Consider the following 57,671-nt stretch of genomic DNA (forward strand, 5'->3'; position numbering starts at 1 on the left):
CTACGCCGACCGCGGCCTGCGGCTGATCCTGGTCAAAAAGTCCCAGATCCTGCTGCTGCCGCAGGTCTTTTCCCAGCTGGCCCAGAACCCGATGAAGTTCATCATCTTCCTCGACGATCTGTCCTTCTCGGACATCGACGACAGCTTCTCCGCGCTCAAGTCGATCATTGAGGGCGGCGAGCAGGTGGCGCTTTCCAACGCGGTGATCTACGCCACCACCAACCGCCGCCACCTGGTGCGCGAGACCTTCTCCTCCCGGCTGGGGGACGAGGTCCATCTCTCGGACAGCCTGGACGAGGCGGTCTCCCTGTCCGACCGCTTCGCGATCACCCTGACCTATCTCAAGCTGGACCGGGCGGAATACATCGCGATGGTCTGCGAGATGCTCGCCCGCGCGGGGATCGCCGACAGCGACGAGCTGCGCGCCCAGGCGCTGGCCTACTCGGTGCGCAAGGGCGGCTACTCGCCGCGGGTGGCGCACCAGTTCGTCGCCCAGAAGCTGCGCGAGCTCTAAACAGATTTGACTGACATCCCGGAAAGGACGTGCCCGTTTGAAAGGACTGAAAATTTGCACCCTGGCGCTCACGCTGGCAACGCTGCTGTGCTCCTGCGCGCTGGTGGACTGGATCGACGGCTTCATGGAGCGCTTTCAAAAGGACGAGAAGCCCGCCGTCTCCTCGAGCGAGCCCGAGCCGGTGGACCCCAACTGGCCGGTGGAGATGGGGGACGTGACCATCGAAAAAAAGCCCAAACGGGTGGTTTCCCTGAACCCCTCGATCACCGAACTGGTCTTCGACATGGAGCTGGACTCCGCCTTAAAGGGCGTGGACGACTACTGCGCCTACCCGGAGCAGGCAAAGGAGCTGCCCCGCTGCGGCACCGAGGCCATGCCCGAGGTGGAAACCATTGCGGACGAGGACGCGCAGCTGGTGCTGGTCTTAAACGAGCTGCCGGCGGCGCAATACGAGGCGTTGCTGCAGGCGGACGCCGAGGTGATCGTGCTCGAAAAGCCGCAGGAGATTGACAAGCTGCCAGAGTATTACGAGCAGCTCGCGACCATCTTCCTGGGCAAGGAGGACGGGCCAAAGCGGGCGAAGGAATTTGCCGAGCCGCTGCTGGCGGCCTACGATGAGATCACAGAGGCGGTGCGGGAAGCGGACGCGCCCCGGCCGCTGGGGTGCTTCATGGCGCTGCTGCCGCTGACCATGGCGACGGGGGACAGCCTGCAAGGGCAGCTGCTGGAAGCATGCGGGATCGAGAATGCGGCGGCAGAGAACAGCGACTGGCAATACCCGGAGGACCAGCTCCTGGCGTTCAACCCGGAGGTGCTGGTGTTCGACACCCGCACGGCGACGCTGGACGAGGTAAAGAATCATTATAATTATAAGACCACGCCCTGCGTGGTAAACGAGAGGCTGTTGGCGGTAGACGGTTCCGCAATTGAAAACGGAGGCAAGCGGTTGTTTGAGACGGTGCTGGAGATGGCACGGTTTGCCAACGCAAAACTCGATCTGCCCGAGCGGCAGCGGGGCGCTGCGGCCGATTCGCGAAAGGACTAGTATGCAGGGCGGCCATGCTCAGCCCGCGTTCTAAATGTGAGCAAAGAGAAGAACAAATAAAAACGCGGTGGATTGCTCCACCGCGTTTTTCGTATTATTAAAAAATGGATTCCAAGGGGGCGACGCCTTCTTGGCGAGGAGTTTGAGGGCGAGGAGCCCTCATAAAGACGTAAAAGGCGCGGGGGCGGCGAGCCGCCGCTCCCGATTCGCGAAAGAGCCAGCGTGCAAGGCGCCCGCATCCTGAATAGGGGGATTCTCAAGGGTTCTCGACCCTTGAGCAGGGTGTGGGGCAGCGCCCCACGGTCTTTAGCGCCAGCGAAGCGCAGGGAGGGGAGGCAAACCTTCCAGTGGAAGGTTTGACGGGGAACCCCCAAGAGGGGGTGCCCCACTATAGACTATATATGGTCCACATAGTTTCTTTTAATAATTATAATTAAGGACAAGGATATTCTCTAAAGAGCAATTAAAATTCTTCTATAGATGTAACCTTTCAATTTTTCATATGTTACCCTAATTTTGACAGTATTTTAGTTGACAGAGGTATTGCAATGGATATTGCCAAGCGTTTAAGACAACTTCGAGGAGAAAAAGGACTTTCAATCAACGGGCTCGCTTTAAGGGCGGGCCTTTCTCAAAGTTTTGTCCGGGACATCGAGCTTGGCAAAAAGAAACCGGGAGTCGAAAGTCTCCAGTTTTTGTGTGAGGCGCTTGGTATTTCACTCAGAGATTTCTTCAACGAAGAAGCTGAACCAGATCCAATCAGTCACAAGCTCAAGCAACAAATTTTTCGGTTGAGCCCTGAACAACAGGAGAAACTGTTAGAGTTTCTTAGTGAGATAAAGTAGGTGAATATGTTGTCCTCCTCCCCCCTCGCCTCCTACTACTGGGCGTTCCGAAAATTTTTGGAGAGCTCCGGCTGTGACCCCGAGGAATCACTGCTGCGCATAATCGCTTATTTTCTCGTTCTCATTTTTATTGGCCTTCTTTTCTCTATCTCTAAAAAATATCTTTCCATCCTCGTCCCAGAAGAAGATGACCTCTATGCGGTATATGAGCTGATTATATTTTTGCTCGCATTGACCCTGATGCTTCTGGCCTTCGGCCTGTTTTCAAAGGCCGGACCGGCTCCCGCGAAAAAAACAGTAAAAATTCGGGAGCCGGTACCGTATTCCTCTATACAGGAAGTCAGCGCGCCGGGAAATGGACTTTTAGGGGCACCCCCTCTTGGGGGTTCCCCGTCCGAGCTTTCACTGGAAGCTCGGCCTCCCCTCCCCGCGCTTAGAAGTCTTACAGGACGCGGGCTGAGCGTTACCGCACGCACGCTGGTTCTTTCGCGAATCGGGCGCGGCGGCTCGCCGCCCCCGCGCCTTTTACGTCTTTATGAGGGCTCCTCGCCCTCAAACTCCCCGCCCAAGGGTCGCGGACCCTTGGGAATCCCTTGGCTTTTCACATAACATGAAGAGGCCCCGGACCAATCGGTCCGGGGCCTCTTTCCCAATGGGGAATTAGTCTTTGTTGTAGAGCTTGGACAGTCTGACCAGGTGCTCGTATTTGTCCGCCGCAACCTTGGTCGCCTTCTCGAACAGCTCCTCGGCACGCTCCGGGAAGGAACGGGTCAGCGAGCTGTAACGTACCTCGCTCTCGATGAACTCCTTGTAGTCCGCCTTCGGCTCCTTGGAATCCAGCATGAACGGGTTCTCGCCCGCCTCAGCCTTGCGCGGATCGAAGCGGAAGGTGTGCCAGTAACCGGACTCCACCGCACGCTTCATCTCCATCTCGGACTGGGTCATGCCGCCCTTGATGCCGTGGTTGATACACGGAGCGTAGGCAATGACGATCGACGGGCCGTGGTAGCTCTCCGCCTCGACCATCGCCTTGATGCACTGGTTGTAGTCCGCGCCCATCGAAACCTGGGCCACATAGACGTAACCATAGCTCATCGCAATCGCCGCCAGGTCCTTGTTCTTGACCTCCTTGCCGGCTGCCGCAAACTGCGCGACCGCGCCGACCGGGGTGGCCTTGGAGGACTGCCCGCCAGTGTTGGAGTAAACCTCGGTGTCGAAGACCAGGATGTTCACGTCCTCGCCGGAAGCAATGACGTGGTCCAGACCGCCGAAGCCGATATCGTACGCCCAGCCGTCGCCGCCGAAGACCCAGACGGACTTCTTGCTCAGGTACTCCTTGTACTTCACAATCTCCTTGGCAAGGTTCGACTTGCTCTTCTGGAGCAGCTCCACCAGCTTGGCGGTGGCAACCTTGTTCTTGGAGCCGTCCTCAACGGTGGAGAGGTACTCCTCGCAGGCGGTTTTCAGCGCCGCGTCCTTGGTCTCCTTGGTAAGCTCGCAGACCTTGGCGATCAGGCTCTTGCGCACGGTGGCCTGCGCCAGGTACATGCCGTAGCCGTACTCGGCGTTGTCCTCGAACAGGGAGTTCGCCCAGGCCGGGCCGTGGCCGTCCTTGTTGACGGTGTAGGGGGTGGAGGGAGCCGAGCCGCCCCAGATGGAGGAACAGCCGGTCGCGTTGGCGATATACATCCGGTCGCCGAACAGCTGGGTGACCAGCTTGGCGTACGGAGTCTCGCCGCAGCCCGCGCAGGCGCCGGAGAATTCAAGCAGGGGCTGCTTGAACTGGCTGCCCTTGACGGTGGTCTCCTTGAACTTCTCGAGCACCTCGGGTTTCGGGTCGAGGCTCTGGCCGTAGGCGGAAACCTCCTGCTCGTGAAGCTGGGTGTCGAGCTTCTCCATGACCAGGGCCTTGTTGCCCTTCTTGCCCGGGCAGACCGTGGCGCAGACGCCGCAGCCGGTGCAGTCCAGGACCGAAACGGTCATCGCGAAGTTGTAGCCGGGCATGCCGGTCATCGGCAGGCTCTTGGTGCCCTTCGGGGCCTTCTTGAGCTCTTCGTCGCTCAGCACGGCCGGACGGATGACCGCGTGCGGGCAGACGTAGGAGCAGAAGTTACACTGGATACAATTCTCGGGCTGCCAGCAGGGAACGTCCACCGCAATGCCGCGCTTCTCGTAAGCCGCGCTGCCCTGCGGGAAGGTGCCGTCGGCAACATCCTTGAAGGTGGAAACCGGCAGCTCGTTGCCGTGCTGGGCGGTCGCCGGGTAGAGCACGTCGTTGACAAAGTCCACCAGGTCCTTGCGATCGCCCGTGGCGACATGCACCTTGGCGTCGTCCTTGGCGTCCTTCCAGGAAGCCGGGACCTTGACCTCTTTGTACTCCTTCGCGCCGGCCTCGATGGCGGCGTGGTTCATCGCAACGACCTTCTCGCCCTTGCGCCCGTAGGTCGCGGTGGCGGCGTCCTTCATATATTTGATCGCGTCGTCGGCCGGGATGATGTTGGCCAGCGAGAAGAACGCGGACTGCAGCACGGTGTTGATCCGGCCGCCCAGGCCGATCTTGCGGCCGATGTCGATGCCGTCGATGATGTAGAACTTGATGTCGTTGTCGGCGATGAATTTCTTCATCTTGCCGGGCAGATGCTTGTCAAGCTCCTTCTCATCCCACGGGCAGTTGAGCAGGAAGGTGCCGCCCTTCTTGAGGTCCTGAACCATGTCGTACTTGTCGACATAGGCCGGGTTGTGGCAGGCGACGAAGTCGGCCTTGTTGATCAGGTAGGTGGACTTGATCGGGTTGTGGCCGAAGCGCAGGTGGGAAACGGTCAGGCCGCCCGACTTCTTGGAGTCGTAGTCGAAATAGGCCTGCACGTACATGTCGGTGTGGTCGCCGATGATCTTGATCGAGTTCTTGTTCGCGCCCACGGTGCCGTCCGAGCCGAGGCCCCAGAACTTACACGCGGTGGTGCCCTCGCGCTGGGTGTCCGGCGCGTTCGGGTCGCGCATGAGCGAGAGGTTGGTCACATCGTCGTTGATCGAGACGGTGAAGCGCGGCTTCTCGTTGTTCTTGGCGTTGTTGTACACCGCGAAGATGTCCGCCGGGGTGGTGTCCTTCGAGCCCAGGCCGTAGCGCCCGGAGAAGGTCTTGACGCCCGCGAACCTGGAGTTCTGCAGCGCAAGGATCACGTCGAGGTAGAGCGGCTCGCCCAGGGAGCCGGGCTCCTTGGTGCGGTCGAGCACGGTGATGGTCTCCACCGTCTCGGGGATGGCGCGCAGCAGGTGCTCTTTGGAGAACGGGCGGTACAGGCGGACCTTGACCAGTCCCACCTTGTCGCCGTGGCCGTTCATGAAGTCGATGGTCTCCTCGATGGTGTCGCAGACCGAACCCATGGCAATGATCACATGCTTGGCATCGGGAGCGCCGTAGTAGTTGAAGAGGCTGTAGTTGGTGCCGATCTTCTCGTTGACCTTGCCCATGTAATCCTCAACGATCGCCGGGAGGGCGTCGTAGTAGGGGTTACAGGCTTCTCTGGCCTGGAAGAAGATGTCCGGGTTCTGGGCGGTGCCGCGCAGGACCGGGCGCTCGGGGTTTAAGGAGCGGTGACGGAAGGCATCGACCGCATCCCAGTCGAGCATGTCGGCGAGATCCTTGTCGTCCCAGACCTCGATCTTCTGCAGCTCGTGGGAGGTGCGGAAGCCGTCGAAGAAGTGCAGGAAGGGGACGCGGCCCTTGATCGCGGCCAGGTGCGCCACGGCGCCCAGGTCCATGACCTCCTGCGGGTTGCCGGAGGCCAGCATGGCGAAACCGGTCTGGCGGCAGGCGTACACGTCGGAATGGTCGCCGTAGATGTTCAGCGCATGGGTGGCAACGCAGCGCGCGGAGACGTCGATCACCGCGGGAAGCAGCTCACCGGCCATCTTGTACATATTCGGGATCATGAGCAGCAGGCCCTGGGAAGCGGTGAAGGTGGTGGTCAGCGCGCCGCCCTGCAGGGAGCCGTGCACCGTACCGGCGGCGCCCGCCTCGGACTGCATCTCGATGACGTTGACCTCCTGGCCAAACAGGTTCTTACGGCCGCCGGCCGCCCATTTGTCGGTCACCTCGGCCATAACTGAGGACGGAGTGATCGGGTAGATCGCAGCAACATCGGTAAACGCATAGGATACATGCGCCGCGGCGTTGTTGCCGTCCATGGTTTTCATCTTTCTTGCCATGTTTTTTTATTTCCTCCCTTTGGATTTTTTTGCCATTTTCCTGTCAGATAAACTCTGATTATCCATCTGAGATTTTATCACGTTTACCACCTTCTGTAAAGGGTGCGAATCCCGTTTTTTACCGGGTATGACAAGATTTTATCATTTTTTCGGCAATCTTTTGGGAAACACCCAAAGGGTGCCCGCAACCGGGGAGGAATAGTCAGCTTTTCCCCCAACAATTCGTTTTTTTCGCGCCGCGCCTTGGGGAGCAAAAATCCCCCTTGTTATGCGCGGCCGGCTTGACAGTCCTTTCCAGATGGCCTAGAATCAAAATCAGGTTGGAATTTTGAAAGGAAGATGACGATGAAACGACGGCTGCAAGCATTTTTGCTTATCTGCCTCCTGCTTGTCTTTGCCCTCCCCGCCGGGGCGGCGCAGGTCGCGGCAAGCGGCAATCTATCCTTGAGCATAACCGAGGACCAGATGGCCTTCGGGCTGGACCACTGGCTGGGGCGCGGCGACTTTTTCGGGGACCTGCTCAGAGAGAGCACCCCCAACGTGCGCACCAAGCTGGAAAGCAGGGCGCTCCCCGCTAAGGCAAAGCGCCTGGAGATCAGCGCCGACTACTGCGGCGTGCTGGTCGAGCCCTCCTCCACCGGCAAGCTGGAGCTGCTCCTCGCCGGGGTGAAGGAGGCCGACCGGGACAAGTTTTCCGTCAGCCTGAGCACCGGGGCCGACGGGGTGCTCCGGCTCACGGCCAAGGGGGACGAGTCGCTGCACTTCATCAGCATGAAGGAGGGGGGCCTGGTCAACACGGTGGTGCTGCAATTCCCCGCCGCCCGGCTGGCAGAGCTCAAGCTGAGCGCCGGGTACGGCATGGTGCGCTCCTTCGACCTCGCCGAAGAAACCACCGGGAAGACCGGCAGCGGCACCCTGGAAATCCGGGATGAGACGGTGCGTGGGAACTGCACCATGGAGAGCGAGAGCGGGGATGTGAAGGTGAGCGGCAGCGCCGCCGTCAGCGGAAAAATCCGCCTGACCACCGAAAACGGGGACGCGCAGGTCAAAGGCGGCGCGGTGGGCGGGCCGGTCGAGCTGCGCTCCAGCAACGGAGACTCCCTGCTCTTCGCCGACTCGGTGGGGCAGGCGGCGCTCAGCACCGCCAACGGCGACGCCCTTCTTGAAACCGGTGCCATGCAGGGGGACGTCACCCTCACCAGCGGCAACGGGGACGTGGCCGTGCGCTTTCGGAAGGCGCCGCAAAACCTGGGGCTGACGCTCAAAGCCGGGAACGGCGACCGTATCCTGCCCTCCGGCTGGAAGAACGGCTACTCCCGCGGCAGCGGGAGCCCCTCTCTCACCCTGGAATCGGGCAACGGGGACATCCTGGTCCGGATCGGCCAGGGCAAATAAAACCGGGAAGGATATCATTTTATGAAAACCATTCTTTTTGTTCTCTTGGACCAATGGGCGGACTGGGAAGCCGCCTATCTTTCCTCCGCGCTGCGCATGCTGGGGCAGGGCCGCTATGCGGTTAAGACGGTCTCGCTGACCCGCGATCCGGTCGAGTCGATCGGCGGCTTCCGGGTGTTTCCTGATTACGATATCCATTCCCTCCCGGCGGATTACGAGGCTTTGATCCTGGTCGGGGGCCTGTCCTGGCGGCAGGAAGCCGCCCGGCAGGTCGGGCCGCTGGTGGAGCGCTGCCTCAGTGAGCGCAGACTCCTGGGCGGCATCTGCGACGCCTCGGGCTTCCTGGGTACGCTGGGCATTTTGAACGACGTTTGCCACACGAGCAACGAGCTTTGCGACCTCGAGGCCTGGGCGGGGGACGCCTACACCAACCGGGAAAACTATGTCATGGAGCCGGCCGTGCGCGGACGAAACGTCATCACGGCCAACGGGACGGCCTCTCTGGAGTTCGCCCGCGAGGTCCTGCTGGCGCTGGAGGCAGCGCCCCGGGAGAAGATTCTGGAGTGGTACGAATTCCACAAGCGCGGCGTCTATGAGGTCCCGATCCCCAAGATGTGAACAAACGGCAAAGCGCCCGCCGGTTCCCCGGCGGGCGCTTTTTTATTCGAGCGGCAGCACACTTTTATAGAGCGCCGCGTGCCGCGGGGGAATCCGCCGGTCCAGATGATAGCAGCCGAACACCCAGAGCCTAAAGCGGCAGGTGTCCGAGACCTCCTGCAGGAAGACATGCAGCAGGTTCTGCCGGTCGGTCTCCATGTCGATGAAGCCGCGCATCCGGCTCGCGCAGTCGTGGGTGACAATGAAGTCCACCTCGTTTTGGCAGCGCGCGAGGCTTTGCCTGGCATGGGCGAGCTCCCGCTCATCCGGCAGCTCGCTTTCCCACCAGGAGACGCCGGGGATGCGCATGTCCACGTCCGGGCTCTCCCCGCCGCCGAAGGTGAACACCCGCTTGCCCTCGATGGTGTACACCTCGCCCCGCGGCAGGTAGTAGAGCCGGCCGCTGATGCTCTTCGCCTTCCCGCCGCAAAAATCGACCTGCGGATACTGCGCGAGCAGCTCGAGGTTGTCATGGGTCCCCTCGACAAAGCAGATGTTATACCGCTTTCGCCCGAGCCGGCGCAGGATGCGCTGCTCGCGCTTCGAGCCGTCCCACACAAAGCCGAAGTCCCCGCAGACGAAGAGGGTGTCCCCCTTGCGCAGCCGCCGCAGCTCCCTGCTTTTGAACCGCCCGAGATCGCCGTGCAGGTCCCCGGTCGCGTAAAGCATGGCGTTTTCCTCCTTCTCGCGCTAGCGCACCGCCTGGCGGATGGCCCCGTCCAGATCGTCGATCAGGTCCTGCGGCTCCTCGAGCCCCACCGAGAGGCGGACCGTCTGGGCCGAAATCCCGGCAGCCTTCAGCTGTTCGTCGCTCAGCTGCGAGTGGGTGGTGGTGGCCGGATGGATCACCAGCGAGCGGGCGTCCCCGACGTTGGCCACATGCATCCAAAGCTTCAGGCTGTCGATGAAGCGCATACCGCTGTCCCGCTCGCCCGACAGGCCGAAGGTGAAGACGCCGCCCGCCCCCTTGGGCAGCAGCTCCTGCTGCAACGCGTGATACTTATCCCCCTCGAGCGAGGGGTAATTGACGAAGGGCACCTTGGGATGGCCCTGCAAAAATTTTGCGACGGCCAGCGCGTTGTCGCAATGGCGGCGCATGCGCAGGGAGAGCGTCTCGATCCCCTGCAAAATCAGGAAAGCGTTGAACGGGCTTAAGCACGCGCCCACATCCCGCAAAACCAGCGCGCGCAGACGGGAGATGAAGGCGCCCTCGCCGCAGTCCTTGCCGAAGACTACCCCGTGGTAGCTCGGGTCGGGCTGGTTATAGAGCGGGTAGCGCTCGTTGCCGTAAAAACGGAACTTCCCGCTGTCCACCACCACCCCGGCCATCGAGGTGCCGTGCCCGCCCAAAAACTTGGTGGCCGAGTGGATCACCAGGTCCGCCCCAAGGTCGATGGGCCGCTGCAGGTAGGGGGTGGTGAAGGTCGAATCCACCGCCAGGACGACGCCGTGCTTATGGGCGATGGCGGCGATCTTCGGGATGTCGGCCACGTTGCAGTTGGGGTTGCCCACCCCCTCGACGAAGAGCAGGCGGGTGCGCTCATTGATGGCCGCCTCCCAGGCGCCGAGGTCGTCCGGGTCGACGAAGGTGACCTTGATCCCCAGGCGGCGCAGGGTGGTGTCCAGCATATTGATCGCCCCGCCGTAGATGCAGATCGAGGAGACGATCTCGTCCCCCTCTTCGGCGAGGTTTAAGATGGTCTGGAAGATGGCGGCATGCCCCGAGGAGACCGCCAGGGCTCCGATCCCGCCGTCCAGGTCGGCCACCCGCCGCTCGAGCAGGTCGACGGTGGGGTTGCCGAGCCGGGAATAGATGTTCCCCGCCTCCTTGAGCTCGAAGAGGGCCTTCGCGTGCTGCGAATCGTTGAAGGTATAGGCGGTGGTCTGGTAGATGGGGGCCGCCGCCGAGTGGGTGTCGGTATCGGGGGCCTGCCCCGCGTGGATCATCCGGGTGTCAAACCCCCAGTTTTCCTGCGCCATGCTTGATTTCCTCCCTTATCATTCGGTCTTGATGGGTGAATAAACTGTAAAATTTTGCGCCGTATGCACCAAAAAACGCCCCCGGCACTGTACAAAAATCAAATTTCGACTATAATAATTAGTATCTGGTGCAAAGTTCTGCCCGGCCGTCGGCGCATATACCCGGCCGCGGCGGCCATCCTAATTTTTTGCGGCTCCCGGCGGCTAAGGCCGCGGGAGCGGGGAACGTTATTACTATACTCAGCTTTTCAAAAAAGTTTTTTGAAAAGCTGAGCCCCGCCCAAGGCGGGGATTCCGCTCGTAAACTCGCTCAAATGTGGTAGGGAACCACTGGTTCCAAAGGGAATCAAAGATTCCCTATACACAAAACGCCCCCCTCCTCCCTACAGCCCGGGGCTATCGTTCTTTACAGGAAGCCTTATTACTATACTATAACATCCACAGGAGTTTGTCCATATGCGTAAACTTGCTTTTTCCCTCTGTCTTCTCCTCTCTTTGAGCCTGTGCCTGTCCTCGCTCGCCTCGGCGGCCTACATGCCGGACGAGAACAAGGACTTCAAAACCAATTCGCAGGCGGTGTACCTCTACAACACCGATACCGGCACGGTGATCTACCAAAAAAACGAGCAGATGAAGCTGCAGCCCGCCTCCACCGCCAAGATCATGACCGCGGTGCTGGCGCTGGAGAACACGGACGATCTGGACGAGGAATTCACCTACCCGTCCTACATCTTCAATATGCTCGAGCCGGGGGTCTCCCAGGCCGATGTGCGGGTGGGAGAGACCATGACCATGCGCAAGGCGCTCTATGCGCTGATGCTCCAGTCCGACTGCTTCTCGGCCCTGGCCATCGCCGACCGGATCGGGGACGGGGACATCGACGCCTTCATCCAGATGATGAACGACAAGGCCAAGGAGCTCGGGGCGGTCAACACCAATTTCGCCAACCCCCACGGGCTGTATGACGAGAACAACTACACCACCGCCTACGACCTGTTTTTGATCACCAAGTACGCCGTCGACGTGGACGGGTTCATGGAGATTGCCTCCACCCCGGTCAAGGACATCGGTCCGACCAACATCCATTCGGAAGGGTACAACATGATCACCACCATCCTGCCGATGATCAAAAGCAGCGAGTACTACTACGAGCCCATCCGCGGGATCAAGACCGGTACGCTGGACGAGGTGGGGCGCAACTATGTGTCGATGGCCTCCAAAAATGGCTACACCTACATTCTGGTGCTGCTGGGCGCGCCGATCTACGACAGCTCCTCCACCGGCGAGGACGGCAGCCCGGTGCCGCTCGCGCAGAACACCGTCTTCCAGGATGCGATCAATATCTACGAATGGGCCTTCAACGGCTTCGAGAGCAAGATGCTCCTCGAAAAGGGCAAGAGCGCGGGCGAAGTCAAGGTGCGCCTGTCCAAGGACGCCGACCACGTCGCCCTGCTCGCCTCGGAGGACTTTTCGGCCCTGGTTCCCAGCGAGTACGCCTCGGGCGTGGTGCTCCAGCCCCACATCCCCGAAACGGTGGACGCGCCGGTCAAGCGGGGAGACAAGATCGGCACGGTGGACATCGTGCTGGCCACCGAGGTGCTCGGCACGGTGGACCTGCTGGCCGAGGCGGACATCTCGCGCAGCCAGACGCTCTATATCCTCGACTACATCAAAGGACTCTTCAAATCCTTCTGGGTCAAGTTCGCGGTGATCCTGGTGATCCTCATCATCGCGCTTTATATCACGCTCATGGTACTGCGCAACCGCTACCGCAAGCGGTACCGCCGGGCGCACCGGCACCGCGGCTAATGGTTGCCGGGAAAAACATCTGGGGTGCTTAACATCCGCTATTAGCGGAAAATGAGGGGGAGCAAACATCATGTATATCCTGTCAGTTTGTCTGCTGGCGCTGAGCCTGCTGCTTTCCATCGCGGTGCTGGTCTTCCGCATCCGTGGCCTGATCCGCCAGGACGAAACGCTGCTGTCGGTCCTTGTGATTGTGCTCACCGTGATCTATTACATCGCGGTGGCCTTCCAGATCCTCAACACCTGGTGGGTGATGGGTGAAAACCTGCTGGCGAGCCCCGAGCTGATGGGCCGCTGGCAGAACGTCGTCGTCTACCTGCTGGCCTTCGTCGCCTATGCGGTGCTGCTGGTGCTGGCGCTCCTGCCCTCGTCCGGGGGCGGCCAGAAGAGCGAGAGCGTCGAGGCGGTGCTGCTCGGGCTCGACGGGGTGCTGCTCGACGACGAGCGCGCCATCCGCGAAGCGGCCATCATGGCGCTGCGCCTGCACGGGATCGAGGCGACGCCCGCGGATTTCGGCGACTTCGTCGGGATGGGCGAGGACCGGCTGATCGGCGGGGTGGCCGAAAAGTACGGCAAGCCTTACAGCGTGGACATGAAGCGGATGGCCTATGAGTTCTACGACCGCGACTGCCGCAAGTACATCACGGTGTACGACGGGGTGGTGGACATGATCTATAAGCTCAATGAGCGCGGCTACCGCCTGGCGGTCTGCTCGGACGGGGATGGGCGCAAGGTGTCGATCGACCTGGAGTGCATGGGGATCGACCGCGAGGTCTTCGACGCCGTAATCAGCGGCAACGACATCGTCAACAAGAAGCCGCATCCGGAAATCTACATCACCGCCGCGCGCAAGGTGGGCGCGGCGATCGGCAAGTGCGTGGTGGTCGAGAACACCGTGGCCGGCGTGCAGGCCGGGCGGGCCGCCGGGGCGATCGTGGTCGGCGTGACCACCGCCTTCAGCGCGGACCAGCTGATCAGCGCCGGGGCGGATTATATCATGACCAACACGGTCGAGCTGCCCGAGGTGGTCTCCAAAATCCGCTGACGCCCTTCGTGTGAATTCGCCAAATAAAGAGATGCTTGCGGGCAGCAGACCGGATCTGCTGCCCGCAAACTTATGAAAGGCGGGGGACGGCCGGGGCAATTTTTGTAGAATCCACCGAAATTTTATTTTTCCGGAAGGGATTGCGCCAAAAAAGAAGTATTACTAGTTACAATCTATTATTTTACAGAAAAAGGGGGAGTGAACATGACCATCCGGGAAAAGAGCGAGCGCGAGGAGCGCGAACGCCTGAGCCCTTACGCCAAGTGCTGTCTGGACAGTGCGGGCCGCCAGCGACCCGAGGAGCCCTGCCCCATGCGCACCGACTTCCAGCGGGACCGGGACCGGATTTTGCACTGCAAGTCCTTCCGGCGCCTCATGCACAAAACCCAGGTGTTCCTCTCCCCCGAGGGAGACCACTACCGCACCCGGCTGACCCACACGCTCGAGGTTTCCCAGATTGCGCGCACCATCGCGCGCAGCCTGCGCCTCAACGAGGACCTGACCGAGGCGATGGCCCTCGGGCACGACCTGGGGCACACCCCCTTCGGGCACGCCGGGGAGTACGCGCTGCGCGAGGTCTGCGAGCACGGCTTCGTCCACGCGCAGCAGAGCGTGCGGGTGCTCGAGCGCCTGGAAAACGACGGGCGCGGCCTCAACCTCTGCGCCGAGGTGCTCGACGGGGTGCGCTGCCACTCCTCCGGGCAGCGCGCGCAGACTTTGGAGGGACGGGTGGTGCGCTACGCAGACAAGATCGCCTATATGAACCACGACATCGACGACGCCATCCGCGCCGGGGTGCTGGGGATCAGCGACATCCCCTGGGATTTGCAGTACATATTGGGGCGCACCAAGTCGCAGCGGATCACCGCCATGGTCGTCTCGCTGGTGGAGAATTCCTCGGACGACATCCGCATGAGCGAGGATATCCAGGGTGCCTTCGACAAGCTGCACAAGTTCATGTTCGAGGCGGTCTACACCAATCCTGCCGCCAAGGGCGAGGAGGGCAAGGCCAAGGAGGTCGTCAAATCCCTCTTTTCCTATTTCGTCGCCCATCCGGACAAGCTGCCCGGCGAGTACCACGGCATTTTGGAAGAGGAGGGCGCGCATCGCGCGGCGAGCGACTACATCTCCGGCATGAGCGACCGCTATGCGGTGAGCACCTTCCAAAGCCTCTTCATCCCCAAGTCCTGGAGCCTCTAGCGGCAGGCTGTCGCTCCCGATTCGCGGTGGCAGGCTGCCACCCCCGATACGCGAAAAGACTTTTGCGGTCTCGGCCATGCTCAGCCCGCGGCGGCAGGCTGTCGCTCCCGATACGCGAAAGAGCTAGTTTGTAAAGCGGCAGTGCTCAGCCCGCGTCCTGAATTGCGGGATTCCCAAGGGGCTAAGGCTCCTTGGGCGGGGCGTGGGGCAGCGCCCCACGGTCTTTAGCGCCAGCGAAGCGCGGGGAGGGTGAATCGAGCCTCCAGTGGAGGCTCGAGGGGGAACCACCAAGAGGGGGTTCCCCAAAAGCCCGAGCGTAAAGCTCCCCCTGTCGAAACGGCGCTGCGAAGCCGGAGCGTACAGCGTGAAAAAACGCATAAAATCCGAGAATCCCGCGAAGGCGGGCACCGAAAAAAATTTTGATGTCTAAAGCCGCCAAAAGCAGCTATACTAATTTTAGAAGGACCCGAAAATCGGGCGCAAAGGAAGGAGGAATGCCGGTTTGATCCCGGAGTCGTTTATACAGGAACTCAAGTTTTACAGCGACATCGAACAGATCGTCTCCTCCTATGTCCATCTGAGCAAGCGGGGCAAAATCTCGGTCGGGCTCTGCCCGTTCCACAACGAGAAAACCCCTTCCTTCACCGTCTACCCCGACACCCAGTCCTTCTACTGCTTCGGCTGCGGGGCGGGCGGGGATGTGGTCAGCTTTATCCGGCGGATCGAAAACCTCGAATACGTCGAGGCGATCCGGCTGCTCGCGCAGCGCGCGGGGCTGCAGATGCCCGACGACACGCAGAACGACGAGGCCGCCCGGCTCAAAATGCGCATTCTCGAGCTCAACCGCCAGGCCGCGCGCTTCTTCCATCACAACCTGACCACCCCGGCGGGCGCCACGGGACTGCGCTACTTCCGGGAGCGGGGCCTTTCCGACGACACCATCAAGCGCTTCGGGCTCGGCTACTCCCTTGAAGGCTGGAGCTCGCTGTGCGACCACCTCAAGGGCCAGGGCTTTACCGAGCGCGAGCTGCTCGAGGCGCGGGTCGCCGCGCAGGGGAAGAGCGGCAAGGGCTGCTACGACCTCTTCCGTGGGCGGGCGATGTTCCCCATCATCGACCTGCGGGGGAACGTGATCGGCTTCGGCGGCCGGGTGATCGGCGAGGGCGGGCCCAAATACCTCAACTCCCCCGACACCCCGGTCTTTAAGAAAAGCCGCAACCTCTTCGCCTTAAACCGGGCAAAGTCTTCCAAACTTGATGGGCTGGTCCTCGCCGAAGGGTATATGGACGTGATCGCCCTGCACCAGGCGGGGTTCGACAACGCGGTGGCCACCCTGGGCACGTCGCTCACGGCTGAGCAGACCCAGCTGATAGCCAAATACTGCAACGAAGTCACCATCGCCTACGACTCGGACGGCGCCGGGCAGAACGCCACCCGCCGCGCGATCAACCTCTTTGCCGACGTGGGGGTGAAAATCCGGGTGCTCAAGATGGAGGGCGCCAAGGACCCGGACGAATACATCAAAAAGTTCGGCGCTACCCGCTTCAAGCTGCTGCTGGAAAATTGCAACAACGCCATTGAATTCGAGATCTCCAAGCTGCGCGCCAAGTACGACGTGGAGACCGCGGACGGGAAGGTCAACTTCCTAAACGAATTCTCCAAGCTGATGGCGGGGATCCGCAACCCGGTGGAGCGGGACGTCTACGTCAAGAAGGTCAGCGGCGAGCTCGCCGTCTCTCCCGAGGCGGTGCTCCAGCTCATCGGCACCAACGTCAAGCGCAAGGTGGGCAGCGAACGCAAGAAACAGCAGCGGGACCTTAAAATGTACGTCGGCGCGGGGGCGATGGGCAAGAGCAACCCGCAGCGCGAGCGCAACCTGCGCTACGCCCTGGCCGAGGAGCGCCTGATCGCGCTGCTGCTCAAAAACCCCGACTACTACGAATACATAGCCGCCAAAATCAGTCCCGGGGATTTTGTGACCGACTATAACCGGGAAATCTTTGAAAAAATCAGCGAGCGGCTGCAACAGAACCAGTCCATCGAGATGATCTCGCTCTCCTCGGTGCTCGACATCGAGGACATGGCCTTCGTCTCCGGGCTGTTCGCATCCCAGGTCAGTGAAAAACATCCCTTAAGTGAAGCGGATGATTATATAAAGACGATCCTGCAAAAGAAGAATGAGAAATCCAGCAGTGAGGTCGCGGCGATGGATGAGCGGGAGCTCGGGGAGTACCTGCGCACCATCGCGGCGAGAAAGAAATAGGGGGAAATGAATTTGGCAGACAAGAAACAGGTTATCAAGGAACTGATCGACAAGGGCAAGGAGAAGGGCCGGGTCACCACCAAGGAGCTCAACGACGTGCTCGAGGAGCTCGACTTCGACGTCGAGCAGGTAGATAAGCTCTACGACACCCTGGAGAGCTACCATATCGACATCGTGGAGGACATGGCCTCCCCGCTCGAGGAGGACTTCAAGGCCCCGATGGCCACCAACGAGGATTTGGAAAGCTCCCTGTCGGCTGAGGGGATCAATATCGACGACCCGGTCAAGGTCTATCTCAAGGAGATCGGCCGGGTGCCGCTGCTCACCCCGGAGGAGGAAATCGACCTGGCCACCCGCATGGCGGCGGGCGACCCCTATGCGCGCAAGCGCCTGAGCGAAGCCAACCTGCGCTTGGTGGTGAGCATTGCCAAGCGGTATGTCGGGCGGGGCATGCAGTTTTTGGACCTGATCCAGGAGGGGAACCTCGGGCTGATCAAGGCGGTGGAGAAGTTCGACCACACCAAGGGGTTCAAGTTCTCGACCTACGCAACCTGGTGGATCCGCCAAGCGATCACCAGGGCCATCGCCGACCAGGCGCGCACCATCCGCATCCCGGTGCACATGGTCGAGACGATTAACAAGGTCAAGAAGGTATCCAGCCAGCTGCTGCACAAAAACGGGCACGACCCGAGCGCCGAGGAAATCAGCGAGGTGCTGGAGATGCCGGTGGAAAAGGTGCGCGAGATCATGCGTGTCGCGCAGGAGCCGGTCTCGCTGGAAACCCCCATCGGCGAGGAGGAGGACAGCCATCTCGGGGACTTCATCCCGGATGACGACGCCCCCGCCCCCTCGGACGCGGCCAGCCACATCCTTCTCAAGGAGCAGCTTTCCGACGTGCTCTCCACCCTGACCCCGCGCGAGGAGAAGGTTTTGCGCCTGCGCTTCGGGCTGGAGGACGGGCGTAGCCGCACTCTGGAAGAAGTTGGAAAGGAGTTCGACGTCACCCGCGAACGAATCCGCCAGATCGAGGCCAAGGCGCTGCGCAAGCTGCGTCACCCGTCCCGCAGCAAGAAGCTCAAGGATTATCTCGATTAGTTGACAAAATTAGTATATTATTCTATAATAGATCTCATCGAAGCCCACGGAGGTCTATTATGCACATCACGCTGGAAGCGGATTACGCCATACGCATTGTATATTGCCTATCCCACGCCGGGAAGCGCACCGACGCGAAGTCGATTTCGGAGCAGACGGGGGTAACCCTGCGGTTTGCGCTGAAGATTCTGCGCAAGCTGGTGGCGGCGGGGATTGTGAAGTCCTATAAGGGCACGCAGGGCGGATATGAGATTGCAAAGGACCCGTCCGAGATCACGCTGCGGGCGGTGATCGAGACGGTAGAAGGGCCCTACACGCTTTCGCGCTGCGTGTCGCCGGATTTTGTCTGCTCGCATCCGGGCGAGGGGCCCTGCCGGTTCAATGCGGCGTTTGCGGAAATATCGAAGATGGTCAACGAGAAGCTGGAGACGGTGACCTTTGAGCAGCAGGCTGCTGCACCCGATTCGCGAAAGGACTAGTGTGCAGGGCGGCAGTGCTCAGCCCGCGCTGTAAATATGAGCGCGGCGAAGAACGGATAAAAAACGCGGTGGAATAATCCACCGCGTTTTTCTGTTGCGTAAAGAAGTGGGATTCCAAAGGGTTAAAGACCCTTTGGCGGGGAGTTTGAGGGCGAGGAGCCCTCATAAAGACATAAAAGGCGCGGGGGCGGCGAGCCGCCGCTCCCGATTCGCGAAAGAACCAGCGTGTGTGCGGTAACGCTCAGCCCGCGTCCTGTAAGACTTCTAAGCGCGGGGAGGGGAGGCCGAGCTTCCAGTGGCCATGTCCCAAGCAGAGCTTGGGACAGTGGGGAACCCCCAAGAGGGGGTGCCCCTTTTTCTGTAGCCGGGAACCGCTTGCACTCCGGCCGCTCATTCCATGACCTCCACCAACTGCATTAAAACCTCCTTCTGTTGGGGCGTTAGGGTAGACCACTTTTCAAAAAGCCGAAGCTCCTCGTCCGAAAGTCCATAGGCCTCTTTGCCATCGGACATAAACTCCACCATAGTGATTCCCAGGCCCTCGCAAAGTTTTTCCAGCGTGGGCATGGTCGGCAGATTGTTTTTCCGAAACAATGAATTCAGCGTACTGTTAGAAACTCCGGATAGCTGGGACAACTTATATTCTGACATCCCACGCTGATCCATTAATTCTCTCAATCGCTCCAAGACATCCATTTTGTTACCCCACCGTTTGTTAAGTTTTGTCTGGGGAACCCCCTCTTGGGGGTTCCCCGTCAAACCTTCCACTGGAAGGTTTGACTCCCCTCCCCGCGTCTTTTCGTCTTTTTGAGGGCTCCTCGCCCTCAATCTCCCAGCCAAGGGGGCGTCGCCCCCTTGGAACCCTGCATTGCAAGCAACTCCCCTAACCTAACCAGTATAAATAACTCAAAAGAAAAATATACCAACAATTGATCGTATCTCAAAAAATTTAGTCTGTTCATTTCCCCCACAATGTGCTATAATGACAAAAATGCAAATTTTCCGCCTTTAAAAGTGTGCCCTGTGAGGTCATAAGGCAAAGCCGGTTCCGGCGTTTTTTGCGTGCGTTACCGTGCCCGCGTCCTCACTTTGGACAGCGGGCTTTTTTGCGGCAAAACAAGAGAGAGAGGGAAGTCAAATTGAGAGAAGTCAAATTTAACAGCAAAAACCTTCTGCTGGGCGTGCAGCACCTGTTCGCCATGTTCGGTGCAACCGTCCTCGTTCCGGCCATCACCGGCCTCAATCCCGCCGTCGCCTTGATTACCGCCGGTATCGGCACCATCATCTTCCACCTGTGCACCAAGGGTCAGGTGCCCGTCTTCGTCGGCTCCTCCTTCGCCTTCATCGCCGGCGTCCAGATCGTTATGCAGGGCGATCCCGCCCGTATCCCCATCGTGCAGGGCGGCATTATCTGCGCCGGGCTCGTCTATGTCGTCCTCTCCATCCTGGTCAGGCTCCTCGGGCCCGACCGGATTTTAAAGCTCTTTCCGCCGGTCGTCACCGGGCCGGTCATCGTCGTCATCGGCCTTACCCTCGCCCCGAACGCCCTGGGCAACGCCTCGCAGAACTGGATCGTCGCCATCATCACCCTGGCCACCGTCATCGTGGTGAGCATCTTCGCCAAGGGCTACTTCAAGCTCGTCCCCATCCTGCTCGGAATCGTCGTGGGCTACGCCGCCGCGATCGGCTATGACCTGATCGCGCACCCGGAAGTGGCCCTCGTCTCCTTCTCCCCCATCCTGGAGGCCGACCTGATCAGCCCGTTCTGGAAGATCGGCGAGTTCTTCACCCTGCCAAAGTTTGACCTCTCCGCCATCCTCACCCTCGCCCCCATCGCGCTGGTCACCTTCATGGAGCATGTCGGCGACATCACCACCAACGGCGCGGTGGTCGGCAAAAACTTCCTCAAGGACCCGGGGCTCCACCGCACCGTGCTCGGCGACGGCCTGGCGACCATCGCCGCCGGACTGCTCGGGGGCCCGGCCAACACCACCTATGGCGAGAATACCGGCGTGCTCGCGGTCACCAAGGTCTATAACCCCTTCGTGCTGGAGCTGGCGGCGGGATTCGCCATTCTGCTCGGACTGTTCGGCAAGTTCGGCGCCACGCTGCAGACCATTCCGGTGCCGGTGATGGGCGGCGTGTCCATCCTCCTGTTCGGTATGATCGCCTCGATCGGCATCCGTACCTTGGCCGAATCCAATCTCGATTTCAGCCACTCGCGCAACCTGATCATTGTGGCGCTGATCCTGGTCGTCGGGCTCGGCCTCTCCGCCGGAGTTTCGATCGGCGGCTTCCAGATTTCCGGCCTCTTCCTGGCGGTCGTGCTCGGCGCCGTCGCCAACCAGCTCTTCCCGGCCGAGGTATAAGCAAAACATACAACGGGTATTTTCCGCCCCGGCGGGAAATACCCGTTTCTTATCTTGACATTTCTCTGCCATGGTACTATGTTAAAACCATCCGATCGAAAGAAGGGGTCCCCGTGTCAAAAACAGAGCTAAAAGACGAGGTGTCCGCCCTGGCCCAAAGCCTTGGGGCCAACCTCTGCGGGGTGGCCGACCTGGGCGCGCGAAAAGACTTCATCGCCGAAACCTACGGCGAAAAGTGGGCGGCGTATCCCCGGGCCGTGTCGCTGGCGGTGTTCTTCCCCCGCGAGGTGGTGCTCGAGCAGCTTGACGGCCCGACGCGCAGCTACAGCTATTTCTATGCGGCGATCAACCGGCAGCTGGATACCATCGGGCTGGCGGTGTCCAACCTGCTGCAAACAAAGGGCTGCCGGGCCTATCCGGTGCCGACCTCGGACTACCGGCTGGCCGGGGAGGCGAAGGGGCTGCACGAGCGCCTAGCCGCCGGGGAAAGCCCCGAACCCTTTCACACCGAGCGCGTCGGGATGTTCAGCCACCGGCTGGCCGCCGTCTTGGCGGGGCTGGGATGGGTGGGCAAGAACTGCTCGCTGATCACTCCGCAGGCGGGGCCGCGGCTGCGCCTGACCACCGTGCTCACCGACGCGCCCCTCCCGCCCGGGAAGCCCATTGAAAACCGCTGCGGCAGCTGTACCCGCTGCCGGGATATCTGCCCGCCCCGGGCGCTCAAGGGCGTGGCCTTCCGGGAGGAGGACCCGGTGGACGTGCGGCTGGACCGGGAGAGGTGCAACGCCTATCTCGACCGTGTGGCTTCGGTTTTCGGGCGGCACACCTGCGCGCGGTGCCTCGCCGTCTGCCCCTGGGGAAGAAAATAGCCGGCCACGGGTTTCACTGGGAATGAAAATGTGTTAAAATGATCTTTATCGAATCTTATCCCAAACGACGGGAGGAACCATTATGTCCTTAGAATTCCCTGAGCAATACATTCCGCGCCTGGACGTGCTGGAGACCGAGATCGCCATCAAGCTCGCCAAGGACACCTTCGAGCGGGAGCTCGCGCGCGAGCTCGGGCTCATGCGGGTTTCGGCCCCGCTCTTCGTGCGGCCCGAGACCGGGCTCAACGACGACCTCAACGGGGTCGAACGCCCGGTGCAGTTCGACGTGCTGGACATCCATTCGGACGTGCAGATCGTGCATTCCCTGGCCAAGTGGAAGCGCCTGGCTCTAAAGCGCTACGGCTTCAAGCCCGGGACCGGGCTGTACACCGACATGAACGCGATCCGGCGGGACGAGGAGCTGGACAACATCCACTCGGTCTACGTCGACCAGTGGGACTGGGAGAAGGTCATCACCGCCGCCGACCGCACCCTTGCCACCCTCTATTCGGCGGCAAAATCGGTCATGATCGCGCTGCGCACCACCGAGCGGCTGCTCGTCTCCCGCTTTTCACCCCTGACCCCCTTCCTGCCCGAGGAGATCACCTTCCTCACCTCGCAGGAACTTGAGGACCGCTATCCCGCCCTCACGCCGAAGGAGCGGGAGGACGCCGCCGCCAAGGAGTTCGGCGCGGTGTTCATCTCCCAGATCGGCGGGCCGCTGCGCTCCGGGCTTGCGCACGACGGGCGAGCGCCCGACTACGACGACTGGCTTCTAAACGGCGACATCCTGGTGTGGTATCCCCTGCTCGGGCACGCCCTCGAGCTCTCCTCGATGGGGATCCGGGTGGACGCCGCGGCGCTGAGCCGGCAGCTGACCGCCGCCGGGTGCGACGAGCGGCGCAGCCTGCCCTTCCACCGCATGCTGCTGCAGGACAGGCTGCCGCTGACCATGGGCGGCGGGATCGGCCAGTCGCGCATCTGTATGCTGCTGCTGTACAAGGCACACATCGGCGAGGTGCAGGCCTCGGTCTGGCCGGACGGGATGATCGAGGCGTGCGAGGCGAGAGGGATTCATCTGCTGTAAGAAACGACTCACAACTGGAAAGGGGAGCCCCGATTGGAGAGTAAAAAGATTTTCGGACGCAGGGTTTTCAGCGACAAGGTACAGCGCCAGCGGCTGCCGGCGGACATCTACGAAAGCCTCAAAAAGACCCGCCAGCAGGGGCTGGAGCTCGACCCCCATGTGGCCAAGGAGGTCGCCCGGGCCATGATGGAATGGGCGATCGAGCAGGGCGCCACCCACTATACCCACTGGTTCCAGCCGATGACCGGGATCACTGCGGGCAAGCAGGACGCCTTCCTCTCGCCGAGCGGGGACATGGAGGTCATCGAGGAGTTTTCAGCCACCGCGCTGATCAAGGGCGAGCCGGACGCCTCCTCCTTCCCCTCGGGCGGGCTGCGCGCCACCTTCGAGGCGCGGGGCTACACCACCTGGGACCCGACCTCGCCCGCCTTCGTCAAGGACGGGACGCTCTATATCCCGACCGCCTTCTGCTCCTATACCGGCGAGGCGCTGGATCAAAAGACCCCCCTGCTGCGCTCGATGGAGGCGCTCTCCGCCACCGCCCTGCGCACCCTGCGCCTGCTGGGAAACACGACCTCAAACGCGGTTATCCCCACCGTCGGGTGCGAGCAGGAATACTTCCTCATCGACCGCGAGAAGTATGAGCGCCGCCTCGACTTAAAGCTCTGCGGGCGCACCCTGCTGGGGGCCAGGGCCCCCAAGGGCCAGGAGCTCGACGACCACTACTGCGGGCGGATCCGCCTGCGGGTGGCGGCCTTCATGCGGGAGCTGGACCGGGAGCTGTGGAGCTACGGGATCGTGAGCAAGACCCGCCACAACGAGGCCGCGCCCGCCCAGCACGAGTTCGCCTGCGTCTACGACACGGCGAACATCACCTGTGACCACAACCAGCTGGCGATGGAGCTGACGCGCATCGTCGCCAAGAAGCACGGCCTCGCCTGCCTGCTGCATGAAAAGCCCTTCGCCGGGGTCAACGGCTCGGGAAAGCACGACAACTATTCCCTCTCGACCGACGACGGCAGGAACCTCCTTTCGCCGGGGAAGGACCCGCAGCACAACCTGACCTTCCTGCTGTTTCTGGCCGCCTTCATCCGGGCGGTGGATAAATACGCCGACCTGCTGCGCCTGTCGGCCGCCTGCGCGGGGAACGACCACCGCCTGGGCGCCTGCGAGGCGCCGCCGGCCATCATCTCGATGTTTTTAGGCTCGGCGCTGACCGAGATATTGGAGAACATCGCCGCCGAAACGGCCGGCAACGGCTACCGCCTCGGCTCGATGAGCACCGGGGTCTCGGCGCTGCCCACCTTTGAAAAAGATGACAGCGACCGCAACCGCACCTCCCCCTTCGCCTTCACCGGCAACAAGTTCGAGTTCCGGATGGTCGGCTCCTCCCAGTCGATCGCCATGGCCAACACGGTGCTCAACACCATCCTGGCCGATTCGCTCCACTGCTTCAACACCCGGCTGTCGATGGCCGACGACGTCGAGCTGGAAATCGCCGCCATCGTGCGGGACACCATGCACGACCACGGGCGGATCATCTTTAACGGCAACAACTACTCCCCCGAGTGGATCGTCGAGGCCGAGCGGCGGGGACTGGAAAACATGAGCAGCTCGCAGGCCGCCTTCCCCGCCTTCACCCGCAAAAAGAACGTGGAGCTGTTCGAGCGCTTCCACGTCTTCTGCGAGGCCGAGTGCCGCGCGCGGCAGGAGATCATGTTGGAAAATTACAACAAGGTCCTCTCGATCGAGGCGGCCACCATGATCACCATGGTCTCCCGCCAGCTCTATCCCGCCGCCGTGCGGTACGTGGGCGCGGTCGCCTCGGCCTATCGGAGCGTCCAGGAGGCGGGGGTTCCCCTGCCCAGCGCCAGGGCCCACCTGGAGGACGCCGCGGGGGAAGCCGACCAGATCGCCGCCGCGCTTCATGCGGTGGAGGAGCGCTACCGGAAGCTCTCCTCCATCGGCGACCCGATGGAGGAGGGAGCCTTCATCCGCCAAGAGCTGATCCCGGCGATGGAGGAGCTGCGCCGCCACTGCGACCGGTTCGAATCCATCTCGGACAAGGAGTCCTATCCCATCCCCGACTACATCGACCTGATCCACAGGGTCTGATCCGAAATATCGCCTGCGGGCCGCCGGTTTTACCGGCGGCCCGCAGCTTTTCTATTTGCATTCTAATGTCGTATTCTCCGTCATTTAAAAAGGACAAGTCGCATATACATGGAACAAATCCATCAAAAAGGAGCGAGAGAGTATGGGACATGAAGCAATCGGGTCCATCATCAACAGCCTTCCGATCGGGACGATGGTCGCAGCGCCTGTCCTTGCCGCCGTTGAAGCGCAAAAGAGCATCTCCAAGGGCCTGGCCGAATACGTCAACGAGGTCGGCCTGGATTCCAACGGCAATGTGCGGATGGTCACCTTCCAGTATAAAGAGCAGGTCAAGGACAACCAGGGGCAGGTCAGCGATGCGGACCGTTACATCCAGGCGCCCTTCCTCGCCTTGACCGGGCTGCCCAACTTCGCCATGGAGGAGGTCAACGTCAGCTTCGATCTCGAGGTGAACACCGCCGAGGCCGAGAAGAGCGAAACCACGGCCGGCTCGAGCTCCGACGGTAAGATCGGCTTCTTCTTCGGCCCCAAGGTGAACTTCAGCGCCAGCGTCAGCCACAAGTCGGAGCAGACCCGCACCACCGACACCCGCGCGAAATACTCCTTCAATGTCTGCGCCCGCAGGCAGGGCCCGCCCGAATCCTTTATGCGCCTGATCGACGCGGTCACCGCCACGGTCGCCAACCCCAGCCAGACCAAGCCCGCCCTCTCCGACAACCTGCTCCAGGATCCGTCCTCAGGCGGCGGTGGCGGCGGCCAGAGCTGATCGCCGACCGGGCAGAACAAGATGATCAAACCGGCATACAGGAAAGGAACGTGCAGACAAGATGTTTGAAAAATGGAAAAAATCGCCCCTCAAAGGGAAGGGCGGGACGCTCGAAACCACCCTGGCGGACATTGTGAGGGGGATCCAGTACTGCGTCAACTCGGCCTCCGAGATCGTGGACCGGCAATACGTCGCCCAGCTGGACCAGTATTTCGAGAATGGGAGGCCGCTGGTCTATCCGGTGGAGCTCCCCGACGGCTCCAGGATGGAACTTCCGCTCTTCACGCTGATGAACCACTCCGCCCTGGCGCTGGACAAAATGAAGGTTTCCATGACGGTGGGGGTCGACGAGGTGAACACCAAATCCACAGACGTTCCGATCGCGAACAACGAAAATTTCAAGCTGGAGCGCGCCTCCTTCCAGGTGCGCATGGGCGCGCCCGCAAAGAAGAACGGCGGACAGGGGGTGCGCCTGGAAATGACCTTCAAGGCGGGAGAGCAGCCCGAGGCGGTGGCGCGCCTGGCCGAGCAGCTCTGCAACGGGATCAAGCTGTATGCGGGCCCGCCCGAATCCGCCGAATAAATACTCCTGAAAGGGGGAAGCGGGATGCCCCGGCCACTGTTCGTTACCCAACCCAACGGCCGCGACGCCGGACCGCCTGCACGGCGGGCCCGCGAGCGGGCCAATCCCGGAATCAGCATCTGCTGCTACGCCTACGCCACCTTTAACGCGCTCCACCGGTTGGTGCCTCCCCCGGTGGGTTTTGCCGCCGCCTTTCCGAATACCGCCGCGATCGACGCCTTCATCAGGCAGAACTTTTGCGCCGGGCGCAACGCCCGCATGGGCGGCAACATGGCGACCGTGTTGAACGCGCTCCAGGCGCAGGGCATCGGCGCAGGGCTGCAGCTCGCCTCCTGGCAAAGCACCCTCAGCGCCCAGCAGGTCTTTAACCGGCGCGCCCGCGCAATGGTGTTCGGGGTTTCCTTCGGCGCCGACCGCCACTGGATCTTCCTGGACAATGCCTGGCAGATCGGCGCCGCGCCAAACCAGCAGGTCCTGATCCATGCAATCGACCAGCAGAACACCGGGCGGGACTACACCCTGCTGCTCGATCCCGGCACCAACGTCATCGGGCAGACCTTCGACACCTGCGAGGCGGTGACGGGGACGCCGATGTCCCCGGCCAACTACGCCGCCCTCAGGGCGGGGCCGGCCCTCACGCCGCGCAATTATGTCATCAATCGTGTCGACACCCTGCATTAGACAAAATAAACCCCCGGCGCCCCAAAGCGCCGGGGGTTCTTTTATCCGTTATTCCTCTTCCTCGTCGTCCGGCTGGGGCTCCTGCGCCTCACCGGGCTCCTCGGGTTCCCCGGCCGCGCCCGCCTCGTCCGGGTCGACCGACTCCATCTCGGCGGCATAGTAGTCCACGTCGTTGGGCTCCTCCGCCATCAGGTCGTCTTCAAAATCATCAAAATCGTCGCACAGGACGCATTTCTTCTTGCCAAAATAAGCCAGGAACGCAACGACCGCGCCGACGGCAGCGACCAGCAGCGCCAGGATCGAAATAAACGTGCTCTTTTTCATGGGTCCATACACCTCCACATCGTTACAGGCCGCGCGGACAGAAGGCCCGCGCACACACCAGTAGCTTTTCCATATTCCTCATTATAATACGATCCCCGGGAAATTACAACCGGATAACTTGTAAATATTTCATATGCAGTCTATGAATAAAGCATGTTGCCCCGCCGCGCCCGGAAAGTGCCGCATAAAAGCGGGTATCCTAATAGACAAAGCGTAAAAAGCTCTTTTAATCTTATCCAAAACATGGTATGATTCTATATTATGGCGGTCCGCGCGCCAAGGGGCGGACCGAAAACGAATGAAGGCTGCTAAAAGGGGCAAGCGAAGATGAAACAGGAAAAATCATGCGGCGCCATCGTGTACCGCAACTTGCAGGGCGCTACCCAGCTCCTGCTGATAAAGCACCGCTTCTCCGGGCACTGGTCCTTCCCGAAGGGCCACGTCGAGCCGGGGGAGCACGAAAACGAGACCGCCCTGCGGGAGGTCAAGGAAGAGACCGGGCTGGACATCCAGCTGGTGGATGGATTTCGGGAGAGCGTGGAGTACTGCCCCTCGCCCGACGTAAAAAAGCAGGTGGTCTATTTTCTCGCCACCCAGTGCGGCGGAACCCTGCAGCGGCAGGAGAGCGAGGTCAGCGAGGTGTGCTGGCTGGACCTCGAGCGCGCGCAGCGGGAGGTCACCTTCAACAACGACAAGATGCTCATCCGCAAGGTGAGCTCCTTTTTGGGCAAAGCCCAGAATAAAAGAGGGTAAGGAAACGACATGAAGGACAAGGCGCAGCGGCGCAAGAGCATTATGGCCCTTTCGCCGCGGGTCATCATATTCAGCTTTTCGGGGATCATCCTCGCGGGCACCCTGCTGCTCATCCTGCCCTTTTCCAGCAGGACCGGAGCCTATACCCCCTTTTGGGATGCCCTCTTCACCGCCACCAGCGCCACCTGTGTGACCGGGCTGGTGGTCTACGACACCTATCAATATTTTTCCCCCATCGGGCAGGGGATCATCCTCTGCCTGATCCAGATCGGGGGGCTCGGGCTGCTGACCTTCACCACCTTTTTCAACATCCTGGTGGGCAAGAAGCTGGGGCTGCGCGGCATGCAGGTGGCGAGCGACGCCATCAACGCCGACACCTTCGAGGGGCTGCAAAAGCTCATCCAGACGGTGGTCGCCGTCGCGCTGATCGTCGAGGCGATCGGCGCGCTGATGCTCTGTGCCACCTTTATCCCGCGCTATGGGCGGGAGGGGGTCTGGATCTCGGTCTTCCTCGCGGTCTCGGCCTTCTGCAACGCCGGGTTCGACATCCTGGGGCGGGAGGGGACCTTCGCTTCGCTTAGCCACTACAACGGCAACTTCACCGTGATGTTCACCATCATGGCGCTGATCATAATCGGAGGCCTCGGCTTCGTGGTCTGGCGCGACCTGCTGGAGTACCGGCGCACCCGGCATCTCAAGCTGCACACCAAGGTGGTGCTCGGCATGACCGCCGGGCTGATCATTGCCGGCTTTTTCCTCTTCCTGCTTTTGGAGTGGAACAACCCGCGCACGCTGGGGGACATGGAGTTCGGCAACCGGCTCTCGGCCGCCCTCTTCCAGTCGGTCACCACTCGTACGGCGGGCTTCAACTCGATCGACATTGCGGGGATGGAGGACATCACCAAGCTGGGCGCCTGCCTTTTGATGTTTATCGGCGCGGCGCCGGGCTCGACGGCGGGCGGCATCAAGGTGACCACCCTGGCGGTGATCATCATGACGGTGATCGCGGTCATCCGGGACAAGGACGACCCGATGGTCCTGCACCGCCGGGTATCCAAAACGGTGGTCTTCAAGGCGATCGCCGTGATGGCGCTGAGCTTTATGGCGGTGGTGGTCGCCTTCGCGGTCATCCTCTTCACTTCCCACCTGCGCGGCACCGGGGTGAGCAGTATAGACGCGCTCTTCGAGTCGGTGTCGGCCTTCGCCACGGTGGGGCTTTCGGCCGGGGTGACGGGGATCGCGAGCATCCCCTCCAAGATCGCCCTGAGCCTCACGATGTTCATCGGCCGGGTGGGGCCTGTCACCTTTGTGCTGTCCCTTGCCCTGCGCCCGAGCAAGAACCGCAAGGAAGTCATCCCCGAGGGGAAAATATATCTTTAAAGCAGGACCTCCCGTGTTTGGGGAGGCGCGGAAAGGACGTTTCATATGAAGCTGGGAGTAGTCGGGCTGCCGAACGTCGGCAAGTCCACCTTATTTAACGCCATCACCAACGCCGGCGCGGGGAGCGCCAATTACCCGTTCTGCACCATCGAGCCGAACGTCGGGATGGTCAGCGTGCCGGACAAGCGGCTGGATAAGCTCGCCGAGATGTACGAGCCGGAAAAATTTACCCCCGCGACCATCGAGCTGGTGGACATCGCGGGACTGGTCAAGGGCGCCTCGAAGGGCGAGGGCCTGGGCAACAAGTTTTTATCGAACATCCGCGAGGTGGACGCGATCATCCATGTGGTGCGCTGCTTCGAGGATGGCGAGATCGTGCATGTGGACGGCTCGATCGGCCCGAAGCGGGACATCGAGACGATCAACCTCGAGCTGATTTTCTCGGACATCGACATCCTCGAACGGCGGATCGACAGGAGCGCCAAGGCCGCCAAGGGGGACAAGAAATTCCTGCAGGAGGTCGAGCTGCTGGGAAGGCTCAAAACCTTCCTCGAGGAGGGCAACAGCGCGCGGGGCTTCGTCTGCGAGAGCGACGAGGAGCGCGCGATCCTCTCAGGCCTCCCGCTGCTTTCGGCAAAGCCGGTGATCTACGCGGCCAACCTCAGCGAACAGGATTTTGGCGGCGGGCTCGACGGGAATCCCTTTTATCAGGAGGTCTGTGCGCTCGCGCAGGACGAGGGCGCCCAGGTCATGCCGATCTGCGCCAAGCTCGAGGAGGAGCTGGTGGACATGTCGCCCGAGGACAAGATGCTCTTTTTGCAGGAGCTCGGGCTCCAGGAGTCGAGCCTGGACCGGCTGATCCGGGCCAGCTACAGCCTGCTCGGACTGATCTCCTACCTCACCGCGGGCAAGCCGGAGGTGCGCGCCTGGACCATCAAGAAGGGCACCAAGGCGCCCCAGGCGGCGGGGAAGATCCATTCCGACTTTGAAAAGGGCTTTATCCGCGCCGAGGTGATCTCCTTCGACGATCTGATGGCCTGCGGCACCATGGCCGCCGCCAAGGAGAAGGGGCTGCTTCGCCTGGAGGGCAAGGACTACGTCATGCAGGACGGGGACATCGTGCTCTTCCGCTTCAACGTGTAATCATAAGCGGAGCGCGCGAATATACATAGGTGGGACTAAGGCGCAATCGGAAAGGAGCTTTTTTATGGCATTTCAGGCGATTTCTCCCAAGGAGATCGGGGAGAACCTCATCCATCTGCTGGACGACCGTTGGGCGCTGCTCACCGCAGGGGACCGGCAGGAGTATAACACCATGACGGTCAGCTGGGGCGGCGCGGGCGAGCTGTGGAACCGCGAGGTCTGCTTCGTCTTTGTGCGCCCGAAGCGGTACACCTATCAGTTCATTGAGAAATACGACGGCTTTTCACTCGCTTTCTTTCCCGAGAGTGAGCACAGCCACCTGGCGCTGTGCGGCTCCAAGTCGGGGCGGGAGATTGATAAGGCCGCGCAGTGCGGCTTCACGCTCGCCCACGAGGGCGATGTGCCCTATTTCGAGCAGGCCGAGCTGGTAATCGTCTGCAAAAAGATCTACAAGCAGGACATCGACCCCAAGTGCTTCCTCGATCCCACCATCGAGAAGAACTATAACGGCGACTACCACCGGATGTACGTCGGACAGATCGAGAAGGTCTTAAAGAAGTAAAAAATCGCAAAGCGTAAGCGAAGCAATAAAAAGTTTGCGGGCAGCAGATTCCATCTGCTGCCCGCAAGCTGTCTTGATCCGTATGCCTTTTATTTGGCGATCAGGCCGGCCAGCGCCTTGGCCGCGAAGCCGAGGTGCCGGGGCGCGGCCTCGGTGAAGAGTCTGAGCGCCTCGGCATAGGAAAGCTCGCCGGGCTGGGCGGTATACGCGCCGCGCGCGACCTCGCCGACGGCGACGGGGGCGCTGGCATAGCCGCCGACCGCAAGGTGGGAGGCGACGGCCCGCCCGCCGGCCGCCACCTGCCCCACCGCCAGGCCACCCATGGCAAGAAGCCCGACGGCGCAGCCCCCGAGGGCGACCGCCCCAACGGCGAGCCCACCCAGTGCCAAGCCCCCGAGCGCGAGGCCGCCGAAGGCAAGCAACCCCAGCGCGCAGCCGCCAATGCTGATTATTCCGATACCGAGCCCCCCGAGGGCAATCCCCCCGCAGGCGACGTTGCCGATCGCCACGATCCCCTTGGCGACATGCAGCCCGCGCCCGAGGTTGATGTGCACCAACGGCAACCCGAAGAGGCGGCGCCGGCTCTTATATTCGTACCGGCCACATCCATATCCCAAGCAGGCGGACGGCGGGCTCTGCGCCGCACTCCCCTGCTCCATGCAGGATGATGGTTCCCGCCCGGCCAGCTCGTCGAGGGTGACGCCGTAGAGGGAAGCCAGCGCGGCGAGCTTGTCGAGCTCGGGGCGCGAGCGGTCCGCCTCCCACTTCGATACCGCCTGGCGGGAGACCCCGATCCGTTCGGCCACCTGCTCCTGCGAGAGGCCCTGCGCCCGGCGCAGCCGGGATAGCGTATTCCCAAGTTCCATGTTGATGACCATTCCTTTCCCGGGGCCTGTCCCCTTTGTTTCAGAGAGTCCTGCTGTGTCCTTTTAAAGATACTAAATTTTTCTCCCGAACGCCACCAACCGCCGCAAACAATTTGTCAACCGCCGGTTGCATATCCCCTGTAAATACTTTTGGCAGCAGCCTATGGACGGTTTTTCGCCGGCGGTGTAAAATGGCGTGGGGGTGGTCGCGTGTATCTTGACAACCAAATTGGGACGTATGTGTTTCTCGCCCTCTGCGCGCTGAGCGCAATCGGGATTTGCGTGGCGGTCTACCGGTACTTCTGGGGAAAGACCGTCTTCTGCCGCGCCACCCTGGTCGACAAGTACGAAGCCCACTATCAATCGGTGGGCAGCACGGGAGGACATATGGGCGCACAGTATGTGCTCGTCTTCGATCTCGAGGGTAAAATCAAAAAATTTACGGTCAGCGTCTGGCTCTACGATTCGGTACAGAAGGGGGAGACCTGCCGGATCACCTGCCGGAACGGACGGCTGATCAGCATAGACTGAGCGGGGCGGCGTTTACCGAATAAACGAAAAGCGTTAAAAGAATTTTCACCACTGGCTGACAATTTAAGGTATAATATCATTATACCATGCCTGTACGGCCTAATGGGCCATTCACGCAGGCGGCCATTCAGATTTGTGCAACGACAACGACCGAGCGGCATCCCCTCCCGCGAAACGGCAGGCGGGAACGGGGTTTCATGTAAAAAGTAAAGGAGTGTAGAGGAATATGTCAATGGGTAAGATTCTGGTCGCGGACGACGACAGCAACATCGCGGAGCTGCTTCGCCTCTATCTGGAAAAGGAAGGGTACACCGTGGCCATCGCCAGCGACGGCGAGCGGGCGCTGGAAAAGTTTTCGGAGGAGAACCCGGACATCGTCCTGCTGGACATCATGATGCCCAAGCTCGACGGCTGGCAGGTCTGCCGGGAAATCCGCAAAAAGAGCAACTGCCCGATCATCATGATCACCGCCAAGGGCGAGACCTTCGACAAGGTGCTCGGCCTCGAGCTCGGGGCGGACGACTACGTGGTCAAGCCCTTTGACGCCAAGGAGATCGTGGCGCGGATCAAGGCGGTCATGCGCCGCACCGGCAAGAGCACCGACGCGCCGGACGTCAAGGAGGTCTCCTACGACAAGCTGGTGGTCAACATGACCAAATACGAGCTCAAGGTGGACGGCAAGGTGGTCGATACCCCGCCCAAGGAGCTCGAGCTGCTCTACCACCTGGCGAGCAACCCCAACCGGGTCTATACCCGCGACCAGCTGCTCGACGAGGTGTGGGGGTTTGAATACTACGGCGACTCCCGCACGGTGGACGTGCACGTCAAGCGCCTGCGTGAAAAGCTCGAGGGGGTCTCGGACCAGTGGGCGCTCAAGACGGTGTGGGGCGTCGGCTACAAGTTTGAAGTAAAGGAATAACCATGCAAAAAAGCCTGTTCACAAAATATTTCGCGGTCTGCGCCACCATCATCCTGCTGGTGTCGGCCGCCTTCGGGCTGGTTCTGATGGTGCTGACGGCGCAGTACTTTAAGCAGGATAAAATGGACCTGCTGGAGAACAACGCCCGGCACGCCGCGGCCCTGGCTTTGGTGGACTACCAGTCGCACAACTTCGAGGGGATCGACAAATCGACGGTGACCGACTACTTCTCCCTGCTTTCCAAGTCGATCAATTCGGAAATCTTCCTCGTCGACATGAGCGGCAAGACCCTGCTTTGCACCCACCGTTCGCCCTGCAACCACACCGCCTACCTGGTGCCGGAAAGCATCGTCGACACGGCGGCGGGCGGCACCTATGAGGAGCTGGGAAAGCTCGGCGGGATCTATACCGAAAACTATTATACCGTCGGCGTGCCGATGACCTCGGGCGACAAGGTGTATGGGATCGTCTTTGCCTCCACCCCGGCGACCGCCTTCAGTGCGCTGCTGGCCCAGACCTTCCGCATGTTCATCCTCAGCGCCGTCGTCGTCATGCTGATCACCTCGGTCATCATCTACTTTGTCACCAAGCGCCTGGTGCGTCCGCTGCGCGAGATGCTCGACGCCACCCAGAGCTTTGCCAAGGGCGACTTCTCGGTGCGCGTGCCGGTCGAGCGGTACGACGAGATCGGCAAGCTGGCGATGGCCTTCAACAACATGGCCACCAACCTCGCCTCCCAGGAGACCATGCGCCGCTCCTTTGTGGCCAACGTCTCGCATGAGCTCAAAACACCGATGACCACCATCGCCGGCTTCATCGACGGCATACTCGACGGGACCATCCCGCCCGAGAAGCGGGACAAATACCTCGGGATCGTCTCGCAGGAGGTCAAGCGCCTCTCGCGGCTGGTGCGCTCGATGCTGGGCATCGCGCGGATCGAGGCGGGCGAGATGAAGCTGGTGCGCACCGACTTTGACATCAATGACATCGTCTGCCAGACGGTTTTCACCTTTGAGCAGCAGATCGAGCAAAAGCGCCTCGAGGTGCGCGGGCTGGACGCGGGCAAGTTCATGGTCAACGCCGACGTGGACCTGGTCCACCAGGTGGTCTATAACCTGGTGGAGAACGCGGTCAAGTTCGCCGACGAGGGCGGCTACATCGAGGCCAACTACACGCAGGAGGACGGCCGGGTCTTCGTCGGGATCCGCAATTCGGGCGAAGGACTCTCCAAGGAGGAGATGCCCAAGGTGTTCGACCGCTTCTACAAGACCGACCGCTCCCGCAGCCTGGATAAAAACGGCGTCGGGCTGGGGCTGCACATCGTGCGCTCCATCATAAATCTGCACGGCGGAGAGATAATAGTAAAAAGCGTGCAGGGCGAATTCTGCGAATTCCGCTTCTCCCTGCCCGCGGCGCAGAAAAGCACGCAGAGCCTGTTCCGCAAGATCGAGAAGAACAAGCCGCCTCTCAAGGATTGATACCGGAAATCCTATCACTTGGCAATACCACAATCTAAGCGGTAAGCTGGAGGGAAAGACATGAACGACTATAACAACCAAAACACAGGCAACGGGGAGGGGAACAATCCCTACCGCCCCAACTGGCAGACGCCCAACTCTCCCCCGAACAACGACTACAAGGCCGGTTACTACCCGCCGCAGGGGCCCGGCTCCTATCAGGGGGGCGGCAACCACTACGGAAATGACTACCAGAGCAGTCCCCCCAAGGAGCCGCAGGAGCCCTATAAATACGACTTCAGCGACTACGACAGCCAGGATAAGAGCCCGGACAAGAAACCCAAGCGCCCGGGCAAGCGCGGGCTGGCGGTCTTCTTCTCGATCGTCGGGGTGGTGGTCGCCGTTTCGCTGGTGGTCTTCGCCGGATACGGCGTCTATGCCATGATGGGCGGCGAGGTCGGGATCATCGGCGGGGAGGACGTCAGCTCCTCCTCGGCGGCCGAGCCCAAGAATCCAAACGCGCCCCAGCTGAGCATCGCCTCCTCGCCGGAGCTGGGCGGCGAGAGCGCCCTGGACGGGGGCCTCACCAACGAGGCGATCGCCGCGTCGGTCTCCCCCTCGGTGGTGCGCATCACCAACTGGCAGAGCCAGCTCGGCGTGGTTGGCGAAGGATCGGGGATCGTTATGGATAAGGACGGCTACATTGTGACCAACGCCCACGTGGTCGAGGACTACACCGGGCTGCAGGTCACCCTGCCCAACGACGAATCCTACAATGCGGTGGCCATCGGCACCGACACCGCGACCGACCTCGCGGTGATCAAGATCGAGGCCGATCCCATGCCCGAGCTGACCGTGGCCGAGTTCGGCGACAGCGACAAGCTGGCGGTGGGCGAGCGGGTGATCGCCATCGGCAACGCGGGCGGCTCCGAGTTTTCCGGCTCGGTCACCAGCGGGATCGTCTCGGCGCTCAACCGCCAGATCGACACCAGTACCACCCGCCTGCGGGTCATCCAGACCGACGCGGCCATCAACCCCGGCAACTCGGGCGGGGCGCTGGTCAACAAGTATGGCCAGGTGGTCGGGATCAACTCCGCCAAGTTCATCAAGGAGGGGTATGAGGGCCTGGGCTTCGCCATCCCGATCAATTCGGCCAAGCCGATCGTGGACGATCTGCTCAAGAATGGCCGGGTCACCGGCCGGCCCCGCCTGGGGATCAAGGGCGGGGACATCACCAGCGTGATCGCCCAGTTCATGGGGCTGCCGGGGAACATCACCGGCGTGCAGGTGGTCTCGGTCGACACGGCCTGCGACATCGCCAAGCAGGGCGTGGTGCCCGGCGATGTGCTGATCAGCATGGCCGGCGAGCCGATCGAGTCGATGAACGACCTGAAGAACCGGCTGTTTGAATACAAGCCCGGCGACAAGGTGGAGTTCGAGGTCTACCGCCCGGCCACCTCCCGCGGAGGCAAGGGCAAGACCTTCACCATCACCGTGACCCTCGACGAGGACACCGGGGAGGAAAGCTTCGGCGAGGAGAGCTCCTCCAGCCAGAGCGATCCGCAGTACGGCTACGGCGACTACGGCGGGTACGGCGGCTATGGCGACGATTATCCCTACCCCTTCCCGTTTTATTGATGATTCTTTGGAAGGCCGGTGGCCTCCCTGAAAAGGGCCCGCCCCGCGCAAGCTGTCGGCATTGCGCGGGGCGGGCCCTTTTAAAAAGAGAGGAATCTTTTAAAGTTTAAGTGTTGGCAGATGCTTCATTATCCGATGAGCCGCGGCTTGGAGGCCAGCTTGGGGACGCCCACCCGGAAGGTGTCGCCCTCCTCGTCGGTCTCGTTTTCGTCCAGGACGGCCTGGTTGGCCTCCAGCCTGGCCTGGGCGGAGAGGTACATGGTGGTGTCGGTGGCGTCCCAGCCATAGGCGTTCATCACCAGCCGCTGCAGCTCCTCATAGCCGCGCTGGATGGCCACGTCGCAGGTCCGGCCGTTGGTGTTCACGAACCAGAAATCCTTTGTCTCGGTGACGGGCCAGTTGAGCGTGAAGCCCTTGATGAGACGCACCCTAACGATAATCTTGGCAGGGATTTCGATTCCGGTCTCGCAGACCTCGCCGTCCCCCATGGTGGCGTGGACGTCGCCCATGGCCAGCAGGGCGCCGGGCACCTGCACGGGGAAGTAGACCGTCGCCCCGGCGCGGATGAGGCGGCTGTCCATATTGCCGCCGCCGGGGAAGGAGTAACCGGAGGGGACCGGCTCGCCGGCCGGCGCGGTGCCAATGACGCCGATCATGGGATCGACGGGCCACTTCACATCGTTGAAATGGGCGTAGCCGTCCTTGATGTCGATCATCTTGGTGCGCAGCTCGCAGGTGGACCAGAGGGCGCCGAAGCCCTCGATGGTCAGGATCACGCCCTGGTCGGCAATGTCGACGTCCAGCACGTCGACCGCCAGCACGTCGCCCGGCTCGGCCCCTTCGATAAACAGGGGCCCGGTTGCGGGGTTGGTGTGGGTGAAGTCGATGTTCTCCTCATGGTCCGCCTCACTTTTGATCTGCCCCTCGAAGCAGTCGTGGGAGATGAACTGGACCACGTCCCCGCTGCAGGCATGGGCCTCGGGGGGATTGTCCTTGGAAAAGCTGTAAACGAACTTTTTGAGTGTCAGCATGGTATTGCCTCCGTTAAAAGTTATTTAGAAAATGAATCCGCAGACCAGGTACAACACCGCCGAGATTCCCGCGAAGATCAGGGAATAGGGCAGGCAATTTTTCGCGTGATAGGCGGATGGGAGCCCTGTGGAGCTGGCGGTCAGGGAGGTGAAGTCGCACACGTAGCAGAAGTTGTTGCCGAAGGCGCCGGCAGAGATCATCGCCGCCGCGCACATATAGGGGTTGGCCCCGATCTGAACGGCCAGGGGCAGGATGACCGGGAAGGCGATGAGCAGCAGGTTCCAGTTGAGGCTCATGGCCGCCTCGCTGCAGCAGAAGATGACAAACAGCAGGAACGGCAGCAGATGGGGATTCGCGAACTGGCCGGCGATGCTCACCAGGTATTCCGTATAACCGATCTCCTCCAGCACGCCGCCCAGGATGTAGCTGAAAAGGATCAGGATGTCCAGATAGACGAACTCCTGCGTCCCTTCCACGATGCAGTTCTCAATATCCTGGGTGCGGATGATCCCCCGCAGCATATAGTACGCACAGAGGACCGGGAGGATGATCAGCATGGCGGGGACCAGGTCCCAGTCATAGAGGTAGGAGATGATGATCAGCGCCACGATGGGGGCGAAGAAGTCGAACAGGTTGCCCTTGCGCTTCTTCGGAGAGGTCTCCTCCTCTTCCTCGTCCTCGATGGCGTCGACCTCGCCATAGACGCTAGGATCCGGATGCTTCATCCCGCCGATGCGCGGCAGGATCCCCAAAGCAAACAGCAGCGAGCCGATGATGGCAACCCAGCAGTAAAAGCTGAAGGGCACCGTCTTGATGAAGGACATCAGCCCCTCGCCGTAGGAGCTCGCAAATCCGTCCACCACGAAGATTCCCGCCATGAAGGCCGTCCAGCCCGTGAAGGGGAACAGGGCGCGGATGGGCTCGCCCGTGGTCTGGATGATGAAAGCGCCCTCCTCGCGGGGCACCTTCTCCCGGTCGTAGATGGGGGTCATGACGCCGCCCAGCACCGTGATGTGCATGTAATCGTCGAAGAACATCGGGAACTGCATGAGCCAGGTCCAGAGGTTCAGGTGCTTGGCACCCTTGGCCTTCCTGCGGATGATGTCGCCGAAGGCCCGGGTGGCGCCGGTCGCGCTCAGGAGCTTTACCATGATGTTGAGCAGCGCACAGTTTAAAATGAGCCAGACGAAGTCGTCGTTCTCCATAAAGGCATAGATCATTTCCTGGGTGCCGTCCACGAGGTTGCTGTTGGCGTAGAGCAGCACAATTCCCATGAGGGCGCCGAAGATCAGCGTCTCCAGGATGCGCCTGGATAAGAATGCATAATAGAGTAAAAACAAAAGCAGCACTGTACCCATGGCAGCGCTGATTTCCTGCGAGGTCCTGGCAATGACGAAGCATACGATCAGCATGACGACCGCCACGCCATAGGTCATGACCTTGTGCAGCAGCGAGTTCTGATCGTTTAAAACCGACAAGAACCCTTCCTTCCCTTTTTCACCGCTCATAAAAAACGACCTTTCTTTTCCTCTCTTTTTGTCGCTTATCCCGCCTCGCGCAGAGCGAGACAAACACACCGATACAACTATATTCCTTTTGTCATAACAAGTCAAGTTTTGGAAGCGCGGGTCTCATGATAAGACATTTTGCGCCGCCCCTCCCCTGTAGCCTTTTCCCAGCTTTCCCTTGCAGGAAACGGGCGGATGTATTATGATAGAACTATCCTCTTTGGAAAGGATGCATTTTCGTGAAGAGAGTATTTTCCTTGTTGCTGACGGCGGCATTGATCGGGTCGCTCGCCTTCGCGGCGGGCTGCGCGGCCAGGATCGAGCCGGTCTCCAGCCGCACGGTTGAGGACGACCTCGCCGGCGAGCCCGACGATTCCGGCAACGAGAGGCCCGCAGGGCCCGAGGCGCCGCAGGAGGCGGGCGAGACCTTCGGCGCGCCGCCGAGCAAGACCCACGACGGGGAGGGGGACGCCTCCGGCCCAAATGCGCCCTCTGTTGACGAGGCCCCCTCCGAGCCGGAGCAACCGTCCGGACCGTCACAGGCGGACGAAGAGGCTTCCCAGCCGCAGGACGGGGTAACGGCCGAAATGTACACCGAACAGGGACAGTACCCGCTCGGCACCGAGTCGGTTCGGGTCTTCATCCTCAACAAGGGCAGCGCCGAGCTTGGCTACGACGCTTACTACTCGCTCGAGCAGCAGCAGGGCGAAAGCTGGCAGGAGGTCCCGGCCGAGCTGTCCTTCGAGGATTGGGCGGGGATTCTGCCGGCGGGCAAGGAGACCAGCCTAGTGACCGACCTGTCCCTCTTTGCCGGGCAGCTGCAGGCCGGGCGCTACCGGATTGTCAAAAAGCTCGACGGGCAGGTGTTCTACGCCCCCTTCGAGCTGGTATAGTACGATCATATGAATGGAGGTTTTACAATATGGATCAGGAACTGATGGAACGGATCGACACATTTTTGGAGGCCAACCGCGGCGCGCTGGTGGAGGACCTCTTCGCGCTGGCGCGCATCCCGAGCGTGCGCGCCGGGGCGCTGGACGGCAAGCCCTTCGGCGAGGAGTGCGCGAGGGTGCTCGACTGCGCCATCGCCATGTGCGAGCGGGAGGGGCTCAAGACCAAGAACGACCAGTACTACTGCGGCAGCGCCAAGTACGGCGAGAGCGAGCATGAGATCGGCTTCGTGGCCCATCTGGACATCGTGCCCGCCGGGGACCGCGACGGCTGGGACACCGAGCCGTTCGAGCCGGTGCTCAAAAACGGCACCGCCTATGGCCGGGGCGTGCGGGACAACAAGAGCGGCATGGTGAGCGGCCTGTACGCCATCAAATGCATCAAAGACCTGGGGATTCCCTTAAAGCATTCCCTGCGCCTGATCATGGGCTGCGCCGAGGAGACCAGCATGGAGGACATCCCCTACTTCCTCACCCACAACAAGGCGCCCGACTTCTGCCTGGTCCCGGACACCCTCTTCCCGGTCTGCCACGGGGAGAAGGGCATCTACGGCGGCGACTTTTTGATGGACGCCGGGGAGGATTTCATCGAATTCAAAGGCGGATTTGCCACCAACGTGGTGCCGGACAAGGCGCACGCCATCGTCAAGGGGTCCTTCGACCTCGCCGCCCTGCAGGCGAAGGCGCCGAAAAACATCCAACTCAGCGCGCACCAGGACGGGCTGCTGGTGAAAGCCTCGGGCACCACCGCGCACGCGGCTCTGCCCGAGCAGTCGGTCAACGCCATCCGGGTGCTGGCGGACTATATCGCCACAAACCGGCTTGTCTCGGGCAAGAGCCTCGAAGCCGTGCGCTTTATCAGCGAGATGCTCTCGGACAACTACGGCGAGCACTTCGGGGTCGCCTTCGAGGACGAACCCTCGGGCAAGCTGACCTGTATCGGCGGCATGGCGGACCTCGAAGGCGGGAAGATCAAGCTCAACATCAACATCCGCTACAGCGTCACCCACCGCGGCGAGCTGATCACCGAAGGGCTGCAGCGCTGTGCGAAGGAGCATGGGGTGGAGTACGTTTTCGACTCCGACTCCAAGCCCAACTACATCCCCAAGGATCATCCGGCGGTGGTGCAGCTGACCAAGGTCTACGCCGAGGTCACCGGCACCGAGCTGCCCCCCTATGTGATGGGCGGCGGAACCTATGCCCGCCACCTGCCCAACGCGGTCGCCTTCGGGCCGGACGATCCCGAGGAGAAGCTGCCGCTCGGGCAGGGCAACTGCCACGAGCCCAACGAGTGCCAGTCGATCGACGGGCTCTTAAAGGCGGTAAAAATCTACATCTGTGCGCTGCTCGAGCTGGATAAGACCCTCTGAGCATATCGGCCGAAAGGACCGGGGAAGCCCCCGGTCCTTTTTTGATCCCGGCTCCGCCGCGTTTTTCCATTGAATTCAGCCGGGGCAGACGGTATAATGAAGGTATTCGTATGTAGTGCTACCGCCGCGGAGGGACCCATGAAGATCAAGCGCCTGATTCTGCTCCTGCTGCTCCTGTTTATCATCCTGCCCGCCGTATTGATCTGCGCCGTGGGTACGGTACGCTTTTGCCGCACCGCCGACGCCCTCACCGGGAACAATGTGCGCGCCGTAACCTCCCTTCAGGCCCAGAGCCTGGAGGACTTTTTCGCACAGCGCGCGGCGGACCTGCGGATCTTCTCCAAATTGCCGGACACCCTCGACCTGCTCGGGCAGCATGCAAAGGGGGAGCGCCGGGAGAATTACCCGGACCTGCTGCGGGAGAGCAATATCATCCTCACCACCCGGGTAAGGGACCAGAGCTTCGCGCTGCGCATGTCCCTGCTCGACAGCGAGGGGGTCGCCCTCGCCTCGAGCGACGAGGGCTTCATCGGCGAGCGCACCCTCCTGTCCCAGGAGGACTGGGTGCGCCTGAGCCAGGACCAGGTGGTGATTTCCGATCTGCGCACCACCCCGCGCTTTCAGGACGGCCTGCCCCATTTTTTCATCGCCTATCCCATCCTGGTCGACGGCTCGTTTGAGGGGGCGGCCATCACGGTGATGGACTGCAGCTATTTCAGCCGGATGATCGGGCAGGATTTCTCCTTTGAGACCGGCACGCTGACGGTGCTGGATCCCTCGGGGCAGGTGGCCGCCAGCGGCAACAGCCAGCTCAAGGGCTCGGTCTTCGAGCTCGGGGTGGAAAACGACCTCGGAATCCAGTGGCAGGCGATCGACCCCGCCGCCGCGCCGTCGGGGAGCCTTCGCTTTTCCATCGGCGGGGTAAAGAAGCTGGGGTATTACTCGACCGTCGCCGCCCCGGGGTGGACGGTGCTCGGCGCGGTGGACCTGTGGGAGCTTGAGGCGCCCGTCCGCCAGGCCCTGATCTCCACCGGCTGGGCGGTGGGCGCGCTGGCGCTCGCCTTCCTGGTGATGTACCTGGTGCTCAGCCGGCAGTTTTCCTACCCGCTCGTCCGGCTCAGCGAGTCGATCCGCCGCATGCGCCAGGGGGATTACTCCGACCGCTACGTCTACAACAAGCCCAACGAATTCGGGGAGATTTCCACGGCCCTGGGCGAGCTGATGGATGCGGTGCAGACCAAGCAGGCGCAGCTGACCGAGAGCAACCGCGATCTTGAGGCGCTCACCGCCAACATCCCGGGCGGGGTGCACCGCTGCCTTGCGGACGAATACGGCACCTTCGACTATGTCAGCGAGGGCTATCTCAAGCTGATCGGTTACACCCAAAGCCAGCTGGAACGGGTCTTTCACAACCAGTTTTACTATACCATCTATGAAAAGGACCGCGAGCAGACCATGCGGCGGCTGCGCGAGCAGCTCGAGGCCGGGGACGAGGCCGAGCTGGAATACCGGCTGGTGCGCCCGGACGGGGCTGTCATCTGGGTCTATGACAAGGGGCGCCGGGTGCGCGGCTCAAAGGGGGAGGACCTCATCTACTGCGTGCTGCTGGACGTGACCGGGTCCAAGAAGGCGCAGGAGGAGCTGCGCGCCAACGAGGAGAGGCTGCGGATCATCCTGGACCAGACCGAGGATATCATCTTTGAGTGGCACCTGCTGGAGGACTGCGTCACCTATTCGGCCAACTGGGAGCGCAAATTCGGCCGCCCGCCGGTCTATCACAATTTCGTGGAGGAAGCGCTCGCCCAAAAGGATGTGCATCCGGACGACGTGCCGGCCTTCGTCGAGCTGATGGGAGCCATACAGGAAGGGCGCCTCCCCTACGGCCAGGCCGAGCTGCGCCTGCGCCGGGGCGAAGGCGCGTCCGGACAGTACATCTGGTGCCGGCTGCGGGTCACCGCCCAGGCCGACCGGAGCGGCCAAGTCTACAAGGCAGTGGGGGTGATCGTCGACATCGACAGTGAGAAGCGCGCGGCGCTCAAGCTGCTCCAGAAGTCGCAGCGCGACCCGCTGACCAAGCTCTATAACCGCAGCACCGCCTATAAGCTGATCAGCGGCATTTTGGAACGCGAGCGCGGCCCCCACGCGCTGATGATCCTGGACATCGACGACTTCAAGTCGGTCAACGATTCTCTGGGCCACCTCTTCGGCGACGCGGTGCTCACCGACATCGCCGCGCGGCTGACCAAGCTGAGCCGGCCGGGCGAGATCGCCAGCCGGATCGGCGGGGACGAGTTCCTGCTCTTCCTGCCGGGGGCCGGCGGAGAGGAGGCGCAGGCGCAGGCCAAAGAGATCGAAGCGGCGCTGCGCCACACCTTCAAAACATCGTTCCAGGAGTACCGGCTCACGGCGAGCCTGGGGCTGGCCCTCGCGCCGGAGCACGGCAGCAGCTACACCGCGCTGTTCCAAAACGCCGACACCGCCCTCTACGCCGCCAAAAAACGGGGCAAGGGCTGCTGCTGCCTCTACAGCGAAGGGGTGCGCGCCGAGGCGCTGCACGGTGGACAGGGCGAAACCATCGGCCATGTGCAGACCGTGATGGAAACCCGGGGCGGCTGGAACGAGCGCCTCTCCGACCAGATTTTTAAAATCCTCTATGATTCCAAGGACACCGCCACCGCGGTCCGGCTGATCCTGGAGATCGTCGGGCGGTATTACGGCGTCTCCCGCGCCTATATCTTTGAAAACTCGCCCGACGACAGCGCCTGCTCGAACACCTATGAATGGTGCGCCGAGGGGGTCAGCCCCGCAAAGGATTCCCTGCAGGACATCCCCTATTCCACCGTGGGGGACTATCCCGCCAACTTCAACGAGGAGGGGGTCTTCTACTGCGGGGACATCCACGCCCTGCCTCCCGGACTCTATGAGCTGCTCGCGCCGCAGGGGATCAGCTCGATGCTCCAGTGCGCCATCCTGGACGACGGACGCTTCAAGGGGTACGTGGGCTTCGACGAGTGTGCCGCCGCGCGGCTCTGGACCAAGGAGGAGATCGACACGCTGACCCTGGTCGCGCAGATCGTGGGGATCTTCCTGCTCAAGCAGAGGGCCCAGGATAAGCTGGCCGCCGCCTACGAGCGGCAGCGCTCGGTGATGGACAGCATGGACAACTGGACCTACGTCATCAACCAGGAGACCTACGAGCTGCTCTACCTCAACCACAAGACTCAGCTCATCGCACCGAACGCCAAGGTCGGCGAGCGCTGCTACGAAGCCTTTTTCGGCGGGCGCAGCACCCCCTGCCGCCAGTGCCCCATGCGCGCGCTGCGCGAGGAGGCAAGCAACTGCACCATGGAAATCCACAACAAGGTGCTCGGCGTTTGGAGCGCGGCCACCGCCTCGCGGCTGGACTGGGAGGAAGGGGTGAAGGCGGTGCTGCTCTGCTGCAACGACATCACCAAATACAAGGAGCCAAAAGGGCCGGTATCCCGTGGAACAACGCCGGAGGCCGGCTGACCGGAGCATCGCTGCGAACAGCTTAAAAGGGGGTATCGGCCGGAAGACCGATATCCCCTTTTGTGTTCCTTTTCCCGCGCCTGTCATTGCGGGAGCGCAGAGGCCCCCTCGCCCTTTCGCAGGGCCTTGCTTTGCCGCAACAATAAGAAGGCTATCACGCACCAATAGCCAACAAGGGCGGGCAGGGAGGCCTCTATTCCGAAGGCGCCGCCCGTGAGCAGCCGTGAATCGGTGGCGATGGTATAGTTTAAGATCGACGTCCCGCTGTGGCTCGTGCCAATGTCCACAATGCCGCCGAGCATAACCAGGTTCCAAATGCCATGCACGACGATGCCCGGACAGACAGAACCGCTTTGATAGCAGATGAGGGAAAACATAATCCCCACGCTGGTCCCCGCGACCATCAATTGGACAAAGCCTGAAAAACCGGGGCTTATCCCGATCAAATGGAAGGCGGCAAACGCGACGGAAGGAATTAAAATTGCACAAACCCTGCCGCCCCTGGCTTCAATGATCCTCATGACAAAACCCCGGAAGACCATTTCTTCCGTTATGCTGGCGGTTATGCAGGTCGCGAGCACAGCAGTAACAACCCGCTGTAAAAGCTGAGCAGAATTCAACCTGTTAAAGGAGAACTCGCCGGGTACAAATACCACAAACCAAAGGCTTACCAAAACCGGAAGCAAAATGGCGCAGGCCCACCAGGCCGGGCTCGCTAAACTTAGCTTAATGCGGCAATCCGCCATACTTATATGAAGGATCTTTTTACAGTATAAAAACAGAAACCAATAAGTAAATACAATCTGGATGCCCGACGAGACAACGATCGAAACAACCGGCTGGGAAAATAAAGACGAAACCCCGGACAGCAGCTGGCAGCCGAGCCAGATGGCGAATCCGGCCAGTACGTGCAGGGCCGTCTTGCAAAGGCCGGGCTTCATGATAGCGTTCATTCCTGTTCTGTCTCCCTCTTCAAAAGATTTGACGGTACCAATCCATATTCGCGGCTCATTTTGCCGCGGCTATCTCAGGGAATTGAAAATCCGGCGGAAGTCCTCCAGTATCTCGGTGTGGGTGAAATCCTTGTGATAGACCATGTTGATCTCGCGGATCATGCTGCTGTTCTCGATCGGCACCACCGCCAGCCGCCCGGAATGCTCATCCTCGCGGCAGGCGCTGTGCGAGATGACCGAAATCCCCAAATCGGAAGCGATCAGCTCCTTGATGGTGGCGATGTTGTCGATCTCGATCATGATGTTGAAGTCCTTGATGTTCGCCCCGTGGTTTTGCAGATAGCTCTCGAAGAGCCGGCGCGTCCCCGCGCTGCGGGAACGCAGGATGAAATTCTCCTCCCGCAGCTCCTGCAGGCTCACGCTGCTGCGCCCGGCCAGCCGGTGCTTCGGGGAGACGGCCAGGCAGAGGTAGTCGGTGTCCAGCAGCACCGAAATCAGATTGGGGTCGCTAATCTTCCCGTCCACGATGGCGATGTCCGACTCGTAGGACTTGAGCCGGTCATAAATATTTTTTATGGTATCTGTAAAGATGTTGATGTGGACCTCGGGGTTCTGCAGGCAGTAGGTGGCGATCACCTGGGGGACCAGGTACTCCCCGGCGGTTGGGGTGATGTCCACCACAAAATGCCGGATGCGCGTGCGGCTGTCCTCGATGGCCTGCTTGCAGTTGTTGTAGATGGCCATGGTCCTTCTCGCATATTTCACCAAAATGGCCCCCTCGGGGGTCAATTTCAACTCTTTTTTATCCTTATAGAAGATCTGAATTCCGAACTCCTCTTCCAGCTGCCGGATATGGTGGCTCACCGCCGGCTGGGTCAGCGACAGGATCTGCGCCGCCTTGGTATAGCTTCCCGCGCTCACCAGGGTGAGAAGGGTGCGGGTTTTGTTGTCGATCATGCTAGGGCCTCCCCGTCTCGGACAAATTATCATTAGCAGATTTTATATTACGCTTATAAAATATAATTTGATTTTATCACGAAGGAGGCCTATAATCAAGACTATCAAAACATGATTTGTGGTTTCCTCCCCACTGCACAGCTCCTTTTCCCCTAAAAAAGGACGGACGCGCCCCACCGGGCCGTTCGTTTTTTGTTTGCAGCGAGGTGCGCACTCCACCGCCCAAATTTTGAAGGAGGCAGATCCTCTTGTCCGATATTCTTGTCAGCGCAGGCCCGAGCGCCTGTATCATCCTCTCCCTGGCGGTGATCCTCTTCGCGGGATTTCTCGCCACGCGGGTCACCAAAAAGCTCAAACTCCCCAACGTCACCGGGTACATCCTTTCCGGGGTGCTCATCGGGCCGTTCGTGCTGAAGATCGTGCCGCAGCAGGTGATCAGCGGGATGGACTTCGTCACCGACATCGCGCTGTCCTACATCGCCTTCGGGGTGGGGAAATACTTCAAGCTCTCCACCCTGCGCCGCAGCGGGGGGAAGGTATTCGTGGTCACCCTCTTCGAGTCGCTGGCCGCGGCGGTGGTCATTTCGCTGACCATGATCTTTATCTTCCGGCTTCCCGTCGCCTTTTCGCTGCTGCTGGGGGCCATCGGCTGCGCCACCGCACCGGCCTCGACCATCATGACCATCCGGCAGTACCACGCCAAGGGCGAGTTCGTCAACATGATTTTGCAGGTGGTCGCGCTGGACGACGCCGTCGCGCTGATCGCCTTCTCGGTCTGCGCGGCCATCGCGCGCAGTCTGACCAGCCCCGGCGGGCTGGACTTCGGGGTGGTGGTGCTGCCGGTGCTGCTCAACCTCCTGATGGTGGCCTTGGGCGCGGTGCTCGGGGTGGTGCTCCACCGGCTGATCAACGACCGGCGCTCCCGCGAGCACCGGCTGGTGCTGACCAACGCGGTCATCCTCAGCCTGACGGGGCTGTGCACCATGCTGGACATCTCCCCCCTGCTCGCCTGCATGGCGCTGGGCACCGCCTACATCAACCTGAGCGGCAACAAGGAGCTCTTCAAACAGATCAATCACTTCGAGCCCCCCGTGCTGCTGATGTTCTTCGTCCTCTCGGGCATGAAACTCAACGTCCCCTCCCTGGTGAGCGCCGGGGTGATCGGGGTGGTCTACTTCTTCGTGCGCATCCTCGGCAAATACCTGGGCGCTTCGCTCGGCTCGGCGCTCAGCGGCTGTTCGCCCGCCATCAAGCGTTACCTCGGCCTCGCGCTGATCCCCCAGGCCGGGGTGTCCATCGGCCTGGCGGCGCTCGGGCAGCGCATGCTCCCAGCCGAACAGGGGCTCATGCTCTCGACCATCATCCTCTCCTCGGCCGTGCTCTATGAGATGATCGGCCCGGCCTGCGCCAAGGCCTCGCTCTTCCTCTCCCATTCGGTGGAACCCGAGGAGCTCCCGGACCACCACAAAGGCAAGCCCAAAGCCGGGGCGGTGGATGAGGCGGCGGCCGAGCCCGGGCACGAGCTGCCCCAGACACTGGAAAAGGTGCACGCCTAGTTGGAATCGAAGCCGGGGAGGAATATCCTCCCCGGTTTTTCCTGCCCCTTGCGAAACAGGGCAAAACCCTATATACTGGTTCCAGGAGCCAGGATGTATATTGGAAATAGGATACCATCCCCCCTGCGGGAGTACAAGGAGGATCACCATGGCAATCATGAAAAGCGATATTGTGGGCGAGGTGCTGGACCGCTATCCCCAGACCGCCGCGCTCTTTTTGGAGATCGGGATGCACTGTCTGGGCTGCCCGTCGGCGCGGGGCGAGACCATCGAGGACGCCTGCCTGACCCACGAGGAGGACTGCGACGCCCTGCTCGCGCGGATCAATGGGCTGATCGGCTGATGGACCTGCTGCACAAGCTCGACGGGCGGCTGCTCACCGCCTGTGATTTGGTGCGCCCGGGCGCGCGGGTCGCCGACGTGGGAACCGATCACGGGTACCTGATCTGCCAGCTCGTCCTGAGCAAAAAGAGCCCCGGCGGGGTGGCCTGCGACATCCGGGAGGGCCCGCTCTCCAGCGCGCGCGAGCTGATCGCCCGGCTGGGGCTTCGGGAGCAAATCTCCGTGCGGCTCTGCGACGGGCTTCGCGGGGTGGCCCCGTCGGAGGCCGACGACATCGTGATCGCCGGGATGGGCGGGGAGCTGATCGCCGATATTATAGAAGCCGCCCCCTGGCTGCGCGACCCGCACTACCGGCTGGTGCTCCAGCCGATGACCAAGGTCCCCGAGCTGCGCCGTTATCTGGCGCGGTCGGGTTTCCCGGTATTGCGCGAGCAGGGCGCCCGGGCGGGGCGGTTTTCCTATACCGTTATATCCGCCGGGTATACCGGCGAATGCCGGGAGCTGAGCGAATTCGAAGCCTTCGCGGGAAAGCTGCCCGAGAGCGGGGACGCGCTCTCGAGCGCCTGGCTGCGCCGCGCCGCCGCGCGGCTGCGCGCCATCGGGGACAGCCTGGCGAAATCCGATACGGACCGTATAAAACAATCCGATTATTACAAATTATCTGATGAGCTCCTCGCCGCGGCCGGGGAGGAGCCGAAGGGAGGAGACCGCCTTGACGGTACGGGAAATTTATGAGGTGATCGACCGGCAGATCGCGCCCTTTTCGCTGGCCGAGAGCTGGGACAACAGCGGCCTGCTCGCCGGGGACCCCCAGGCGGCCGTCACCCGGGCGCTGGTCTGCCTGGACATTACCGGGGACACCATCGCCCAGGCGGCAGAGGCCGGGGCGCAGCTGATGATCAGCCATCACCCGGTGATCTTCGACCCGCTGCGCGCCGTGCTCAAGGGGCACCCGGTCCACACATTGATCCAGAGCGGGCTTTCGGCCATCTGCGCGCACACCAACCTGGACATCGCAGAGGGCGGAGTCAACGACTGCTTGGCAAAGGCGCTGGGGCTTCGCGATCTCGGGCCCTTTGAGGAGACCGGCGAGGGGGCCTCCCTCGGCCGGTGCGGAACCCTTCCCGAGGAGATGAGCGCCGGGGAGCTGGCGCAGCGCCTGCGCGAGGCCCTGGCCCCCTGCGGCGGGGTGCGGTATCTCGATTGCGGGAAAGCGATCCGGCGGGTGGCTGTCTGCGGCGGCGCGGGCGGCTCGCTGATGGAGAGGTCGGCGGCGCTCGGGGTGGACGCGCTGATCACCAGCGAGCTCAAGCAAAATATCTGGCTTTCGTGTAAAGCCGCCGGGCTTTCCGCCTTCGACGCCGGGCATTACGACACCGAGCGGGTGGTGCTCGGCCCCCTGCGCCGGCGGCTGGGGGAGCTGATCCCGGGAGTGGAATTCCTCGAAGCCGAGGACGAGGGGATCGTGCGGTATCTTTGAGCTCGGCCCCGAAAGTTGCATTTTAAAAGGGTTTGTGCTATAGTAGGTGAGCAAAATCCACAATTCATGAATGGGACGTTTCTAAGAGCGAAGTTTGGAAGTGAACTTTCAAACATGGAGTTTCATTTCGCATGGCAAAACCGGTATGAAACATCCAGAGAGGAAGTATCTTTAAAATGGAACTGCTTGGTAAAAAGCTGGGCTGGGGCACCTTCGCCTTTCTGCTGGTGGCGATGGGGCTCTGGATGGTCCTCGATTTCGGGGACGGCAGCGCCGGGGACGCGCTGGTGAGCGCCATGGGGCTGCGCCCATACGCGCAGGGCGGGCTGCACTATACCGCCTGCTATTCCCTTGTGTTTATCATCCCGGCCTTTCTGCTGGGACAAAAGTACCGCAGCCAGCTGCTGGCCCGCGCGGCAATGTTCGGCGCGGTGGCGGTGGGCTTTGGCGTAATCGTCTCGATTTTCGCCCTGGCACTGTGAAATCTTGCAAATCGGCAGAGCTTCTGCCGATTTTTTATTTTTAACCTGGAGGAAAATTACCATGGCCATCGACGGCATTTTTTTGAGCCTTCTGGCTCGCGAGATCGAGCCGCTGTGCGGCAACGCCCGGGTGGACCGGGTTTTCCAGCCGGCGCGCGAGACGCTGATCCTCGCGCTGCGCGCCAAGGGCGGGAACCAGAAGCTCCTCATGAGCGCGAGCTCACAGACCCCGCGCATCCAGCTGACCGCGGGCAGCTATGAAAACCCCGCCGCGCCGCCGATGTTCTGCATGCTGCTGCGCAAGCACCTCTCGGGCGCCAAGCTGTGCGCGGTCAGCCAGGTGTCGCTGGACCGGATCCTCATGCTCCACTTTGAAAACCGCAACGAGCTGGGGGACCTTGTCACCCTGCGCCTGGCGGTGGAGATCATGGGACGGCACTCCAACATCATCCTGCTCGGGGAGGATGGGAAGATCATCGACGCGATCAAGCGGGTGGACCTGCAGACCTCGTCGGTGCGCCCGGTGCTGCCCGGGCTGCCCTACCAGCTCCCGCCCGGGCAAGACAAGCTCAGCCTCCTCGAAAGCGAGCCGGAACAGGTGCTCGAACGCATTTGCTCCTATCCCGAGCTGCCGCTGCACAAGGCGGTGATGAACGCCATTTTGGGCATTTCCCCGGTGGTGGCGGGCGAAATCGCCGGCTACGCCCTGCGCGGGGGCGAGGGGATTGTCTCCTCGCTGGACGCAGAGCAGCTCTCCCGGCTGCGCTTCTTCTTGCAGGAGATGAAGGAGCGGATCGCTGCGGGCGGAACGCCCACCATGCTGCTGACCAAGGAGGGGAAGCCGAAGGACCTCTGCTTTCTCGAAATCACCCAGTACAGCGGCCTCATGCTCACCAAGCATTACGAAAGCTACAGCGAACTGCTGGACGCCTTCTTCCGCGAGCGGGACCTCAGCGAGCGCATGCATCAGCGCAGCGGCGACCTCTTCCGCTTTCTGGCCAACACCAGCGAGCGGATCGAGCGCAAGCTGCAGCACCAGCGCGAGGAGCTGCTGCAAAGCAGGGACCGCGACAAGCTGCGGGTGCAGGCCGACCTGATCAATTCGAACCTCTACCGGCTGCAAAAAGGGGAGACCGTGGCAAGGCTCGAAAACTTCTACGAGCCGGATTCCCCCCTGATCGACATCCCGCTCGATGCGCGCCTGACCCCGGCGCAGAACGCCCAGCGCTACTATGCCGAATACCGCAAGGCCGACACCGCCGAGCGCATGCTCAAAACCCTGATCGAGAAGGGCGAGGCGGAGTACGCCTACATCGACACCGTGCTCGACGAGCTGCTGCGCGCCACCTGCGAGGCCGAACTCGACGCGATCCGCGAGGAGCTGATCGCCACCGGCTACATGCGCCGGCGCGGCACGGGCCGGGAGAAGAGGCCGCAAAAGCTCGGTCCGGTGCGCTACCGCTCGAGCGACGGCTTCCAGATTTTGCAGGGGCGCGGCAACGTGCAGAACGACCAGCTGACCATGAAGGATTCGCAGAAGGGCGACATCTGGTTCCACACCCAGAATATCCCCGGCTCCCATGTGGTGATCCGCACTGAGGGGAAACCGGTCCCGGAGCGCACCCTGGAGGAGGCGGCCAAGATCGCCGCTTACAACTCCAAGGCGAAGCAATCCTCGCTGGTTCCGGTGGATTACACCGAAATCCGCAACGTGCGAAAGCCCGCGGGCGCGCGGCCCGGCTTCGTGCTCTACATCAATTACCAGACCGCGGTCGTGACCCCCGACGAGGAGCTCTGCGAGCGGCTGAAGGAGAAATAAGCGGGGCTGCCGCAGCGAACCCTGAGAATGGATGCCCATGCAAAAGCAATGGGATTCTCAAGGGGCTACGCCCCTTGAGCGGGGAGTTTGAGGGCGAGGAGCCCTCATAAAAGACATAAAAAGCGTAGGAAGGGTGAATCGTACCTCCGGTGGAGGTGCGAGAGAGGAACCCCAAGAGGGGTTCCCTTGCCCTTTGCACTAATTTTCAGGTTCTGACAAGGATAAAAGCGGGAAGGCAATGCCTTCCCGCTTTTATCCTTGCATATCCCACTCCCGCTCGAGCTGGGAGAGGTCGTACGGCGTGCGCTGATAGACGAAGTAGTTGAGCCAGTTGGAGTAGATCAGGCTCGCGTGCGAGCGCCAGCAAAAGATGGGCGTAGCCCCCGGGTCGTCGCCGGGGAAGTAGTGCCTCGGCAGCTCGATCGGCAGCCCCCGTTCCCGGTCCCGCCGGTATTCGCCGGCCAAGGTCATCCGGTCGTACTCCGAGTGGCCGGTGACGAAAATCTGCCTGCCGTCGCGCGAAGCGGCGATGTAGACTCCAGCCTCGTCGGACTCGCTGAGGATTTCCAAATCCGGGCAGGCCGCGATCTCTTCGCGCCGCACCTCGGTGTGGCGGGAGTGCGGCGCCCAGAACACCTCGTCGAAGCCGCGCATGAGCATGTGGCGCGGGGAGAGGTTGCGGTGCTCGAACACGCCGAACATCTTTTGCCGAAGCGGATATTTCCCGATCCCGTAGTGAAAGTGCAGCCCCGCCTGCGCCCCCCAGCAGATGTGGTAGGTGGAGTAGACGTGGGTGCGGCTCCAGCGCATGATTTCGCACAGCTCCTCCCAGTAGTCCACCTCCTCGAAGGGCAGGTTTTCCACCGGCGCGCCGGTGATGATCATCCCGTCGAAGCGCTGCTCCCGCACGTCCTCGAAGGTCTTGTAAAACTTGAGCAGGTGCTCGCTGGGCGTGTTTTTCGAGGTGTGGCTGGCGGTTTGCAGCAGCTCCACGTCCACCTGGATGGGGGTGTTGGAGATGAGGCGCAGCAGCTGGGTCTCGGTCTCGATCTTCTTGGGCATCAAGTTGAGCAGCAGGATCCGCAGCGGGCGGATGTCCTGGCTGTGAGCCCGGCGCTCGGACATGAAGAAGATGTTTTCCTCCTCGAAGATCCTCGCCGCCGGCAGGTCGTTGGGGATATTGATCGGCATTTTCGTCGTCTCCTTATTCCAGCTCGTCCAGAGTGAGGGTGTACGCGGGGAGGAACTCTTTCATAAAAACCTCCACCTCGGGCAGGTCCATCTCCCGCAGCGCCCGCTCGGTGGCCTCGCGGGCGCGGACAAACTCGCGGTTGCCCATGCGCTCCTCCTCCAGGCATTTGATCAGCGCTCCCAGCTTGTCCGCCGCCTTGACGAGATCCAGCACCTCCCTGTCCTCACAAAAGAAGCTCGCGCGGTATTCGTCCTCAAGGTCCTGCGGCAGCATGGAGAGCAGCTTTTCGGCAGCGGTCTGCTCAATCTCGCGGTAGGCGTCGCGGATGGCGGGATTGTAGTACTTGACCGGGGTGGGCAGGTCCCCCGTGATGATCTCGGGCGCGTCGTGATAGAGCGCGCAGAGCACCGCCTTCGCGGTATCCACCTGCCGGCCGAAGCGCCGGCGGGCGATCACGCAGAGCGCATGGGTCAAAATCGCCACCTGCAGCGTATGCTCGCTGAGGGTTTCGTTGCTGGAATTGTGCATGAGCGACCAGCGGGAAATATATTTCATCCGGGAAAGATAGGCGTAAAACTGATTATCCATCGTGATCCTCTCTAATAATAAATGGTGTACCTCCCCCATTATAGCAATCCCGCCCTGTTCCTGCAATTGCCGTGGTAAAATTTACATTTGGGGAATGGTCTCAATTGGATAATTGTGATATAATTATTGAGCCAATTGTGACCAAATACAATCGCCTCACGAAAGGAGCGATTTTTGCTTGAAGCTCAAGATATTTTCCGATCAGCGTTACGCCTGGCTCCAGGCGTTTATATACGCACTGCTCATCAGCACCCTGGTCTTTTTGCCGTTCGTCATCATGGACAAGGGGCTGTTTTTCTACTACGGCGACTTCAACGTCCAGCAGATTCCCTTCTACCAGCTGGTCCACCGCGCCGTGCGCAGCGGGGATATGGGCTGGAACTGGTACACCGACCTCGGCGCCAACTTCATCGGGTCCTACAGCTTCTATAACCTCTACTCCCCCTTCTTCTGGCTGACCCTGCCCTTCCCCACCGAGGCGCTGCCCTACCTGATGGCGCCGCTGCTCGTCCTCAAGACCGCCTGCGCGGCGCTGACCGGCTGCCTTTACATCTCCCGCTTCGTGGCCGACCGGCGGTACGCGGTGCTGGGCGGCCTGCTCTACGCCTTCTCAGGCTTTGCCACCTACAACATCTTCTTCAACCATTTCCACGAGGTTATCGTATTTTTCCCGCTGCTGCTCCTGGCGCTCGAAATGCTGGTGGTGGACGGCAAGCGGGGGTACTTCGCCATCGCGGTGGCGGTCAACTGCATGATCAACTATTGGTTTTTCATCGGCTCGGTGGTCTTCACCGTGCTCTATTTCTTTGTGCGCAGCGTCAGCCGTGGCTGGCAGATGGACTGGCGCAAGTTCTTCCTTGTCGCGCTCGAGTCGGTCCTCGGCGTGATGGCCGCCTGCTTCGCGCTGGTCCCCTCGGTTCTGGCGATTCTCGGCAATCCGCGCACCACCTCGGACAACATCCTCACCGGCTGGGGCTTCTGGCTCTATGGGCATGAGCAGCGCCTGCCGGCGATTCTGGAAAGCATCTTCTTCCCGCCCGACATCCCCAGCCGCCCGAACTTCTTCCCCGACCACGGCGCGAAGTGGGCCTCCCTCTCGGCCTGGCTGCCGATGATCGGCCCGGCCTTCGTGTTGGGCTATCTCTTCTCCACCCCGCGCAGCTGGCTCAAGCGGCTGCTGCTGACCAGCCTGGTCATCGCGCTGGTGCCGGGGCTCAACTCGGTTTTCATCCTCTTCAACCACTCCTACTACGCGCGCTGGTTCTATATGCCGCTGCTGCTGATGGCCCTCGCCTCGGTGGTGGCGCTCGAGCGCTACCGCATCCGCCACGCCTCGGTGGACCTCATGCGCGGGCTGCGGTACACGGCCGTCATCTGCGGCGTGATCGTCTTCGCCATCGGTTTCACCCCCCAGGAGGTGGACGGCGAGGAGGTCGTGGGGCTGATGAAGTATCCCGAGCGGTTCTGGATCTATGCGGCGATCGTGGCGCTCGGGCTGCTCACCGTCTTTCTCATCATGCGCTACCTCTGCGACCACCCGCAGTTTTTCAAGGTGTTCGGCGTTTCGCTGGGGTGCATCTGCGTGATCTATTCGGTTTCGATGATCGCCATGGGCCGCCAGCATTCGGACGACCGGGACTGGATGAAGTCGATCGCCATGGACGGCGCCAAGGAGCTGACCCTGCCGGACGAGGGCACCTTCGCGCGCGCGGACATCTACGACAACATGGACAACCTCGGGATGTACTGGGGGCTGCCCAACATCCAGGCCTTCCACAGCATTGTCCCGGTCTCGCTGATGGAATTCTACCCCTCGGTCGGGGTCAAGCGGGACGTCTCCAGCAAGCCGCAGCCGGAATATTACGAGCTGCGCAGCCTGCTGTCGGTGCGCTGGCTGTTCGTGGACGAGAACGAGCCTCAGGAGCACCAGCCCTCCACCCCCTATTTCACCCCGGTGGACAATCAGCTGGGTTTCAACATCTATGAGAATGATAATTTCCTGCCGATGGGCTTCGGGTATGACAAATACATCACCCGCCAGCAGTTCGAATCGACCGACGAGACCCTGCGCGCCAGGCTCCTGCACAAGGCGGTGCTCATCGAGGACGACGACGTGGACAACATCCGCCAGATCATCGACCGGCTGCCGATCAGCCTGGAGGAGGACCTGACCGAGTCGGCCTACCTGCAGGACGTGGAGGCGCGCCGCGCCAGCAGCGCCGGGCTCTTCGAGCGGGACAACGGCGGCTTCACCAGCGAAATCTTCCTGCCGAAGGACGAAATCGTCTTCTTCTCGGTCCCCTATGACAAGGGCTGGAGCGCCACCGTCAACGGGATCGAGACCAAGGTGCTCAAGGTCAACGGCGGCTTCGTCGGGGTGCCGGGCGCGGCGGGCTACAACCGGATCCGCTTCGACTACCGCGCCCCCGGCCTGACCGGCGGGGTGGCGATCACCATCTTCGGGATCATGCTGCTGGCCCTCTATCTCTTTGTGACCCGCCGGCCCGGGCCCGAGGAGGGCAAGCGCCGGCCCGACCCGCGCCGGCGGCGCGCCGCGGCCGAGCTCTTCCTGGATTTGAGTCAAAAAGAAGTCCGGGAGGAAACCCTCCCGGACGCGCAGGACGAAAGTGCGGAAAACTTATTCGAAGCATTCGGCGCTTCTGGCGCTGACATTGGCCCTGCTCCCGTCCTCGGAGCGTCTGAAGCGGACCAGCAGGAAGACGGCCAGCAGCAGACAGAGCAACTCGCGCACGAAGGAGCTCAGCCAGATCCCGGTCTCCCCCATCAGGAAGGTCATGACGGCCAGGCAGACGGTGATCAGCACGATACCCCGGCTGATCGAAAGGACCATGGCGTTGCGGGGCTTCTCGATGGCGGCGAAGTAGCCGGAGAGGACGAGGTTGAATCCGCCGACGAGGAAGGTAAGGGAGTATAGCCGCAGCGACGTGATGGTGTGGGCGTAGGCCTCGGCGTTATCCGGGCTGATAAAGATCCCGGTGAGGAAGGGCGCGCCCAGCACGCAGACCAGGAAGCAGACCACCGAGCTGACGGCGATGGCGATCACGCCCAAGCGCAAAAAGGCGTTGCAGGACTGGCGGTCACCCCGCCCGTGGTTGAAGCTGACCAGCGGCTGCATCCCCTGGGTGATCCCCCCCATGACCGGGGTGACGATGTTGTTGATGTAGCTGATGACGGTGAAGCTGACCACCCCGGCCGCACCTGAAACCATCAGGATGGCGCGGTTGAAGAGGAAGACGATAAAGCCGAGCGACAGCTCGCCCACACAGTCCGAGACGCCCACCTTCATGGTGCGCAGGATGGTGCGCGGGCTCAAAGGGAAGCGCACGAAGCGCAGC

48 protein-coding genes and 1 pseudogene (2 of these 49 only partly in view) are annotated in these 57,671 nt (G+C 61.6%); 36 read left to right on the top strand and 13 right to left on the bottom strand.

Features of this window, described 5'->3' with window-relative positions; genetic code table 11:
- From B5477_RS02055 to B5477_RS02065, 3 genes are all read left to right on the top strand, one after another.
- Nucleotides 1-514 carry the end of an ATP-binding protein gene (locus B5477_RS02055; protein WP_079698157.1) on the top strand. 722 nt of this gene lie to the left of the window's left edge, so the window shows 514 of its 1,236 coding nt (coding positions 723-1,236); the start codon falls outside the window, past its left edge; the stop codon is at nucleotides 512-514.
- A gap of 37 nt (nucleotides 515-551) precedes the next feature.
- Nucleotides 552-1,559, top strand: coding sequence for an ABC transporter substrate-binding protein (locus B5477_RS02060; RefSeq protein ID WP_079698158.1), 1,008 nt, complete (start codon nucleotides 552-554; stop codon nucleotides 1,557-1,559).
- A gap of 548 nt (nucleotides 1,560-2,107) precedes the next feature.
- Complete coding sequence (locus B5477_RS02065) at nucleotides 2,108-2,404, top strand: helix-turn-helix domain-containing protein (RefSeq protein WP_079698159.1); 297 nt, start codon at nucleotides 2,108-2,110, stop codon at nucleotides 2,402-2,404.
- A gap of 660 nt (nucleotides 2,405-3,064) precedes the next feature.
- Here the strand turns inward: B5477_RS02065 and nifJ are convergent.
- Entirely contained in the window at nucleotides 3,065-6,613 is a 3,549-nt protein-coding gene (gene nifJ, locus B5477_RS02070; RefSeq protein ID WP_079698160.1) for a pyruvate:ferredoxin (flavodoxin) oxidoreductase, read from the bottom strand.
- A gap of 345 nt (nucleotides 6,614-6,958) precedes the next feature.
- On the opposite strand from nifJ, the gene B5477_RS02075 reads away from it, so the two are divergent.
- Both B5477_RS02075 and B5477_RS02080 read left to right on the top strand, forming a co-directional pair.
- The gene (locus B5477_RS02075) at nucleotides 6,959-8,008 is read left to right on the top strand and encodes a DUF4097 family beta strand repeat-containing protein (protein ID WP_159448894.1); all 1,050 of its coding nucleotides are present in this window, start codon (nucleotides 6,959-6,961) and stop codon (nucleotides 8,006-8,008) included.
- Between the two features lie 21 nt (nucleotides 8,009-8,029).
- The gene (locus B5477_RS02080) at nucleotides 8,030-8,626 is read left to right on the top strand and encodes a DJ-1/PfpI family protein (RefSeq protein ID WP_079698162.1); all 597 of its coding nucleotides are present in this window, start codon (nucleotides 8,030-8,032) and stop codon (nucleotides 8,624-8,626) included.
- A gap of 42 nt (nucleotides 8,627-8,668) precedes the next feature.
- On the opposite strand, the gene B5477_RS02085 is transcribed toward B5477_RS02080, so the two are convergent.
- Nucleotides 8,669-9,334 (bottom strand): metallophosphoesterase, encoded by a 666-nt coding sequence (locus B5477_RS02085; RefSeq protein ID WP_079698163.1) that lies wholly within the window; start codon nucleotides 9,332-9,334, stop codon nucleotides 8,669-8,671.
- A 21-nt stretch (nucleotides 9,335-9,355) separates the two neighbouring features.
- On the bottom strand, nucleotides 9,356-10,645 hold the full coding sequence (locus B5477_RS02090) for an O-acetylhomoserine aminocarboxypropyltransferase/cysteine synthase family protein (RefSeq protein WP_079698164.1): 1,290 nt from the start codon (nucleotides 10,643-10,645) through the stop codon (nucleotides 9,356-9,358).
- A gap of 456 nt (nucleotides 10,646-11,101) precedes the next feature.
- Between B5477_RS02090 and B5477_RS02095 the strand changes: the two genes are divergently transcribed.
- From B5477_RS02095 to B5477_RS02120, 6 genes are all read left to right on the top strand, one after another.
- Nucleotides 11,102-12,454, top strand: coding sequence for a D-alanyl-D-alanine carboxypeptidase family protein (locus B5477_RS02095; RefSeq protein WP_079698165.1), 1,353 nt, complete (start codon nucleotides 11,102-11,104; stop codon nucleotides 12,452-12,454).
- A 70-nt stretch (nucleotides 12,455-12,524) separates the two neighbouring features.
- The gene (locus B5477_RS02100) at nucleotides 12,525-13,496 is read left to right on the top strand and encodes an HAD family hydrolase (protein ID WP_079698166.1); all 972 of its coding nucleotides are present in this window, start codon (nucleotides 12,525-12,527) and stop codon (nucleotides 13,494-13,496) included.
- Between the two features lie 204 nt (nucleotides 13,497-13,700).
- Nucleotides 13,701-14,696, top strand: coding sequence for a deoxyguanosinetriphosphate triphosphohydrolase (locus B5477_RS02105; RefSeq protein WP_079698167.1), 996 nt, complete (start codon nucleotides 13,701-13,703; stop codon nucleotides 14,694-14,696).
- Nucleotides 14,697-15,198: 502 nt separating this feature from the next.
- Nucleotides 15,199-16,959 carry a DNA primase gene (gene dnaG / locus B5477_RS02110; protein ID WP_159448895.1) on the top strand — a complete coding sequence of 587 codons (1,761 nt, stop codon included), beginning with the start codon at nucleotides 15,199-15,201 and terminating at the stop codon, nucleotides 16,957-16,959.
- A 6-nt stretch (nucleotides 16,960-16,965) separates the two neighbouring features.
- Nucleotides 16,966-18,054: an RNA polymerase sigma factor RpoD gene (rpoD, locus tag B5477_RS02115; protein WP_079698169.1), complete on the top strand. Its 1,089-nt coding sequence runs from the start codon at nucleotides 16,966-16,968 to the stop codon at nucleotides 18,052-18,054.
- 59 nt (nucleotides 18,055-18,113) lie between these two features.
- Nucleotides 18,114-18,533, top strand: coding sequence for an RrF2 family transcriptional regulator (locus tag B5477_RS02120; protein WP_079698170.1), 420 nt, complete (start codon nucleotides 18,114-18,116; stop codon nucleotides 18,531-18,533).
- A gap of 390 nt (nucleotides 18,534-18,923) precedes the next feature.
- On the opposite strand, the gene B5477_RS02125 is transcribed toward B5477_RS02120, so the two are convergent.
- Nucleotides 18,924-19,229 (bottom strand): helix-turn-helix domain-containing protein, encoded by a 306-nt coding sequence (locus tag B5477_RS02125; RefSeq protein WP_143533524.1) that lies wholly within the window; start codon nucleotides 19,227-19,229, stop codon nucleotides 18,924-18,926.
- A gap of 443 nt (nucleotides 19,230-19,672) precedes the next feature.
- Here B5477_RS02125 and B5477_RS02130 point away from each other — a divergent pair, with 443 nt between their 5' ends.
- The 7 genes from B5477_RS02130 (at nucleotide 19,673) to B5477_RS02160 (ending at nucleotide 27,003) form a co-directional block, all read left to right on the top strand.
- Nucleotides 19,673-20,902, top strand: a complete 1,230-nt coding sequence (locus tag B5477_RS02130; RefSeq protein WP_278335616.1) for a uracil-xanthine permease family protein — start codon at nucleotides 19,673-19,675, stop codon at nucleotides 20,900-20,902.
- A 113-nt stretch (nucleotides 20,903-21,015) separates the two neighbouring features.
- Complete coding sequence (locus B5477_RS02135; RefSeq protein WP_079698172.1) at nucleotides 21,016-21,771, top strand: 4Fe-4S double cluster binding domain-containing protein; 756 nt, start codon at nucleotides 21,016-21,018, stop codon at nucleotides 21,769-21,771.
- Nucleotides 21,772-21,853: 82 nt separating this feature from the next.
- Nucleotides 21,854-22,858 (top strand): aspartate--ammonia ligase, encoded by a 1,005-nt coding sequence (asnA, locus tag B5477_RS02140; protein WP_132083730.1) that lies wholly within the window; start codon nucleotides 21,854-21,856, stop codon nucleotides 22,856-22,858.
- A 33-nt stretch (nucleotides 22,859-22,891) separates the two neighbouring features.
- A complete protein-coding gene (locus B5477_RS02145) occupies nucleotides 22,892-24,973 on the top strand; it encodes a glutamine synthetase III family protein (RefSeq protein ID WP_079698174.1) in 2,082 nt (693 codons plus the stop codon).
- Between the two features lie 142 nt (nucleotides 24,974-25,115).
- The gene (locus tag B5477_RS02150) at nucleotides 25,116-25,739 is read left to right on the top strand and encodes a DUF2589 domain-containing protein (protein ID WP_079698175.1); all 624 of its coding nucleotides are present in this window, start codon (nucleotides 25,116-25,118) and stop codon (nucleotides 25,737-25,739) included.
- 61 nt (nucleotides 25,740-25,800) lie between these two features.
- On the top strand, nucleotides 25,801-26,322 hold the full coding sequence (locus B5477_RS02155) for a DUF2589 domain-containing protein (protein ID WP_079698176.1): 522 nt from the start codon (nucleotides 25,801-25,803) through the stop codon (nucleotides 26,320-26,322).
- Nucleotides 26,323-26,481: 159 nt separating this feature from the next.
- Nucleotides 26,482-27,003 carry a hypothetical protein gene (locus B5477_RS02160; protein ID WP_143533525.1) on the top strand — a complete coding sequence of 174 codons (522 nt, stop codon included), beginning with the start codon at nucleotides 26,482-26,484 and terminating at the stop codon, nucleotides 27,001-27,003.
- A gap of 48 nt (nucleotides 27,004-27,051) precedes the next feature.
- Here the strand turns inward: B5477_RS02160 and B5477_RS02165 are convergent, their stop codons facing one another.
- Nucleotides 27,052-27,327 carry a hypothetical protein gene (locus tag B5477_RS02165; protein WP_079698178.1) on the bottom strand — a complete coding sequence of 92 codons (276 nt, stop codon included), beginning with the start codon at nucleotides 27,325-27,327 and terminating at the stop codon, nucleotides 27,052-27,054.
- A 327-nt stretch (nucleotides 27,328-27,654) separates the two neighbouring features.
- Between B5477_RS02165 and B5477_RS02170 the strand changes: the two genes are divergently transcribed.
- The 4 genes from B5477_RS02170 (at nucleotide 27,655) to B5477_RS02185 (ending at nucleotide 31,165) form a co-directional block, all read left to right on the top strand.
- Nucleotides 27,655-28,080, top strand: a complete 426-nt coding sequence (locus tag B5477_RS02170) for a bis(5'-nucleosyl)-tetraphosphatase (protein ID WP_079698179.1) — start codon at nucleotides 27,655-27,657, stop codon at nucleotides 28,078-28,080.
- A gap of 9 nt (nucleotides 28,081-28,089) precedes the next feature.
- A complete protein-coding gene (locus B5477_RS02175; RefSeq protein ID WP_079698180.1) occupies nucleotides 28,090-29,460 on the top strand; it encodes a TrkH family potassium uptake protein in 1,371 nt (456 codons plus the stop codon).
- Between the two features lie 45 nt (nucleotides 29,461-29,505).
- Nucleotides 29,506-30,603: a redox-regulated ATPase YchF gene (ychF, locus tag B5477_RS02180; protein WP_079698181.1), complete on the top strand. Its 1,098-nt coding sequence runs from the start codon at nucleotides 29,506-29,508 to the stop codon at nucleotides 30,601-30,603.
- A gap of 64 nt (nucleotides 30,604-30,667) precedes the next feature.
- Nucleotides 30,668-31,165, top strand: coding sequence for a flavin reductase (locus B5477_RS02185; protein ID WP_079698182.1), 498 nt, complete (start codon nucleotides 30,668-30,670; stop codon nucleotides 31,163-31,165).
- Nucleotides 31,166-31,254: 89 nt separating this feature from the next.
- On the opposite strand, the gene B5477_RS02190 is transcribed toward B5477_RS02185, so the two are convergent.
- Entirely contained in the window at nucleotides 31,255-32,031 is a 777-nt protein-coding gene (locus B5477_RS02190; protein WP_079698248.1) for a helix-turn-helix transcriptional regulator, read from the bottom strand.
- 210 nt (nucleotides 32,032-32,241) lie between these two features.
- On the opposite strand from B5477_RS02190, the gene B5477_RS02195 reads away from it, so the two are divergent.
- From B5477_RS02195 to B5477_RS02210, 4 genes are all read left to right on the top strand, one after another.
- Nucleotides 32,242-32,562, top strand: a complete 321-nt coding sequence (locus tag B5477_RS02195; protein WP_079698183.1) for a hypothetical protein — start codon at nucleotides 32,242-32,244, stop codon at nucleotides 32,560-32,562.
- Nucleotides 32,563-32,788: 226 nt separating this feature from the next.
- Nucleotides 32,789-33,481 carry a response regulator transcription factor gene (locus tag B5477_RS02200; protein WP_079698184.1) on the top strand — a complete coding sequence of 231 codons (693 nt, stop codon included), beginning with the start codon at nucleotides 32,789-32,791 and terminating at the stop codon, nucleotides 33,479-33,481.
- Nucleotides 33,482-33,483: 2 nt separating this feature from the next.
- Nucleotides 33,484-34,959 (top strand): sensor histidine kinase, encoded by a 1,476-nt coding sequence (locus B5477_RS02205; RefSeq protein ID WP_079698185.1) that lies wholly within the window; start codon nucleotides 33,484-33,486, stop codon nucleotides 34,957-34,959.
- A gap of 60 nt (nucleotides 34,960-35,019) precedes the next feature.
- The gene (locus B5477_RS02210; protein WP_079698186.1) at nucleotides 35,020-36,576 is read left to right on the top strand and encodes a S1C family serine protease; all 1,557 of its coding nucleotides are present in this window, start codon (nucleotides 35,020-35,022) and stop codon (nucleotides 36,574-36,576) included.
- 128 nt (nucleotides 36,577-36,704) lie between these two features.
- Here the strand turns inward: B5477_RS02210 and B5477_RS02215 are convergent, their stop codons facing one another.
- Together B5477_RS02215 and B5477_RS02220 are read right to left on the bottom strand one after the other, a co-directional pair.
- The gene (locus B5477_RS02215) at nucleotides 36,705-37,607 is read right to left on the bottom strand and encodes an acetamidase/formamidase family protein (RefSeq protein WP_079698187.1); all 903 of its coding nucleotides are present in this window, start codon (nucleotides 37,605-37,607) and stop codon (nucleotides 36,705-36,707) included.
- Nucleotides 37,608-37,631: 24 nt separating this feature from the next.
- Nucleotides 37,632-39,116 (bottom strand): Na+/H+ antiporter NhaC family protein, encoded by a 1,485-nt coding sequence (locus tag B5477_RS02220; protein ID WP_079698188.1) that lies wholly within the window; start codon nucleotides 39,114-39,116, stop codon nucleotides 37,632-37,634.
- 239 nt (nucleotides 39,117-39,355) lie between these two features.
- Between B5477_RS02220 and B5477_RS14990 the strand changes: the two genes are divergently transcribed.
- From B5477_RS14990 to B5477_RS02240, 3 genes are all read left to right on the top strand, one after another.
- Nucleotides 39,356-40,009 carry an immunoglobulin-like domain-containing protein gene (locus B5477_RS14990; RefSeq protein ID WP_159448896.1) on the top strand — a complete coding sequence of 218 codons (654 nt, stop codon included), beginning with the start codon at nucleotides 39,356-39,358 and terminating at the stop codon, nucleotides 40,007-40,009.
- A 29-nt stretch (nucleotides 40,010-40,038) separates the two neighbouring features.
- A complete protein-coding gene (locus tag B5477_RS02235; protein ID WP_079698190.1) occupies nucleotides 40,039-41,436 on the top strand; it encodes a Sapep family Mn(2+)-dependent dipeptidase in 1,398 nt (465 codons plus the stop codon).
- 138 nt (nucleotides 41,437-41,574) lie between these two features.
- Nucleotides 41,575-44,946, top strand: a complete 3,372-nt coding sequence (locus B5477_RS02240; protein ID WP_159448897.1) for a diguanylate cyclase domain-containing protein — start codon at nucleotides 41,575-41,577, stop codon at nucleotides 44,944-44,946.
- An 83-nt stretch (nucleotides 44,947-45,029) separates the two neighbouring features.
- On the opposite strand, the gene B5477_RS02245 is transcribed toward B5477_RS02240, so the two are convergent.
- Both B5477_RS02245 and B5477_RS02250 read right to left on the bottom strand, forming a co-directional pair.
- On the bottom strand, nucleotides 45,030-45,899 hold the full coding sequence (locus tag B5477_RS02245) for a CPBP family intramembrane glutamic endopeptidase (protein ID WP_079698192.1): 870 nt from the start codon (nucleotides 45,897-45,899) through the stop codon (nucleotides 45,030-45,032).
- Nucleotides 45,900-45,968: 69 nt separating this feature from the next.
- Complete coding sequence (locus B5477_RS02250) at nucleotides 45,969-46,856, bottom strand: LysR family transcriptional regulator (RefSeq protein WP_079698193.1); 888 nt, start codon at nucleotides 46,854-46,856, stop codon at nucleotides 45,969-45,971.
- Nucleotides 46,857-47,104: 248 nt separating this feature from the next.
- On the opposite strand from B5477_RS02250, the gene B5477_RS02255 reads away from it, so the two are divergent.
- The 6 genes from B5477_RS02255 to B5477_RS02280 all read left to right on the top strand — a co-directional run bounded on the left by B5477_RS02255 (nucleotide 47,105) and on the right by B5477_RS02280 (nucleotide 52,535).
- Nucleotides 47,105-48,412 carry a cation:proton antiporter gene (locus tag B5477_RS02255; RefSeq protein WP_200806034.1) on the top strand — a complete coding sequence of 436 codons (1,308 nt, stop codon included), beginning with the start codon at nucleotides 47,105-47,107 and terminating at the stop codon, nucleotides 48,410-48,412.
- A 148-nt stretch (nucleotides 48,413-48,560) separates the two neighbouring features.
- Complete coding sequence (locus tag B5477_RS02260; RefSeq protein WP_079698195.1) at nucleotides 48,561-48,755, top strand: DUF1858 domain-containing protein; 195 nt, start codon at nucleotides 48,561-48,563, stop codon at nucleotides 48,753-48,755.
- Nucleotides 48,755-49,489: a class I SAM-dependent methyltransferase gene (locus B5477_RS02265; protein WP_079698196.1), complete on the top strand. Its 735-nt coding sequence runs from the start codon at nucleotides 48,755-48,757 to the stop codon at nucleotides 49,487-49,489. Before B5477_RS02260 ends, B5477_RS02265 begins: the two co-directional genes overlap by 1 nt.
- Nucleotides 49,467-50,234, top strand: coding sequence for a Nif3-like dinuclear metal center hexameric protein (locus B5477_RS02270; protein ID WP_159448898.1), 768 nt, complete (start codon nucleotides 49,467-49,469; stop codon nucleotides 50,232-50,234). The genes B5477_RS02265 and B5477_RS02270 overlap by 23 nt, the downstream gene beginning before the upstream one ends.
- 176 nt (nucleotides 50,235-50,410) lie before the next feature.
- Nucleotides 50,411-50,716: a hypothetical protein gene (locus B5477_RS02275; protein WP_079698198.1), complete on the top strand. Its 306-nt coding sequence runs from the start codon at nucleotides 50,411-50,413 to the stop codon at nucleotides 50,714-50,716.
- Nucleotides 50,717-50,777: 61 nt separating this feature from the next.
- On the top strand, nucleotides 50,778-52,535 hold the full coding sequence (locus B5477_RS02280) for an Rqc2 family fibronectin-binding protein (protein WP_079698199.1): 1,758 nt from the start codon (nucleotides 50,778-50,780) through the stop codon (nucleotides 52,533-52,535).
- Nucleotides 52,536-52,787: 252 nt separating this feature from the next.
- On the opposite strand, the gene metA is transcribed toward B5477_RS02280, so the two are convergent.
- Both metA and yfbR read right to left on the bottom strand, forming a co-directional pair.
- Complete coding sequence (gene metA, locus B5477_RS02285; RefSeq protein ID WP_079698200.1) at nucleotides 52,788-53,726, bottom strand: homoserine O-acetyltransferase MetA; 939 nt, start codon at nucleotides 53,724-53,726, stop codon at nucleotides 52,788-52,790.
- Between the two features lie 13 nt (nucleotides 53,727-53,739).
- The gene (yfbR, locus tag B5477_RS02290) at nucleotides 53,740-54,315 is read right to left on the bottom strand and encodes a 5'-deoxynucleotidase (protein ID WP_079698201.1); all 576 of its coding nucleotides are present in this window, start codon (nucleotides 54,313-54,315) and stop codon (nucleotides 53,740-53,742) included.
- Between the two features lie 178 nt (nucleotides 54,316-54,493).
- Here yfbR and B5477_RS02295 point away from each other — a divergent pair, with 178 nt between their 5' ends.
- On the top strand, nucleotides 54,494-57,250 hold the full coding sequence (locus B5477_RS02295) for a YfhO family protein (protein WP_079698202.1): 2,757 nt from the start codon (nucleotides 54,494-54,496) through the stop codon (nucleotides 57,248-57,250).
- Here B5477_RS02295 and B5477_RS15265 read toward each other — a convergent pair.
- Nucleotides 57,194-57,671, bottom strand: a pseudogene (locus tag B5477_RS15265) (MATE family efflux transporter) (its annotated part continues 653 nt past the right edge of the window); the annotation flags it as partial. The gene B5477_RS02295 and the pseudogene B5477_RS15265 sit on opposite strands and share 57 nt — an antisense overlap.

This window comes from Provencibacterium massiliense, from assembly GCF_900169495.1.
GTDB classification, from domain to species: Bacteria; Bacillota; Clostridia; order Oscillospirales; family Ruminococcaceae; genus Harryflintia; species Harryflintia acetispora.

Excerpts from the sequence above, each read along its gene's own strand:
- B5477_RS02170 (WP_079698179.1), top strand. The coding sequence starts at position 27,655 with ATGAAACAGGAAAAATCATGCGGCGCCATCGTGTACCGCAACTTGCAG.
- B5477_RS02165 (WP_079698178.1), bottom strand. The coding sequence starts at position 27,327 with ATGAAAAAGAGCACGTTTATTTCGATCCTGGCGCTGCTGGTCGCTGCC.
- B5477_RS02095 (WP_079698165.1), top strand. The coding sequence starts at position 11,102 with ATGCGTAAACTTGCTTTTTCCCTCTGTCTTCTCCTCTCTTTGAGCCTG.
- B5477_RS02185 (WP_079698182.1), top strand. The coding sequence starts at position 30,668 with ATGGCATTTCAGGCGATTTCTCCCAAGGAGATCGGGGAGAACCTCATC.
- B5477_RS02275 (WP_079698198.1), top strand. The coding sequence starts at position 50,411 with ATGGAACTGCTTGGTAAAAAGCTGGGCTGGGGCACCTTCGCCTTTCTG.
- B5477_RS02080 (WP_079698162.1), top strand. The coding sequence starts at position 8,030 with ATGAAAACCATTCTTTTTGTTCTCTTGGACCAATGGGCGGACTGGGAA.
- B5477_RS02245 (WP_079698192.1), bottom strand. The coding sequence starts at position 45,899 with ATGAACGCTATCATGAAGCCCGGCCTTTGCAAGACGGCCCTGCACGTA.
- B5477_RS02190 (WP_079698248.1), bottom strand. The coding sequence starts at position 32,031 with ATGGAACTTGGGAATACGCTATCCCGGCTGCGCCGGGCGCAGGGCCTC.
- B5477_RS02210 (WP_079698186.1), top strand. The coding sequence starts at position 35,020 with ATGAACGACTATAACAACCAAAACACAGGCAACGGGGAGGGGAACAAT.
- B5477_RS02150 (WP_079698175.1), top strand. The coding sequence starts at position 25,116 with ATGGGACATGAAGCAATCGGGTCCATCATCAACAGCCTTCCGATCGGG.
- asnA (WP_132083730.1), top strand. The coding sequence starts at position 21,854 with ATGTCCTTAGAATTCCCTGAGCAATACATTCCGCGCCTGGACGTGCTG.
- B5477_RS02105 (WP_079698167.1), top strand. The coding sequence starts at position 13,701 with ATGACCATCCGGGAAAAGAGCGAGCGCGAGGAGCGCGAACGCCTGAGC.
- B5477_RS02215 (WP_079698187.1), bottom strand. The coding sequence starts at position 37,607 with ATGCTGACACTCAAAAAGTTCGTTTACAGCTTTTCCAAGGACAATCCC.
- B5477_RS02175 (WP_079698180.1), top strand. The coding sequence starts at position 28,090 with ATGAAGGACAAGGCGCAGCGGCGCAAGAGCATTATGGCCCTTTCGCCG.
- B5477_RS02265 (WP_079698196.1), top strand. The coding sequence starts at position 48,755 with ATGGACCTGCTGCACAAGCTCGACGGGCGGCTGCTCACCGCCTGTGAT.
- B5477_RS02200 (WP_079698184.1), top strand. The coding sequence starts at position 32,789 with ATGTCAATGGGTAAGATTCTGGTCGCGGACGACGACAGCAACATCGCG.
- ychF (WP_079698181.1), top strand. The coding sequence starts at position 29,506 with ATGAAGCTGGGAGTAGTCGGGCTGCCGAACGTCGGCAAGTCCACCTTA.
- B5477_RS02065 (WP_079698159.1), top strand. The coding sequence starts at position 2,108 with ATGGATATTGCCAAGCGTTTAAGACAACTTCGAGGAGAAAAAGGACTT.
- B5477_RS02120 (WP_079698170.1), top strand. The coding sequence starts at position 18,114 with ATGCACATCACGCTGGAAGCGGATTACGCCATACGCATTGTATATTGC.
- rpoD (WP_079698169.1), top strand. The coding sequence starts at position 16,966 with ATGAATTTGGCAGACAAGAAACAGGTTATCAAGGAACTGATCGACAAG.
- B5477_RS02280 (WP_079698199.1), top strand. The coding sequence starts at position 50,778 with ATGGCCATCGACGGCATTTTTTTGAGCCTTCTGGCTCGCGAGATCGAG.
- B5477_RS02155 (WP_079698176.1), top strand. The coding sequence starts at position 25,801 with ATGTTTGAAAAATGGAAAAAATCGCCCCTCAAAGGGAAGGGCGGGACG.
- B5477_RS02085 (WP_079698163.1), bottom strand. The coding sequence starts at position 9,334 with ATGCTTTACGCGACCGGGGACCTGCACGGCGATCTCGGGCGGTTCAAA.
- B5477_RS02235 (WP_079698190.1), top strand. The coding sequence starts at position 40,039 with ATGGATCAGGAACTGATGGAACGGATCGACACATTTTTGGAGGCCAAC.
- nifJ (WP_079698160.1), bottom strand. The coding sequence starts at position 6,613 with ATGGCAAGAAAGATGAAAACCATGGACGGCAACAACGCCGCGGCGCAT.
- yfbR (WP_079698201.1), bottom strand. The coding sequence starts at position 54,315 with ATGGATAATCAGTTTTACGCCTATCTTTCCCGGATGAAATATATTTCC.
- B5477_RS02240 (WP_159448897.1), top strand. The coding sequence starts at position 41,575 with ATGAAGATCAAGCGCCTGATTCTGCTCCTGCTGCTCCTGTTTATCATC.
- B5477_RS02090 (WP_079698164.1), bottom strand. The coding sequence starts at position 10,645 with ATGGCGCAGGAAAACTGGGGGTTTGACACCCGGATGATCCACGCGGGG.
- B5477_RS02250 (WP_079698193.1), bottom strand. The coding sequence starts at position 46,856 with ATGATCGACAACAAAACCCGCACCCTTCTCACCCTGGTGAGCGCGGGA.
- B5477_RS02220 (WP_079698188.1), bottom strand. The coding sequence starts at position 39,116 with ATGAGCGGTGAAAAAGGGAAGGAAGGGTTCTTGTCGGTTTTAAACGAT.
- B5477_RS02075 (WP_159448894.1), top strand. The coding sequence starts at position 6,959 with ATGAAACGACGGCTGCAAGCATTTTTGCTTATCTGCCTCCTGCTTGTC.
- B5477_RS02100 (WP_079698166.1), top strand. The coding sequence starts at position 12,525 with ATGTATATCCTGTCAGTTTGTCTGCTGGCGCTGAGCCTGCTGCTTTCC.
- B5477_RS02205 (WP_079698185.1), top strand. The coding sequence starts at position 33,484 with ATGCAAAAAAGCCTGTTCACAAAATATTTCGCGGTCTGCGCCACCATC.
- metA (WP_079698200.1), bottom strand. The coding sequence starts at position 53,726 with ATGCCGATCAATATCCCCAACGACCTGCCGGCGGCGAGGATCTTCGAG.
- B5477_RS02260 (WP_079698195.1), top strand. The coding sequence starts at position 48,561 with ATGGCAATCATGAAAAGCGATATTGTGGGCGAGGTGCTGGACCGCTAT.
- B5477_RS02125 (WP_143533524.1), bottom strand. The coding sequence starts at position 19,229 with ATGGATGTCTTGGAGCGATTGAGAGAATTAATGGATCAGCGTGGGATG.